This window comes from Arthrobacter sp. PsM3, from assembly GCF_030433895.1.
Classification (GTDB): Bacteria; Actinomycetota; Actinomycetes; order Actinomycetales; family Micrococcaceae; genus Arthrobacter.
Map to the genome: position 1 here is coordinate 1 of NZ_JARUXE010000035.1, position 45900 is coordinate 45900.

Consider the following 45900-nt stretch of genomic DNA (forward strand, 5'->3'; position numbering starts at 1 on the left):
CCCCCCCCCCCCCCCCCCCCCCCCACCCCGGCTAGGCCGGGACGATGTTGACCAGTTTAGGCGCCCGCACGATCACCGTGCGGATGCCGCGGCCGTCGAGGGCGCGCTGGACGTTCTCCGAGTCCAGCGCCAGTGCACGGAGTTCGTCCTCGCTGATCCCCGGCGAGACCTCCAGTCGGTCCCGCACCTTGCCCTGGACCTGGACGACGGCGGTCACCGTGTCCTGCACCAGGAGGGCTTCGTCGTGGGTCGGCCAGCCCGCGTTGGCAACCGAGGCCGGGTGCCCCAGCACGTTCCAGAGATCCTCGGCCGTGTACGGCGCGAAGAGGCTCAGGATGACCGCGACGGTCTCGACGGCTTCGCGGACGGCCGGGTCGGCGCCACCGGCTCCGGTGGCTGCGTCAATCGTCTTACGCGTGGCATTGACCAGTTCCATGAGCTTGGCCACGACCACGTTGAACTTGTTGTGGTCCAGCAGTGCTTCCGCGTCGGCGATGGTGCGGTGCGTGACGGTGCGCAGGGCCCGGTCGCCGGCGGCGTAGTCGACGCCGGGCGCGCTGGTGACGTCCTGTCCCAGCCGCCAGGCGCGGGCCAGGAACTTCGCGGAGCCCGACGGCGACACGTCCGCCCAGTCGACGTCGTCCTCCGGCGGGGAAGCGAAGATCATGGTGAGCCGGACGGCGTCGACGCCGTACTTGTCCAGCTGTTCGCTCAGATCAACGCCGTTGCCCAGGGACTTGCTCATGGCCTTGCCGCCGTTGAGCACCTGGCCCTGGTTCAGCAGCGCGCTGAACGGCTCGTCGGCCTCGATCATGCCCAGGTCGTGGATGACCTTGGTGAAGAACCGCGCGTAGAGCAGGTGCAGGATGGCGTGCTCGACGCCGCCCACGTACTGGCCGACCGGCATCCAGTCGTTGATCTTCTCCGGGTCGAACGGGCCGTCCGTGTACTGCGGCGAGACGAAGCGCAGGAAGTACCAGGAGGAGTCCACGAAGGTGTCCATGGTGTCTGTGTCCCGCTTGGCCGGGCCGTGGCAGCTGGGGCACTCGACGTTGACCCAGCTTTCAACGGCGGCCAGCGGCGAGGTGCCCTTAGGGGACAGGTCCTCGCCGCGCAGGTCGGCCGGCAGGGTAACGGGCAGCTGGTCATCCGGGACCGGGACTTCGCCGCAGGCGGGGCAGTGGATGATCGGGATCGGGGTGCCCCAGAATCGCTGCCGGCTGAGCAGCCAGTCACGCAGGCGGAAGTTCACGAATTTCTCGCCTGTGCCCTGCTGCTCCAGGATCCCGATGGCGGCCGGGATGGCGTCTGCCTTGGGCAGTCCGTCCAGGGCCCCGGAGTTGATCAGGGTTCCCTCGCCGGAGGTCGCGGTGCCGCTGACCGCGGGATCTTCCTCGCCCGTGTCGAGCACGGCGCGGACCGGCAGGTCGAAGGTGCGGGCGAAGTCGAGGTCGCGCTGGTCGTGGGCCGGGACGGCCATGATGGCGCCGGTGCCGTAGTCCGCCAGCACGTAGTCGGCCGCCCAGACCGGCAGCTTCTCGCCGTTCAGCGGGTTGATCGCGTAGCGGCCGGTGAAGACGCCGGTCTTCTCCCGCTCGGTGGACTGGCGTTCGATCTCGGAGAGCGCCTTGACCTGTTCGCGGTAGGCGTCCAGCGCCGCGGCGTATTCCCCGGTGACCAGCTCGACGGCGATCGGCGCGTCGGCGGCGACGACAAAGAACGTCGCGCCGTACAGGGTGTCCGGGCGGGTGGTGAAGACCGTCACGTCCTTGGCGGGCTTGCCGCCGTCGGCCTCGATCACGAAGGTGACATGCGCGCCCTCGGACCGGCCGATCCAGTTCTTCTGCATGGCCAGGACGCGTTCGGGCCAGTGGCCGCGCAGTTCGTCCATGTCGTCGAGGAGCCGGTCGGCGTAGTCGGTGATCTTGAAGTACCACTGGTTCAGGGACTTCTTGGTCACCGGGGTGCCGCAGCGCTCACAGGCCCCGTTCACCACCTGTTCGTTGGCGAGCACGGTCTGGTCGTTGGGGCACCAGTTGACCGGGGAATTCTTGCGGTAGGCCAGGCCGCGCTCGTGGAAGCGCTTGAAGAGCCACTGCGTCCAGCGGTAGTACTCCGGGTCCGAGGTGTGGATCCGGCGGGACCAGTCGGCGGAGATGGCGTAGCGCTTGAACGACGCCGCCTGGGTGTCGATGTTGGCGTAGGTCCACTCGCTGGGGTGGGCGTTGCGCTTGATGGCCGCGTTCTCGGCGGGCAGCCCGAAGGAATCCCAGCCGATCGGGTGCAGCACGTCGTAGCCTTTTTGGCGCAGGTACCGCGCGACGACGTCGCCCATCGCGAAGGCTTCGGCGTGGCCCATGTGCAGATCGCCGGAGGGGTACGGGAACATGTCCAGCACGTACCGCCGTTCCTTCGAACCGTCATCGGCGGGGGTGAAGACTTTGAGGTCTTCCCAGACCTGCGGCCACTTGGCCTCCATGGCGGCGAAGCTGTAGGCACCCTCTTCGGGGGTCTCCGCTGCGACTGCTGGTGTTCCGGTCTCTGTCTCCGGCTGAACGCTCACTGCTGGCCTCTTCTGTTCTGTCAAGCCTGATGGTCCGTCAAGTCTTGTACCGTCAAATCTCCCAGGCGGAGGCTGTCCTGCCCCGCCCGCTCCCCTGCCGTCCGCCCAAAAGGGTCCAGACACACAAAAGCCCCTCGACACGGAGGGGCTGCCGCTCGGCAATCCGAGTTCGCGTCGGGATGCCGGGCGGCTAGCTAAGCAGGAGGATCGCACGCATAGGACTACTTTAGCGCACCAAACTCCTCAACGGCCGAAAAGGGGCCGGCGACCCCCGCCAGGGTGTGGCGGGCGGGGGTCACGGGCCCCGTTCGGGACGCGGAAGGCTACTTGACGTCTTCGTCCACCCAGTCCATGGACTTGGTGACGGCCTTCTTCCAGAGGCGCATCTGGCGTTCGCGCTCGGCCTGCTCCATCTTCGGCTCCCAGCGCTTGTCCTCGGACCAGTTGGCGGAGCACTCGCCGAGGTCCTTCCAGAAGCCGACGGCGAGGCCGGCGGCGTAGGCGGCACCCAGCGAGGTGGTCTCCACGACCTTGGGCCGGATCACCGGAACGCCGAGGATGTCCGCCTGGAACTGCATGAGCGCGTCGTTGGCGACCATGCCGCCGTCGACCTTCAGTTCCGTCAGCGGCACACCCGAGTCCGCGTTGACGGCGTCGAGCACCTCGCGGGTCTGGAAAGCGGTGGCCTCCAGCGCCGCGCGGGCGATGTGGTTCTTGTTCACGAACCGGGTCAGCCCGACGATTGCGCCGCGGGCGTCGGAACGCCAGTACGGGGCGAACAGGCCGGAGAACGCCGGGACGATGTACACGCCGCCGTTGTCCTCAACCGAGGCCGCCAGCGTCTCCACTTCCGCGGCGCTGCTGATCATGCCGAGGTTGTCCCGCAGCCACTGCACCAGCGAACCGGTGACGGCGATGGATCCCTCCAGGGCGTAATGCGGCTTGGCGTCGCCGAGCTTGTAGCCGACCGTGGTCAGCAGCCCGTTCTTGGAGTGCACGATCTCCTCACCGGTGTTGAAGATGAGGAAGCAGCCCGTGCCGTAGGTGTTCTTGGCTTCGCCGGCATCGAAGGCGGCCTGGCCGAACGTCGCCGCCTGCTGGTCACCGAGGATGCCGGCTACCGGTACTTCGCGCAGCAGCTGGGAGGTGTGCACCGTGCCGTAGACCTCGGAGGAGGACTTGATGGCCGGCATCATGGAGGCCGGAACCCCGAACGCGTCCAGGATCTCCTGGTCCCAGGAGAGCGTCTCGAGGTCCATGAACATGGTCCGCGAGGCGTTGGTGACATCCGTGACGTGCACGCCGCCGTCGGTCCCGCCGGTCAGGTTCCAGAGCACCCAGCAGTCGGTGTTGCCGAAGACCAGGTCCCCGGCGTCGGCTTTGGCCCGGGCACCCTCGACGTTGTCCAGGATCCACTTGATCTTGGTGCCCGAGAAGTACGTGGCCAGCGGCAGGCCGACCTTCTGCTTGAAACGCTCCGGCCCCCCGTCCTTGGCGAGTTCGTCCACGATCGGCTGCGTGCGGGTGTCCTGCCAGACGATCGCGTTGTAGATCGCCTTGCCGGTTGTCTTGTCCCAGACGACGGCGGTTTCGCGTTGGTTCGTGATGCCGACGGCGGCGATGTCGTGGCGGGTCAGGTTCGCCTTGGACAGCGCGGAGGCGATGACCTCGCGGGTGTTGTTCCAGATCTCGGCCGGGTCATGCTCCACCCAGCCTGCCTGCGGGAAGATCTGTTCGTGCTCCATCTGGCCCGAGGAGACGATGTTGCCGCTGTGGTCGAACACGATCGCGCGGGTGCTGGTGGTGCCCTGGTCGATGGCGATTACGTACTGGTTCATGTTGACGTCCTTGTCTTGGGGCTGGCAGGTGAATGAGTGCGTAGTTGAGACGGTTTAGCCGGCGGCGGTGGCGATGATCGGCACGACTGCTGCCACGAGGCCGGCGAGGCCGCCGCCGACCAGCGGTCCGACGATCGGAATCCAGGAGTAGCTCCAGTCGGAGGATCCTTTGCCCTTCATGGGAAGCAGGGCGTGGGCGATGCGGGGGCCAAGGTCACGGGCCGGGTTGATGGCGTAGCCGGTGGGGCCGCCGAGGGAGGCGCCGATACCGACAACGAGGAGTGCCACGGCGAGCGGGCCAAGGCCCGAAGGCGTCCCGCCGAAGGTCAGGATGACGAAGACGAGGACGAAGGTGCCGACGATCTCCGTGATCAGGTTCCACGGGGCGGAGCGGATGGCCGGGCCGGTGGAGAAGACTGCCAGCTGGCTGGCGGGCTCGGGCTCTGCGTCGAAGTGCTGCTTGTAGGCCAGCCACATCACCACCGCGCCGAGGAAGGCACCGAGGAGTTCACCGCCGAAGTATGTGAAAGTGGAGGCCAGATCGACGGGGACACCGGGGGCGTACTCCTTCTTGCCGTTGAGCAGCAGGCCGAAGGTCACGGCGGGGTTCAGGTGCGCGCCGGACTGGGCGGCGACGTAGACGCCGCAGAAGACCGCGATGCCCCACCCCCAGGTGACCATCAGGAACCCCCCGTTGTTGCCCTTGGTGCCTTTGAGCGCAACGTTTGCCACGACGCCGCAACCCAGCAGGGTCAGCATCGCGGTGCCGAATACTTCGGACAGGAAAACTATTCCGAGAGACATCTTTGACTCCTCTATTTTCTGTTGTCAGCCCGTCGCGAGTTTGAAGGGCTGTTGGGCCGGCACCGTGTTGGCGCTGCCGGCCGGCCACTGCGCCGGTCCCCCGTAGGGACCACGCAGTCCTTGCGGCCGGACGTCCCCCGTCCGGCCGCAAGGTCCATCAGGAGACCAGGCTGTGGACCTGGACGCCGTGGAATCGCTTGAGCACCTCCTGAGCGTGGCTGATTTCGGAGGACCGCGTTGCCGTGTCCCAGCCCAGCGGACCGGCGAGGATGTCGGCAACCTCGTTCAGCAGTTCGCCGGTCACCAGTCCCCGGAAAGCGAGCGAGGTGCGGCGGATCAGCACGTCGACCAGATGCCCGATCTGCTCGTTCCGCGCCATGAACTCCAGTTCACGGACGCTCAGCTCGCGGGTCGAGTGCAGTAGCCGGTCCGGGGCGCCGTCGAGGAAGCTGATGACTTCCCCCGCGCGCGTGCCGTAGCGGGTCAGCAGACCGGCGGTTCGGTCCGCGTTGCGTCCGGCAGCCATATGCGCCTTGATCCAGCGCTGCACGCCGTCCTCGCTGTCCGGGAACCCGGCGCCGCCGCCGATGGCGAGTTTCGCCGTCGAGACCTTCCGGTCCATGCCGAGTTCGGTGAGGACGTCGTTGCTCAGGTGTTCGGCGAGGGCCCGGAAGGTGGTCCACTTGCCGCCGACGAGGCTGAGCACGACGGCGCCGTGGCCCGTCCCGCCGGGGCCGTCGCTGGCGGCGGGGCCGGCACCGGCGCGGCGTTCGATCCGGTAGTCGCGGCTGACGAAGCCGGGCTGGGTGGCGTCGTGTCTGGGCAGCGGGCGGACGCCGGCGAAGGTGTAGACGATCTGCTCCCGGTCCACGGTGATGTCCGGGAAGACGTGGCCGATGAGGCCGAAGAAGTAGTCGATCTCCGCCTCGGTGCACACGGCGTCCTCGGCCATGTCGGCGTCGACGTCGGTGGTGCCGACCAGGACCCGGTCGCCCATCGGATAAATCAGCACGATCCGGCCGTCGGTGTGTTCGAAGAAGATCTCGCGGCCGTTGCATGCGGCCAGCAGTTCCGGGTGGTCCAGCACGATGTGCGAGCCCTTGGTGCCACCCATGAAGGCCGACGGCGCGCCCATCGTCTGGTTGGTCAGGTCAACCCAGGCACCGGTGGTGTTGACAATGATGTCCGCGGAAAAGTCGAACAGTTCGCCCGTGAGTTCGTCACGGAGTTCCACGGTGCTGCCGGTTTGCCCGGGCCGTGCCCCGTCCCGGATGGCGGCGAGCGAGAGGTAGTTGCTGGCGCGGGCGTCACTGTTGCCCGCGGCCCCGGCCTTTTCACCGTCCTGCAGCACGTCCAGAGTGAGGCGCTCCGGGTTGTGGACGGAGGCGTCGAAGTACGTGGCGGCGTATTTGATGCCCGGGTGCAGCCGCGGCAGTTCCGCCAGGGCGCGCTTGCGGCCGCGGAACTGGTGCCGGGGCACGGCGCCGCCGTCGCGGGAAAAGAAGTCGTACATGCTCAGCCCGAGTTTGATCAGGAAGGCTCCCCGTTCGGTGGGCGTGCCCTGCTGCTTGTGGGTGAGGAACCGCAGCGGGGCGGCGAGGACGCCGGAGAACGTGCTGAAGATCGGGATGGTGGTCTGCAGCGGCTTCACGTAATGCGGCGCGATGCGCAGCAGCCGGTTGCGTTCCACCACGGATTCCTGGACGAGCCGGAACTCGCCGTTCTCGAGGTAGCGGATGCCGCCGTGGATCATGTGCGAGGAGGCGCCGCTGGCACCCTGGCAGTAGTCGCCGCGCTCCACCAGGGCGACGTCCACACCCTGCAGGGCCAGGTCCCGGAACGTTCCCACCCCGTTGATGCCGCCGCCGATAATCAGCACCTGGGCGTGGGGCCGCGTCCGCAGCTTGTGCACCGATGCTCGCTCGCCGGCTGATGCCTGGTTGCGGGCTGAATCCTTCTGTCCCAAGAACAGCTCCTTTGGGTTAAGTCCTGTGCGGCACGCCACGTGGCGTGCCGCCGTTCAACACTATTCTTTGGACTAATGGAAAATGGAGTCAAGCACTATGCACAAACGTGCAGAACGGAAATGGGATGACGCCCTCACGAAGCTCGGACGCACTCCGCGCGGCCCAGTTGTATTACCTGCAGGACCTGACCATGGATGCGATCGCCCGCGAGCTGCGCACCTCCCGGTCCACCGTGTCGCGGCTGCTGTCCTCGGCCCGGGAATCCGGGCTGGTGCAGATCCAGATCCGCAGTCCGCTGGACACCGGCCCCGAACTGGCGAGCATGATCCGCGCCGAATACAAGGTCGATGTGCACGTCGTTCCGGTCGTGGACACCCTGAATGAGGCGGAAACATTGGACCGCGTCGCGATGCAGGCCGCACGCACCATCGGCCCCCTGGTCGACTCCAATGCGATCATCGGCGTCGCCTGGGGTTCGACCCTGAGCGCCGTCAGCCGGCACCTGACCCGCAAGATCACCCACGACAGCGTGATCGTCCAGCTCAACGGCGCAGGCAACATGCAAACCACAGGCATCACCTACGCCTCCGACATCATGCGCCGCTTTGGCAGCGCGTACGGGGCCCGGGTGGAACAGTTCCCGGTTCCGGCGTTCTTCGACCACGCCGCGACCAAAAAGGCCATGTGGAATGAGCGCAGTGTGCAGCGGATCCTCCAACTCCAGGCCCGGATGAGCATCGCGATTTTCGGCGTGGGATCGGTCGACGCCGATTACCCCAGCCATGTCTACGCGGGCGGTTACCTCGATGAGGACGACCTGAATGTGCTGGCCACCTCCGACGTGGTGGGCGATGTGGCCACCGTGTTTTTCCGCGCCGACGGCTCCGCGGACGGCATCACCCTCAACGAACGCTCCACCGGCCCGGACCTTGCCCAGCTGCGCCAGGTGCGCCGGAGGATCTGCGTGGTGTCCGGCGCTTCCAAGATCAACGGCCTGCGCGGCGCCCTCGCCGCGGGCCTGGCCACCGACCTCATCCTCGACGAGGCCAGCGCCCGGCGGCTGGTCAGCTTCGACGGCGCGTCCTGAGTGGGCGCGTCCTGAGCCGGCCTGCCCCGGTACGGACCGGCCTGTGCGCAACCGGCGGCCGCCGGCCTGCCGTGCGGAGCCCCGGCGGCGGAGTCGGTAAAGTCGTTGTTATGAAACCCTCGCCCCGGCTCAGCCTCAACAACGGTGTCCTGATCGACCAGCTGGGGTTTGGACTCTACAAGGTGCCTCCCTCCGACGCCGCCGGACTCGTGACCATGGCCCTCGAGGCCGGCTACCGGCACTTCGACACCGCAGCCATGTACGGCAACGAGACGGGGGTGGGACGGGGCATCGGCTCACTGTCCAGTTTCGTGAGCCCCGACGGCGCCCGGGGCGGTTCCGGCGAGGCCTCCCCCTCGCTTTCGCGCGAGGACCTGTTTGTCACCACCAAGCTCTGGAACGATGACCAGGGCTACGACGCCACGCTGCGCGCGTTCGACACGTCGATGGCCAACCTCGGACTGGAATACGTGGACCTGTACCTGATTCACTGGCCGTGTCCGCAGCGCGGGCTGTACGCCGAGAGCTACCGGGCCATGGAGACGCTGTACCGGGAAGGCAGGGCACGGGCCATCGGGGTCTCGAACTTCCAGCCGGCGCACCTGGACCGCCTCCTGCAGACCGCGGAAGTCGTCCCGGCCGTCAACCAGATCGAACTGCACCCCTGGCTCCAGCAGGAGGAACTGCGCGCCCTGCACGGCGAACTCGGCATCACCACCGAGGCGTGGAGCCCGCTGGGCCGCGGCCAGGTCCTGCAGGATCCCGTGGTGCTGGGCCTCGCGGCCGCACACGGCAGGAGCCCGGCGCAGATCATCCTCCGCTGGCACGTCCAGCTCGGCAACGTCGCCGTCCCCAAGGCGAGCTCCTATGCCCGGATCAGGGAGAATCTGAACGTCTTCGGCTTCACCCTCGACGGCGCCGCCATGGACGCCCTGGCCGGCCTGGAACGCGGCTTCCGTACCGGCTCCCACCCGGACACCGTGAATTAGGACTCATCGAATGGAACATGTGGCCACCGAGCCTTCCCCCACCACTCCCCTGTTCAGCAACGGGCTTGAGCCCCGCACCCGCGCCGCGGAGGTAGCCCTCGACGGCGCCAGGGTCGCGTACTGGACGTACGAGCCGGTCCGAGTGACCCCGGAAACCCGCACCATCCTGGTCATCCACGGCTTCCGCGGTGACCACCACGGCCTGCTCCGGGTAGCGGACCAGCTCCCGGAGATGCGCCTCATCATGCCGGACCTCCCCGGTTTCGGCAGCTCTGCCGCTTTCGCAGGTGCCGAACACAGCGTTGAACGCTACGGCCGGTTCATCGCCGACTTCATGGCGGCCCTGGGCCTGGGCCCCGGAACGGTCCTGCTGGGGCACTCCTTTGGCTCCATCATCGCAAGCCACTATGTGGCCGGCCACCCCGGAACGGTCTCGGAACTGATCCTGGTCAATCCGATCGCCGCCCCCGCCCTCGAGGGTCCCAAGGGGCTCATGACCAAACTTGCCGTCCTGTACTACGAAGCGGCCGCCCGGCTTCCCCGCCGGCTGGGACAGGGCCTGCTGCGCAGCCAGCTGATCGTCAGGGTCATGAGCGAGACGATGGCAAAGACCCGGGACAAGGAGCTCCGCCGCTTCGTACATGCCCAGCACAGCGCCTATTTCTCCGCCTTCGCGGACCGGGAGAGCCTGCTGGAGGCGTTCAAGGCCTCGGTCGGCAGCAACGTCGCGGAAGTGGCCCGCCGGCTCACCCTTCCAGTGCTGCTGATCGCCGGGGAAAAGGACGAGATCGCCACGCTGCCGGACCAGCACACACTGCTGGCCCTGCTGCCCGACGCGCACCTGGACGTGATCCCGGGTGTCGGCCACCTGATCCACTACGAAACCCCGGAACCAGCCGCGGGCTTCATCCGCCGCTTCCTGAAGGACCACGCCGCGTGAAAATCCTCATCGACGCCCGCTTCACCCGGCTGGACCACCATGACGGCATCAGCCGCTACGGTTCCAGCCTGATCGAGGCCACGGCCAAAATCGCCGACGTCTCCATGCTCATCAGCGACGTCCGCCAGCTGGCCCTGCTCCCGGACGTGCCCTACACCTTGATCAACAGCCCGCTGTCCCCGGCGGAGCTGTTCGTCGCCGGCAAGATCAACAAACTCGGCGCCGACGTGGTGGTCTGTCCGATGCAGACCATGGGCAGCTGGGGCCGGAAGTACGCCCTGGTGCTGACCCTGCACGACCTGATCTACTACGAACACCCGGCCCCTCCCGGTTTCCTGCCCGCCCCGGTCCGGGTTCTCTGGCGGCTGTACCACAAAGCGTTCTGGCCGCAGCGGCTCCTGCTGAACCGGGCCGACGTCGTCGCCACCATCAGTTCCACCACGGCGGCGCTGATCTCGAAGTACCGGCTCACCCGGCGTCCCGTCCGGATCGTGGGCAACGCCCCGCAGCACGGCCACACGCCGCGGGACCCCGGGGCGGGGTCCGACAAGACGCTGCTGTACATGGGTTCCTTCATGCCGTACAAAAACGTGGAGACCATGATCAGGGGCATGGCGGAGCTCCCGGACCTGATGCTGCACCTGCTCAGCCGGATCACGCCGGAACGCCGGGCGGAACTCGAGGCCCTGGCACCGGCCGGCGCGGACATTGTTTTCCACAACGGCGTGACCGACGCCGAGTATGAGGCCATGCTGGGGCGCACCACGGCCCTGATCAGCCTGTCAAGGGCGGAGGGCTACGGCCTGCCCCTCGTGGAGGCCATGTCGCACGGCACACCGGTGATTGCCAGCGACATCCCGATCTTCCGGGAAGTGGGCGGCGACGCCGTCAGCTATGTCCATCCGGATTCGCCGGCGGAGTTCGCCGCGGCGGTCCGGGCACTCGAGGAGCCCGGGCTTTGGAAGGCCCGTTCCCGCCGCTCGGTGGAGCGTGCCGCCGACTTCAGCTGGGACGACTCCGCCCGCAAGCTGCTGGCCGCCGCCGAAGAGGCCGTGGCGCTGCGTGCCCGCCGTGCCGGGCACCACAAGGAAACGGACCGGAAGTAGCCGGCACGAAGACCCATCCGCGCCGGAGTCGCCGGTACGCTGCGGGTAGAGGACATGGATCGGCCATCGGAACGTCGCGGTTGCCTGCACACGGTACCGCTCCGGGATCTCGCTTGGGCCGGCCGCATCCGGGGCCAGGTATCTAGAGCACGTCCACGCCGTCGAGCCGCAGCTGGACCGGGTCGTCCGTGCGTTTGGCCGCGGCGGCGACCTTGACCGCCCGCAGCACCCGGGTGACCTGGGTGGCCTGGGCGTAGGGGATGAACAGCAGCGTCCGGACGTCCTCGACGGCGGCCCCCGCCGCTCCGCCCTGGCCCGGCGCGCCGGCGATCACAAGGGGTGCCGGGCCGGCGGTCCGCAGCACGATGCCCTGCGGGCCAAGCTGCTGTTGGACCGCGTCGCTGAAGTGTCCGACGGCGGTACGTCCGCCGGTGATGGAGGCGACCCGGACAGCGGGCGGGAGGTGGAGTTCCTGGCGCAGGGACAGTTCCCGCTGGGCGTAGCCGGCCGGATCCCAGCGCAGCAGGGCCCCAACACCGGCCGCGTCGTCCGCGGTGATGACGACGAGTCCGCCGTCGCCCGCAGGGCGGACCAGTGCGGCGGCGTTGAACCAGCGCCGGACGGCGTCCTCCCCCGCCCGCAGGTTTTCGCGCCGCAGCAGCGAATCGCCGTCGAGCAGCAGGGCCGCCGCGTAGCCGCCTTCCGCGACCGGTTCCGCGCCGACCGTGGCCACGACCAGGGCCTTCGAGTCCGGAACCGTGGCCAGCACCCGGTCCCCGGACGAGGTGACCACGGGCTTACCCGGGAAGGCGCGGCCCAGTTCCTCGGCCGTACGGAGCGCACCGGTCGCTCCCCGGCGGAGCCGGGCCCCGTTGCAGGTGACGCAGCGCCAGTCCGGCGCCGGGGTCGAGCACCACCGGCACTGTGGCATGGCGGAGCTCCCGCTGGCCCCGGCGATGGCCAGCGGCCCGCTGCAGGCGGTACAGCGCGCCGGCTCGCGGCAGTTTTCGCAGGCAAGCGACGGCGCGTAGCCGGCCCTGGCCACCTGGACCAGCACCGGCCCGCGTTCGAGCCCCTCCTTGGCGGCGCGCCAGGCGGCACCCGGCAGCCGGGCGATCCTGGCCAGTGGGTCGTGCTCGAGTTCGTAGCTGTCCGCGGTGTTGAGCACCCGCGGGACGGTCCGGCGGACGATGGTCCGGTCCGCGTCCACCGGCCACGCCCACCCGGCCTCGACGAGGCGCTGCGTTTCGGTGCTCCGGGTGTGCCCGGCGAGCAGGCAGGCGGTGCCTTCCTGCTCCGCGCGCAGCAGCAGGACTTCGCGGGTGTGGGCGTAGGGTGAGCGCTGCTCGATGTGCAGGTCGTCGCCGTCGTCCCAGCACACCACGAGCCCGGGATTGCGGACGGGGGCATAGGCGGCGGACCGGGTGCCGACGGCCACACCGGCGGCACCGCTGAGGATCCGCAGAAAGCTGCGGTAGCGCGGGGTGGGCCCGTCGTCGGCGGTGAGCCGGGCGACGTCCCCGGCCGGCAGGAGCTGCAGGAGCGCGGCCTCGACCCGGTCCAGGTCCCGGTAGTCGGGCACAACGACGATGGCGCCGCGGCCGGACAGGCGGACCGCTGCGACGGCCTCGGCGATCATCCGGGGCCACCCCGAGGGGCCGTAGCCCTGCAGCGCACCCAGCACGGCCCGGGGCGACTCCCCCGCGCCGAGATGCTGGAGGAAGGCCGCACCATTCCGGTACGAGGACCAGGTCGAGGCCTCGAGACCGGCAGGAATGGCCGCCCCGGCCCCGTCCTCGGCGTCCAAGTCAGCGAAGCGGGCCGGATCCAGGACCCCGTCAGGGGCGAGGTCCTTCTCGAGTTTCGCCATCCGCGGAGGCACCGCCACGCGCAGCACGTCGCTGACGCTTCCGGCGTAACGCGCCGCGACGCGGAAGGCCAGGTCCGCGACCGGGCCCGTCAGTACCGGCACCGGGGAAACCACCTTGTGCAGCGGGACGAGGGGGTGGCCGGCGTCGGATTCCGCCACCCGCTCCATCAGGTAACCGGCAAGCTCCTGGCCGTTGAACTTCACCTTCACCCGGACTCCGGCCTGCGCCGTGGCGTCCAGCGCAGCGGGCACGCTGTAGTCGAACGGCCGGTCCAGGTGCGGCAGGGAGGACTCCAGCCGCACCCGTGCCACCGGGAGCCGGGCCGCGAGGGCCGGACCGGGCGCTGCGGCAGCGGAGGCGGGAAAGCCCTGGAACAGCGACAGCTGGAGGGGCTCGTCCTGCGCGGCGGCGCCGTGGCTCGGGCTCATCGCTCGTGTCCTCCCTTCAGCAGAGTTCGGTGCCGGACGGGTTGAATCCCCGCCCGTTTCAGTGCCGGCCATTTTCAGTGCCGGCCAACGGGGTCCGGCTTAATGTGGAAGAGCCAGGCCTCCGGTCTCGGCGGCCTGGCTACAGCACATCACGGGGCAGTGACATTAAGGGTGACATGAGGGGCACTGACATCGAGGCACTGACATCGAATGCCACACGTCCAAGCCCGCTGGCGGAGCTTCATACGGGCGGGCTCAGGCGTTGAAGAACGCCTTCAACTGATCGACCCGGTCCAGCCGCTCCCACGTGAAGTCGGGATCCTCGCGGCCGAAGTGGCCGTGGGCCGCGGTCTTTGCGTAGATCGGGCGCTTGAGGTCGAGGGCATCGATAATGGCTCGGGGGCGCAGGTCGAAGATCTCGGCGATCGCGGCGCTGATCCGCGCCGGGTCCACGGTCTCGGTGCCGAAGGTTTCCACATAGGTTCCCACCGGGCGGGCCTGGCCGATCGCGTAGGCGATCTGGATTTCGGCGCGCTTCGCGAGACCGGCGGCAACCACGTTCTTGGCCACCCAGCGCATGGCGTAGGCTGCCGAGCGGTCCACCTTGGACGGATCCTTGCCGGAGAAGGCGCCGCCGCCGTGGCGGGCCATGCCGCCGTAGGTGTCAACGATGATCTTGCGGCCGGTGAGGCCGGCGTCGCCGACAGGGCCGCCAATGACGAAGGCACCTGCCGGGTTCAGGATGTTTCTGGCCCGGGAGATGTCCAGGTTGGACAGCGCCATGACGGGGTCAACCACATGCGCGGCGAGGTCGGCGCGGAGCTGGTCGAGGCTGGCGCCTTCGGCGTGCTGGCTGGAAATGACGACGGTCTCGACCGAGACGGGCCGGTTGCCCTCGTAGCCGACGGTGACCTGGGTCTTGCCGTCGGGGCGCAGGTAGGCGAGTTCGCCGTTCTTGCGGACCTCGGTGAGCCGCTCGGAGAGGCGGTGCGCGAGCCAGATCGGAACCGGCATGTAGGACGGTGTCTCGTCGCTGGCGTAGCCGAACATGAGGCCCTGGTCCCCGGCGCCCTGGAGGTCGTAGTCGTCCTCCTGGCGTCCTTCACGGGCTTCGAGCGAATTGAAGACGCCGCCGGCGATGTCGTTGGACTGCTGGCCGATGGAGACCGACACGCCGCAGCGGGCGCCGTCGAATCCGTTGGCTGAGGAATCGTAGCCGATGCCCAGGATGGTTTCCCGGACGATCTGCGGGATTTCGACGTAGGCGTCGGTGGTGACCTCGCCGGCGACGTGGACCAGCCCGGTGGTGGCCAGCGTCTCCACGGCGACCCGTGACTCAGGGTCCTTCGCCAGCAGGGCGTCGAGGATGGCATCGCTGATCTGGTCACAGATCTTGTCGGGGTGTCCTTCGGTCACCGACTCGGACGTGAAGAGCCGGAGCGAGGCGGGCGTGGACCCGTGGAAATCAGGGATGTGCAGCGGTAAAGTCACTCAACTACCTTACTGGTTGGAAAACGGACGTCCGGCGGCGTGTGTCCCCGTGCTAAGGAGACGTTGCTTACGCCAGGTTCAGGCTGGCGGAACGACCCGGCTCAGCTCGGCGCTGACACGGTCGATCACGGCAGCCGCAACATCGGATTTGGAACCCGACGCCTCTTGGGCTTCGGAGCCGGAGCGGGAAAGGATGACTACGGAGTTGGTGTCCTCGCCGAAGACCTTGTCCTGGCCCACATGGTTGACCACCAGCAGGTCACACGCCTTGCGGCGCAGCTTGGCCGCGGCATAGTCCAGGACGTCGCCGTCGGCGTCGCCGGTCTCGGCAGCGAAACCCACGATCAGCTGCTTGCGGGACGCTGCGTCGCGGACCTCAACGAGTTCCCGCAGGATGTCCGGGTTCCGGACCAGCGAGATGACCGGGTCGGCGAGGTCGTCGCGCTTCTTGATTTTCGTCCCGGACACATCGGCCGGACGGAAGTCCGCGACGGCTGCGGCCATGATGATGACGTCGGAATCGGCGGCGGCGTGCAGGGCCGCCTTGCGGAGCTCCAGGGCGGTCTCGACCTTGACGACGTCGACGCCTGCCGGCGGCGGGACGTCCATGTGGGCGGCCAGCAGCCGGACCTTCGCACCGGCATCGCGGGCGGCGGCGGCCAGCGCCACTCCCTGCTTGCCGGAGGAGCGGTTTCCGAGGAACCGGACGGGGTCCAGCGGCTCGCGCGTGCCTCCGGCGCTGATCGTGACGGTGAGCCCGGCCAGCGGCCGCGGCGGCGCCGACAGTTCGGCTTCCGACGCCGGCATTGCGGCGGTTTCGGGCAGCGCCAGCGCGCCGGCGAGGGCCAATGCCGCGTCGAAGATGGCTTCGGGTTCGGGCAGCCGGCCCGGCCCGGAGTCGGATCCGGTCAGCCTGCCGGAGGCAGGCTCCAGCACGGTGACGCCCCGGCTGCGGAGCGTCTCGACGTTGGCCCGGGTCGCGGGGTGCTGCCACATCTCGGTGTGCATGGCGGGGGCCATCAGCACCGGGCAGCTGCCGGCCATGAGCAGGGTGTTGCTCAGGAGGTCGTTGGCCTGGCCGGCGGCGGCGCGTGCCAGCAGGTCGGCGGTAGCGGGGGCCACGACGATCAGTTCGGCCTCGTGGCCGAGGCGGACGTGGTTGACGGTGTGCACCTCGTCGAAGACGCTGTTGCTGACCGGATGACCGGACAGCGCTTCCCAGGTGGCGACGCCGACAAAGCGGGTCGCGGCCTCCGTGGGGATGACTGTAACGTCATGGCCGGCTTCAGTAAAAAGCCGGAGGAGCGACGCCACCTTGTAGGCGGCTATCCCTCCCCCGACTCCGAGGACTATGCGCACGTGAGACTCCGTCTGCGTCTGCGGAACTACTCTGCAGGCTGGATCGGGGTGGAAACGAGCTTGCCTTCATTGATCTCGCGCAGGGCGATGGAGAGCGACTTCTCGTTCAGCTTGGTGTCGACCAGCGGGCCGACGTACTCGAACAGGCCCTCGTGCAGCTGGGCGTAGTAGGCGTTGATCTGACGGGCGCGCTTGGCGCCGAAAATCACCAGTCCGTACTTCGAATCGGCAGCCTTCAGCAGCTCGTCGATCGGCGGGTTGATAATGCCTTCAAGGTTCGTGGACACGAATTCTCCAAATTCTAACGGGCCGATACGTCCCGGCGCCTAGCGTGGGTTCGGGGTCAGCCCCATGAGTGAAACAAGCTCGTCCGCTGCCCGTCGAACGTCATCATTGATGACGGTGTGGTCAAACTCCGGTTCAGCGGCAAGTTCTAGTTTAGCGGTTTCCAGCCTCTGCTGCTGTTCTTCCGCTGTTTCCGTGCCGCGGCCCACGAGACGGCGGACCATTTCGTCCCAGCTCGGGGGGGCGAGGAAGACGAACTGGGCCTCCGGCACAGCCTCCTTGACCTGGCGGGCGCCCTGCAGGTCGATCTCCAGCAGCACCGACCGGCCGTCGGCAATCGCGGCGTCCACGGTGCTGCGCAGGGTTCCGTAGCGGTTGCGCCCGTGGACGACGGCCCACTCCAGGAGGTCCCCGTTCTCGACCAGGGAGTCGAATTCCTCGGCTGATTTGAAGAAATAGTGGACGCCGTCGATCTCGCCGGGCCGCGGGGGGCGGGTGGTCGCCGAGACGGAAAGCCAGACGCCGGGATAGTTGTCCCGGATGTAGGTGGACACGGTGCCTTTGCCAACAGCCGTCGGGCCGGCGAGGACTGTCAGTCCCGGTTTCTTGCTCACATATTCCTTCGGGCGGGGTTTGGATTCAGCGCGGCGGACCGGGCTGTTTGTCGTCTATAAAATCTACCAGCGCCCGGCGCTGGTGAATTCCCAGGCCGCGGACCCGCCGTGATGCCGCAATGCCGAGCTGTTCCATGATCGCCGCGGCCCGCACCCGCCCGATGCCCGGCAGCGCCTCGAGCAGTTCAACGATCCGCATCCGGGCGATCGCATCGTCGGACTCCCCGGCGCGGAGTAAGTCCGCGATCGTAAGCTTGCCTGACTTGAGCCGGTCCTTGGCTTCCGCCCTGGTGGTCCTGGCCGCCGCCGCCTTGGCCAGGGCGGCGGCACGCTCCTGCGGAGTGAGGGGTCGCAAACTCACTGAATGCCTCCCTGCATTGTCGGGCGGACCGCGCAAACGGCCCGGCCGGACGGGCCGAACAGCACCCCGGCCGGTTCCGCGGCCTTGTCCTGAACCTACCGTCTCGGCGAGGCAGAAATCAATGGACACGTTCAGCGCCGCAGCCCTCCGGAACGGCCGACGGCGGTGCGGCGGCAGTCGGGCGGCGGTCACTCGGCGGCTCAAGGGACGGCGCGGCGGCGGCCATCTGACACGAATGGCCGCCATGGCGCGCCCCGCAGCGGCCCTTTGCGTCAACCGGATGGCGTCCGCGGTGCCCGGGCCGCCTGGCCCCGCGGGTAATGCGCCTAGGCCGAGCGCAGCTCCTCAAGGGTGCGCCGGGCAGCGTCCTGCAGGTCCTGGATCCGCGGTCCGGCGCCGAGAATGTCCCGGCTGGACGTTCCGAGCACCTGGCCGTAGGCGCTGCCAAAGGTCCGGCGCAGGTCAGCAGCCGTCGCGCCCTGCGCACCGAGGCCCGGGGCGAGGATCGGGCCGCGCACCGCCGCGAGGTCCAGGTCAAGGTCCGTGAGCGCGGACCCGACGGTCGCGCCGACCACGAGGCCGGTTGACCCCAGCTCCCCCGCGTAGCGGCGGTTCTCCGCCGCTGCCGCCTGCACGATCCGGCGGGCTACGGAGTCCGCGCCGCCGACGTGCTGGACGGAGGCGCCCTCGGGGTTGGAGGTCAGTGCCAGGACAAAGACGCCGCGGCCGGTTTCCGCCGCGAGATCCAGGGCCGGACGGAGCGATTCAAAGCCCAGGTACGGGCTCAGCGTGACCGAGTCGGCGGCCAGGGCGGAACCGTCCCGCAACCAGGCGTCGGCGTAGGCGGCCATGGTGGAACCAATGTCGCCGCGCTTGGCGTCGGCAATGGTCAGGACCGAGGCCTCCGCCGCCGCGGCGAGGGTGCGCTCCAGGACGGCCATGCCAGCCGAGCCGTGCCGCTCATACAGTGCCACCTGGGGCTTGACCGCGGCAGCGAGGGACCCCACTGCCTCCAGGACGGTCAGCGAGAAGCGCTCCAGCCCGGCGACGTCGTCGTTCAGTCCCCAGCCCTGCAGCAGCGCCGGGTGCGGATCGATCCCGACACACAAAGGACCGCGGTCCGCCATGGCCCGGCCCAGCCGGGAGCCGAAGGACTCCCGGCCGGCAGCGGCAACAGCCTCAGGCATGCGAGTTCGCTTCCTGCGCGACGCGCTCCTGCGAGGCTGCTTTTTGCGATGCCGCCAGGGCCGCGGCGTGCTCCTGCAGGCTCGTTACCGACCACTCGTAGGTGCGCAGCGCCTCGATCGCCTGGACGGCGGCGTTGAACTCCGCCACCGTCGTGATGCAGGGGATGCCGATCGACGTCGCGGCGGCGCGCAGTTCGTAGCCGTCGCTGCGGGCCTCGCCGCCGGAGGGGGTGTTGAAGACCATGTCGATCTCGCCGGCGATGATGAGGTCGGCGATGGTGCCCTCGCCCTCGGCGCTGGAACCCTCGGCGACCTTCCGGACCGGAGTGGCCTGGATGCCGTTGCGGCGCAGCACGTCGGCGGTGCCGCCGGTGGAGACGATCTCGAAGCCGAGGTCGGAGAGCCGCTTCACACCCATGATGACCGAGCGCTTGTCCCGGTTGGCCACGGAGACGAAGATCTTGCCCTCGGTGGGCAGCGCGTTGTTGGCGGCGGCCTGGCTCTTGGCGAAGGCGGTGTCGAAGTGCTTGTCGATGCCCATGACCTCGCCGGTGGAGCGCATTTCCGGCCCGAGCAGCGAATCCACCACCTTGCCTTCCGGGGTGCGGAAGCGGCTGAAGGGCAGCACGGCTTCCTTGACCGAGACCGGGGCGTCCAGCGGCAGCGTGGAGCCGTCGCCGGTTTCCGGGAGCATCTTGTAGGCCGTGCGGAGCTGGTTGACGGTGACGCCGGTGCCGATCAGGGCCGCCGCCTTCGCCATCTGCACACCGGTCGCCTTGGAGACGAACGGCACGGTGCGGGAGGCCCGCGGGTTGGCTTCCAGGACGTAGAGCACGTCGGAGGCCAGGGCGAACTGGATGTTGATCAGGCCGCGGACCCCCACGCCCTCGGCGATGGCGAGGGTGGCGGTGCGGACCCGCTCCAGCACGTTGTTGCCCAGGGTGATGGGCGGCAGTACGCAGGCCGAGTCGCCGGAGTGGATGCCGGCCTCCTCGATGTGCTCCATGATGCCGCCGAGGTACATCTCGGTGCCGTCGTAGAGCGCGTCGACGTCGATTTCGACGGCGTCCTCGAGGAACCGGTCGATCAGCACCGGGTGGTCCGGTGTGATCTCGGTGGCGTTGGCGATGTAGCGCGAGAGGTTGGGCTCGTCGTACACGATCTCCATGCCGCGGCCGCCGAGGACGTAGGAGGGGCGGACCAGGACCGGGTAGCCGATTTCGTCGGCGATCTTCTTGGCGTCGTCGAAGGACACGGCGGTGCCGTTTTTCGGCGAGATCAGGCCGGCCTTGTCGAGCACCCGGGAGAAGGCTCCGCGGTGCTCGGCGAGGTCGATCGCCTCCGGGGAGGTGCCGAGGATCGGCACCCCGGCGTCGGCGAGCTGCTGGGCGAGCTTGAGCGGGGTCTGGCCGCCCAGCTGGACGAAGACGCCCATCACGCCGCCGGTGCGCTCCTCGGCCGCGATGACCTCGAGCACGTCCTCGAGCGTGAGCGGCTCGAAGTACAGCCGGGTGGAGACGTCGTAGTCGGTGGAGACGGTCTCGGGGTTGCAGTTGACCATCACGGTCTCGTAGCCGGCCTTGCGCAGCGCCATCGAGGCGTGGACGCAGGAGTAGTCGAACTCGATGCCCTGGCCGATTCGGTTGGGGCCGGATCCGAGGATGATGATGGAGGGTTTGGCGTGCAGCGCGACCTCGTCCTCCTCGTCGTATGAGGAGTAGTGGTACGGCGTGTACGCGGCGAATTCGGCGGCGCAGGTGTCCACCGTCTTGTAGACCGGACGGATGCCCAGTGCCTGCCGGACGCCGCGGACCACGTCCTCGGAGTTGTGCGTCAGCGCGCCGATCTGTTCGTCGGAGAAGCCGTGGCGCTTCGCGCGTTTCAGCATCTCCGGGGTCAGGGCGGCGGCCTGGCGGATTTCGACCGAGATCTCGTTCAGGAGCTGGAGCTGGTCCAGGTACCAGGGGTCGATTTTCGTCGCCTCGAAGAGCTGTTCGACGGTGGCGCCGCCGAGCAGGGCACGCTGGACCTGGTGCAGGCGGTCCGTGGTGGGCCGCTTGGACTTCTCGATCAGCTCCGGGACTTCCCATTCCGGGACGTGGCTGAAGTCCAGCTGGGAGCCCTTCTGCTCCAGGGACCGCAGCGCCTTCTGCAGTGCCTCGGTGAAGTTCCGGCCCATGGCCATGGCCTCGCCCACCGACTTCATGGTGGTGGTCAGCGTGGGGTCCGCCGCCGGGAACTTCTCGAAGGCGAAGCGCGGGACCTTCACGACGACGTAGTCCAGTGTCGGCTCGAAGGAGGCCGGCGTCTTCTGCGTGATGTCGTTCGGGATCTCGTCCAGGGTGTAGCCGAGGGAGAGTTTGGTGGCGATCTTGGCGATCGCGAAGCCCGTGGCCTTGGAGGCCAGGGCGGAGGAGCGGGAGACGCGCGGGTTCATCTCGATCACGACGACGCGGCCGGTGTCGGGCTCGACGGCGAACTGGATGTTGCAGCCGCCGGTGTCGACGCCGACTTCGCGGATGACGGCGATGGAGATGTCGCGCAGGCGCTGGTATTCGCGGTCGGTCAGGGTCAGGGCCGGGGCGACGGTGATCGAGTCGCCGGTGTGCACGCCGACCGGGTCGAAGTTCTCGATGGAGCAGACAACCACGACGTTGTCGTTCTTGTCGCGCATCATCTCGAGCTCGTATTCCTTCCAGCCCAGGATGCTCTCTTCGAGCAGCACCTCGGACGTGGGGCTGTACTGCAGCCCCTGGCCGACGATGCGGCGGAGGTCGTTCTCGTCGTAGGCGAGTCCGGAGCCGAGCCCGCCCATGGTGAAGGAGGGCCGGACCACCATCGGGTAGCCCAGGTCCTCGGCGGCGGTGAGGGCCTCGTCGATGGTGTGGATGATGTGGCTGCGGGCCGATTCGGCGCCGCAGCGTTCCACCACGCCCTTGAACTTTTCGCGGTCCTCGCCGAGCTCGATCGCGGCGATGTTGGCGCCGATCAGCTCCACGTTGTACTTCTCCAGCACACCGTTCTTGTCCAGCGCGATGGCGGTGTTCAGGGCGGTCTGCCCGCCCAGGGTGGGCAGGAGTGCGTCCGGGCGTTCCTTGGCGATGATCTTCTCGACCACTTCGGGGGTGATCGGCTCGATGTAGGTCGCGTCGGCGAACTCCGGGTCGGTCATGATGGTGGCCGGGTTGGAGTTGACGAGGATGACGCGGAGGCCTTCCTCTTTGAGGACGCGCAGTGCCTGGGTGCCGGAGTAGTCGAATTCGGCCGCCTGGCCGATCACGATCGGGCCGGAACCGATGACCAGGACGCTCTTAAGGTCAGTTCTCTTAGGCATTACTTCTTGTCCTCAGTGTTGGATTCGGTGGAGGTTTTGGTGTCCGCCATGAGCTGGATGAAGCGGTCGAAGAGATAGGCGGCGTCGTGCGGGCCGGCAGCGGCCTCGGGGTGGTACTGCACGGAGAAGGCCGGGATGTCCAGGCACGAGAGGCCCTCGACGACGTCGTCGTTGAGGCTGACATGGCTGACCTCGACGCGGCCGAAGCGCTCCTCGGGGGCCCGGGTGGCTCCGTCGAGCGGGGCGTCGACGGCGAAGCCGTGGTTCTGCGAGGTGATTTCGACCTTGCCGGTGCGGCGGTCCATCACGGGCTGGTTGATGCCGCGGTGGCCGTAGCGCAGCTTGTAGGTGCCGAAGCCCAGGGCGCGGCCCAGGATCTGGTTGCCGAAGCAGATGCCGAAGTAGGGGATCTTCTCGTCCAGGACCGAGCGGAGCAGCTTGACCTGGTTGTCGGCGGTGGCGGGGTCGCCCGGGCCGTTGGACACAAAGAAGCCGTCCGGGTTGACCGCCTGGACATCGGCCAGGGTCGCGGTGGCGGGCAGCACGTGCACGCGGACGCCCCGCTCGGCGAAGCGGATGGGGGTCATCCGCTTGATTCCCAGGTCGATTGCGGCGATGCTGAAGCGCGGTTCGCCCTCCCAGCCCCAGTCTTTGGGTTCCACCGTGTAGGCCGTCTCGACGCTGACTTCTTCGGCAAGGCGTGAGCCTTCCATCGGGGCGCTGGCCAGGACGGTGTCCACGAGTTCCTTGTCTGTGGCGCGGGCGGAGTCACCGGAGAAGATGCCGGCGCGCATGGTCTTGTGCTCGCGCAGGTGCCGGGTGATGGCGCGGGTGTCCACGCCCTGGATGCCGACGATGCCCTGTTCGACCAGTTCGTCGTCGAGGCTGCGTTCGGAGCGCCAGTTGGAGGGCCGGCGTGCGGCGTCGCGGACGATGTAGCCGGCCACCCAGATCCGCCGGGACTCGGCGTCGTCCTTGTTCACGCCGGTGTTGCCGATGTGCGGGGCGGTCTGGACCACGAGCTGGCGGGCGTAGGAGGGGTCGGTGATGGTTTCCTGGTAGCCGGTCATGCCGGTGGCGAAGACGGCCTCGCCGAGCGCGGTTCCGGTGGCGCCGTAGCTGGTGCCGCGGAAGATCCGGCCGTCCTCGAGCACGAGGGCCGCGGGGGTGGATGCTGCTGCTGTTGAAACTGCTGTTGCTGAAACTGCTGTTGCTGAAACTTCGTTGGAGTCCGTCACGTCGTTACTTTCCACTATCGGCATTGGCCTGAGGGGCCGCGGGGATCAAATCTTGCAGGGCGTTGAGGAGGAGGGTTTTGTCGCCGGCGTGCCGGGTGCGGAAGCCGGAGTCCAGTTCGCGGGTGCCGAGCATCCAGCTGACCACCAGGAGCCCGTCCTTTTCGACGAACTTTCCGGCCATGCCGCTTTCCTGCCGGACCCCTGTGAGCCGGGCCGCGGGGATGAAGACCGGGCCGGCGCCGGCGCGGTCGAAGAGCACGCCTTCCGGGTGGACGCTGAGTTCGGCGTTGGTGCGGATCCCCAGGTTGTGGACCGCGATCCGGTCCAGCCAGTCACCGGCCGTGGTGGAGGCGACGTACTGGCCGTCGGCGACGGCCAGCGCCGCGCCCAGTTCCGCGGGGATCTCCGGCAGCGGCTCGACGTCGGCCTGGCGGCGCAGGCGGTTCCGCCAGCCGACCGCCAGCAGGGCGAAAACCCCGGCGGCGAGGGCCAGCATGATCAGGAGGAAGGGCAGCTTGTCCATCAGTGGCCTGCCGTTGCGGTGCCGGGCAGTTCGGCCTGCTCCGGGAGCCAGCGGTACGGGGTGTTCAGCTTGCCGTCCAGGACGGTGGGGTGGCCCTTGAAGAACGTCGCCACCACCTTGCCGGGGAGTTCCCGGCCGGCAAACGGAGAGTTACGGCCCATGGTTGCCATCTTAGAAGGGTCCACGGTCCACCGCGCAGCCGGGTCCACCAGTGTGACGTTGGCGGGTTCGCCGGCGTCGAGCGGGCGTCCCTGGTCCGTCAGCCGGCCGATGGCGGCGGGTGCGGTGGAGGTGACCCGGGCGAAGTCGGCCCAGCCCATCAGCCCGGTTTCGATCATGGTGTGCTGCACCACGGACAGCGCGGTTTCCAGCCCGGTCATGCCCATGGCGGCCTGGGCCCATTCGCATTCCTTGTGTTCGCTGGGGTGCGGGGCGTGGTCGGTGCCCACGACGTCGATGGTGCCGTCGGCCAGCGCGGCGCGCAGGGCCTGGACGTCGGCGTCGGTGCGCAGCGGCGGGTTGACCTTGTAGACGGGGTCGTAGCTGCGGGCGAGTTCGTCCGTGAGCCAGAGGTGGTGCGGGGTGACTTCGGCAGTGACGTTGACGCCGCGGGATTTGGCCCAGCGGATGATCTCGACCGATCCGGCCGTGGAGACGTGGCAGACGTGCAGGCGGGAGCCGACGTGCTGGGCGAGCAGGACGTCCCGGGCGATGATGCTCTCTTCGGCGACGGCGGGCCAGCCGGTGAGTCCGAGGACGGCGGAGACTTCGCCCTCGTTCATCTGCGCTCCGGCGGTGAGCCGGGGTTCCTGCGCGTGCTGGGCCACAACGCCGTCGAACGCTTTGACGTATTCCAGTGCGCGGCGCATCAGCACGGGGTCGTGGACGCAGATGCCGTCGTCGGAGAAGACCCGGACCCGGGCGCGGGAGTCGGCCATGGCGCCGAGTTCGGCGAGCTGCTCCCCGGCCAGGCCGACGGTGACGGCGCCGACCGGGCGGACGTCCACCCAGCCGGCGGTGCGGCCCAGGGTGAGGACCTGTTCGACGACGCCGGCGGTGTCCGCCACCGGGGTGCTGTTCGCCATCGCGTGCACGGCCGTGTACCCGCCCAGGGCCGCGGCGCGGGTGCCGGTCTCGACCGTTTCGGCGTCTTCGCGGCCGGGTTCGCGCAGGTGGGTGTGGATGTCCACCATGCCGGGCAGGGCCACGAGCCCGGCGGCCTCGATGACGGTGGCGCCGTCGGCGGAGAGATTCAGGCCGCGTTCGGCGATGATGCCGCCGCGGATCAGGAGGTCTTCGGGGGCTCCGCCGAGAATGGCGGCGCCGCGGATCAGGTAGGCGCCGGTGCCTGCGTCCTGTTGCTGTGATGCCATTAGTGGCTCTCCTTGGGGGCGTGGGCGGAGGTGGTCTCTGCGGAGGCGGAAGTGGTGGTGTTCGGGCGGCCGGCCGGTTCGCGGGTGTCCCCGGAGAGCAGCAGGTAGAGGGCCGCCATCCGGATGGACACGCCGTTGCGGACCTGCGCCAGGACCGTGGAGCGGGGCGAGTCGGCGGCCGCGGACGAGATCTCCAGGCCGCGGTTCATCGGCCCGGGATGCATGATGATGGTGTCCTTGAAGCCCAGGGTGTCCAGGGCGCGGAGCCTGTTGTCGTCGAAGCCCCAGCGGCGCGAGTATTCGCGGGTGGTCGGGAAGAAGGAGGCGTTCATCCGTTCGCCCTGCACGCGCAGCATCATCATGGCGTCCACGCCGCGGGCGAGGGTCTCGTCGAGGTCGTAGCTGACGCTGCACGGCCACTTTTCGACGCCGATCGGCAGCAGGGTCGGCGGGGCGACCAGGGTGACTTCGGCGCCGAGGGTGCGCAGCAGCCAGACGTTGGAGCGGGCCACCCGGGAGTGCAGCACGTCCCCGGCGATCGCGACCCGCATGCCGGTGAGGGCTGCCCCCGCGGACGGGGTGCCGGCCAGCTTCGACCAGTGCCGGCGCATGGTGAACGCGTCCAGCAGCGCCTGGGTGGGGTGCTCGTGGGTGCCGTCGCCGGCATTGATGACGGCGGCGTCGATCCAGTCCGTGGCGGCGAGCCGGTGCGGGGCGCCGGAGGCCCAGTGCCGGATGACGACGGCGTCGGCCCCCATCGCGGAGAGCGTCTGGGCCGTGTCCTTAAGGGATTCGCCCTTCGAGACGGAGGAGCCCTTCGCGGAGAAGTTGATGACGTCGGCGGAGAGCCGTTTGGCGGCCGCCTCGAAGGAAATGCGGGTGCGGGTGGAGTCCTCGAAGAACAGGTTCACCACGGTCCGGCCGCGCAGGGTGGGGAGCTTCTTGACCTCGCGCTCCCCCACGGCCGCCATTTCCTCGGCGGTGTCGAGGATGCGGACGGCGTCGGAAAGGCTCAGGTCTTCGGTGGAGAGCAGGTGCTTCACGCGGTGGCCTCGATGACCACTTCGTTGACGGGCGCGCCGTCGACGGAGTCGGTTTCCTCGAGCCGGACCCGGACTTTCTCAGCGGAGGAGGTGGGGAGGTTCTTGCCGACGTGGTCCGCGCGGATCGGCAGTTCCCGGTGGCCGCGGTCGATCAGCACCGCGAGGCGCACGATGCGGGGACGGCCGAGGTCGATGATCGCGTCGAGGGCGGCGCGGATGGTCCGGCCGGAGTACAGGACGTCGTCGATCAGCACTACCACCTTGTTGTCGATGCCGGTGCGCGGAAGCTGCGTGGGGTACGGCGGGCGCATGGCCTGGTGGGACAGGTCGTCGCGGAACATTGTCACATCGAGCTGGCCCACGATCGCGGCGGGGTCCACGGTGGGATCGGCGGCGGCAATCTTGGCGGCAAGCCGGACGGCGAGGGGGTAGCCCCGCCGCGGGATGCCCAGCAGGACCAGGTCCTGGGAGCCCTTGTTGGACTCGAGAATCTCATGGGCGATACGAGTGAGTGCACGGTCGATGTCCGCCTGGTTGAGTACCACTCGGGTAAGAACAACCTTGGCCGGAACCGGTGCTTCTGGAACAGAAGTCAACGCTCGTCTCCCCTTTCCCCGCCTCACGGGACGGAATTAAAAAAGGATGGTTTGCCCTCCCAAATTACCACAGCGGCACTGACGCCCCGGCCCCGCCGGCATGCGTTTAACCTCACACGGACATAGGCTCTGGACCATGATGACGAACGAGCCGCAGCCGGGCCATGACCACCCTGGGTATTCCCCCGGCGGCCGGCCCCCGCTTCCCCAGCAGGCCAACCCGACGTGGCTGGGGCAGGTCCAGCCGGAGGATTACCGGCCGGCTCCTGCCAGCCAGGGCGGCCCGGGCCGGCCGGCGCCCCTGCCCGCCCTTCCGCCGGCGCCGCGGGGCCGCCGCTCCGCCGGCGTTCTCGGGCTTGCCCTGGCCGGTGGTTTCCTCGCGTTCCTCAGCGTCTTCCTGGTGCTGCCGTTCCTGCTGGGCAGCACCGGAATTGCCGGATTCGGCATCGGCTTCCTCGCCTCGCTGATTCCGCTGGGTACCGTCCTGCTGACGGTGCGCTTCATCGACCGCTGGGAGCCCGAACCCAGGGCGCTGCTGCTTTTCGCGTTTGTCTGGGGAGCCGTCGTCTCGGTTGCGGTGACGATGCTGCTCCAGCCCTACTTCTCGTTCGTGGCCGGGCCGGCGTCCGGCCTGGACTACAAGACCTTCGCCGTGACGGTCCAGGCACCGGTGGTGGAGGAATTCGCGAAGTCCCTGGGACTGCTGTTGCTCCTGCTCTTCGCCCGGAAAAGCTTCGACGGACCGGTGGACGGTGTGGTATTCGCCTTCACGATCGCGGCCGGCTTCGCGTTCACCGAGAACATCCTCTACTTCGGCCGTGCGATCGCCGAGTCCAGCGACCCCGGCACGGACCTCGCGGTGGTGTTTTTCCTCCGCGGGGTGATGTCTCCGTTCGCACACGCCATTTTCACGGGCACGACCGGGCTGGTCATGGGCTTCGCCGCGCGCCGCTGGAACAACGGGCTCTCCGTGCTCGCGTTCGCCGTCGGCCTCGTTCCCGCGATGCTGCTGCACAGCGGCTGGAACAGCATGGGGCAGAACTTCCTGGCCCAGTACCTGCTGGTGCAGGTTCCGATCTTCCTGCTGGCGGTCCTGGTCATCGCGCTGCTGCGGGTCGCCGAGCGCCGGCTCACCCGCCAGCGGCTCAGGGAATACGCGGCGGCGGGCTGGTTCACCGCGGCCGAGGTTGAGATGCTGGGCACCGGCGGCGGACGGCGTTCCGCCCTGCGCTGGGCCAACTCCATCGGCCGCGGCCCGCAAATGAAGGCCCTGCTGCGTGCCGCCACCCAGCTCGCCTTCACCCGGCAGCGGATCCTCAGCGGCCGGGACGTGCCGGTGCACCAGCTCGATGAGCGGCGCCAGCTGGCCGAGATTGCCGCCCTCCGTGCCGCCGTCGTAGGCTGATCCGGAGAAATGCAAGAACCCCGCCGGGATGTTCCGGGCGGGGTTCTTTGGCGCGTCTGGCCTTAGGCGAGCAGCGAAGGCTTCAGCTGCTGCAGGCGGCCCAGCAGGCCGTTGATGAACGACGGCGACTCGTCCGTGGAGAGCGTCTTGGCAAGCGCCACGGCCTCACTGACGGCAACGCCGTCGGGAACGTCGTCGTTGTAGAGCAGCTCCCAGGTGCCGATCCGCAGGATGATGCGGTCCACCGACGGCATCCGCTCCAGGGTCCAGCCCTGCGAATAGGTTTCCAGGAACTCGTCGATCGCGCTCTGGTGCGAGACGACTCCCTCAACGATTTCGAGGGTGTACGGGTTGACGATCTGGTCCGTCTGCTCCCGGCGGGACTTCAGCACATCGAACGCCGATACGGAACGCTGCTCCGCCTCGAAGAGAACATCCAGGGCCCGGTTACGGGCCTTACCGCGTGCACTCACTAGTCGTTGACCCGCCCGAGGTAGCTGCCGTCGCGGGTGTCGACCTTGACCTTGGTGTTGTTCTCGACGAACAGCGGCACCTGGATCTCGTATCCGGTTTCGAGCGTGGCAGGCTTGGTGCCGGCCGAGGAGCGGTCGCCCTGCAGGCCCGGTTCCGTGTAGGTGATCTCGAGCACGACGCTGGGGGGCAGCTCGATGTAGAGCGGATTGCCCTCGTGGATGGCGATGTTGACCATCTGGTTCTCGAGCATGAAGTTGGTGGCGTCACCCACGGTTGCACCCGGGACGGTGAGCTGGTCGAAGTCGGTGGTGTCCATGAACACGAAGTCCGCGCCGTCCTGGTACAGGTACTGGTAGTCGCGGCGGTCAACCGTGGCGGTTTCGATCTTGAGTCCGGCATTGAAGGTCTTGTCGACCACCTTGCCGGACATCACGTTGCGCATCTTGGTGCGCACAAACGCGCCGCCCTTGCCGGGCTTGACATGCTGGAACTCGATGATGTTCCAGAGCTGGCCCTCAAGCTTAAGGACGGTTCCGTTCTTGATGTCGTTAGTGGTTGCCACTGTTTCCTCTGGTTTCGTTATTGGCTGCTGCCAGCTGCAGGCCGATTATGCCAGGCAAGCATGCCGAACGGCCCGCCAGCGCGTGTTTATCAAAAATCCAAGATCCATTCTACCGGTTTTGCGGGTCCGCTGCCCGACGGGCCCGGGGGGCGCCCCCGCGGGGGCCCTGGCTGCACGGTGTCAGGAGGAGAGATCGAGGACGTACCGGGCGCGTTGCAGCGCCACCGTCGAGGCGTAGATCAGGGCGGCATCCGCGGACCCGGCGACGAACAGGTCCAGTGCCTTGGCGAAGCATTCGACGGCGGCGGCAGTGTTGCCGCTGGCGAAGTAGGAGCGTCCGAGGTGCTGGCGGATGACGGGCTCGTCCGGGGTGCCGCGGGTCTCGGCCAGCAGCTGCCGGAACAGTTCGACCGCCCGGTCCAGCCGGTTGGAGACCCGCAGGACGTCCGCTTCGAAAATGCGCAGGCGCAGCGAGGAGGGGTCGTTGTAGCGGGCCTCGGCGAGCAGCTCGGCCGCTTCGGCGGCGTGGCCTTGAACGAGGCGCACGAAGATCAGGTCACCGGGGTCGGCCGAGGCTGCCAGCGCTGCCGCGACGGCCTCCTCGTTGACGATCTGCGGCACCAGGGTGTCCGGGTTGATCCGGATCCCGGTAAACCCTCCGTCCGGCCAATCGCTGGTGCCGCCTGTGGAAATTGGCATCAGGAGGCGATCTCCTGGTACGCGGCGAACAGCAGCGAGGTGTCCGGGACGTCGAGGATTCCGGGGCGGGCCACGCCGTCGAGCACCACGAAGCGCAGCAGGTCACCGCGGGACTTCTTGTCCCGCCGCATGCCGTCGAGCAGGGCCTGCCAGCGGTCGCGCCGGTAGGTGATGGGCAGCCCGAGGCTTACCAGGATGCTGCGGTGCCGGTCGGCGTCGGCGTCGCTGAGGCGGCCGACGCTGCGCGAGAGTTCCGCCGCGAACATCATCCCGACGGAGACGGCGGCGCCGTGCCGCCAGGAATAGCGCTCGACCAGTTCGATCGCGTGGCCCAGGGTGTGCCCGTAGTTGAGGATTTCGCGCTGGCCGGTTTCCTTAAGGTCCTCGGATACCACCCTGGCCTTCACCGTGATGGCGCGTTCGATGAGTTCGCGCACGGCGTCCGAGCGGGGATCGGAGACGGCGGCGGGATCGTTTTCGATCAGCTCGAGGATGGCGGGGTCGGCGATGAAGCCGCACTTGATGACCTCGGCCATGCCGGAGATGATCTCATTCTTCGGCAGCGTGTCCAGGGTGTCGAGGTCCGCCAGGACACCGGCGGGCGGGTGGAACGCCCCGACGAGGTTCTTGCCTTCGGCCGTGTTGATGCCGGTCTTGCCGCCGACGGCGGCGTCCACCATGCCCAGCAGGCTCGTGGGCATGTGGATGACCTTGACGCCGCGCAGCCAGGTCGCGGCCACGAAGCCGGCCAGGTCCGTCACGGCCCCGCCGCCGACGGCGACGATGGCGTCCGAACGGGTGAAGTCGTTCTGGCCCAGCACCTGCCAGCAGAAGGAGGCCACCTCGATGTGCTTGCCCTCCTCGGCGTCGGGGATCTCGGCGGTGAGTGCCGTGAACCCTGCCGTGGAAAGTTCCTCCCGGACGGTGTCGCCGGTGAGGCGCAGCGCACGCGGGTGGATGACGAGGACGCGTTTGACCCGCTCCCCCAGCAGTGCCGGCAGGCCGGCCAGCAGGCCGCGGCCCACAACGACGTCGTAGTTCTCACCGGGCGTCTGCCCGGTGACCTTGATGACTGTTGATTCAGTGGTCACTTTTCAACTTCCTTTGTCGCCGCTGGCGTGGGTACGGCCGCGGTTCCCGCGGCGGCGTAACCGCGCAGGGCATCTTCAATCCGGTGCGCAAGGTCCGGAACGGACCCGTTCCGCACGTCGATTACCAGGTCGGCCAGCCGTTCGTAGACCGGCCGGCGGGTGGCGAACAGTGTCTTCCATCGTTCCATGGCGTCTCCGGCCAGCAGGGGCCGGCCCGAATTGCGGGCGATGCGTTCCGCCACCGTGTCCGCGTCGCACTGCAGGTAGACCACGGTGCAGCGTTCGAGCAGTTGCTGGGTGCCGGAGTCCAGCACGGCCCCGCCGCCAAGGGAGATGACCGTGCTGCTGCCCTGCGCGTCTTCGATGGCGCGGGCGACGGCCCGGGCTTCCAGCTCCCGGAAGGCGTGCTCGCCACGGCTGGCGAAGATCTCCGCGATGGATCCGTGGTTTGCCACCACCACGACGTCGGTGTCCACGAAGGTGGCTCCCAGATGCTGCGAAAGCTGGTGTCCGATGGCTGACTTGCCCACCGCCATTGGCCCGATCAGTGCGATGGGCCTGGCGGTCCTCCCGGCCGGCGCTGCCGGCATTTCAGCGGGCACTACCGGCCGATCGAGTCCAGGGACGCCGGAATGTTGTCCAGATAACCCTTGATGTTGCGGGCGGTTTCCTGCACGGAATCGCCGCCGAACTTTTCGGTGACCGCTTCGGCCAGGACAAGGGCCACCATGGCCTCGGCGACGACACCGGCCGCGGGAACGGCACAGACGTCCGAGCGCTGGTGGTGGGCCTTGGCGGACTCGCCGGTGCTGACGTCGACGGTCTTGAGCGCGCGGGGCACGGTGGCGATCGGCTTCATCGCGGCGCGGACGCGGAGCACGTCGCCGATGCTCATGCCGCCTTCGATGCCGCCGGCGCGGTTGGAGGTGCGGATGATCTTGCCGTCCGCGTCTTTCACGATCTCGTCGTGCGCTGCCGAGCCGCGGCGGGAGGCGGTGAGGAAGCCGTCGCCGACCTCGACGCCCTTGATGGCCTGGATCCCCATCAGGGCGGCCGCAAGCCGTGAATCGAGGCGGCGGTCCCAGTGGACGTAGCTGCCCAGTCCCGGCGGAAGCCCGTAGGCGAGGACCTCGACGACGCCGCCGAGGGTTTCACCTTCCTTGTGCGCAATGTCGACCTCGGCGACCATGGCGTCGGAGGTTTCGCGGTCGAAGCAGCGCAGCGGGTCGGCGTCGAGGGCCAGGACGTCCCGCGGGAGCGGCAGCGGCCGGCCTTCCGGGACTGCCGTGCTGGCGATCGAGACGGTGTGGGAGACCAGTTCGATGCCGAGCTGCCGCAGGAACGCGGAGGCGACCGTGCCGAGGGCCACCCGGGTTGCCGTTTCGCGGGCACTGGCGCGTTCCAGCACGGGACGTGCCTCGTCGAAGCCGTATTTCTGCATGCCGGTGAAGTCGGCATGCCCGGGGCGGGGGCGGGTCAGCGGAGCATTGCGGGCCTGGTCAGCGAGGATTTCCGGGGCGACGGGGTCCGCGGACATGATCTGTTCCCACTTGGGCCACTCGGTGTTGCCGACCTGGATGGCGACGGGGCCGCCCTGGGTGATGCCGTGGCGGACGCCGCCGAGGATCGTGACGGTGTCCTGCTCAAACTTCATCCGCGCGCCGCGGCCGTAGCCGAGCCGGCGGCGGGCCAGCGAATCGGCGATCCGGGCACTGGTGAGTTCAACACCGGCGGGCACGCCTTCAATAATTCCGACCAGGGCCGGGCCATGGGATTCTCCGGCAGTCAACCAACGCAACATAAAATCCATCCTGCCATGTAAGGCGGTTAGAACACCCGTCGGGGTGCCCCGACTGCGTCACACATCACATCTATGACTTCCGCCGGCACGGCCGCGCCCAGGCCGGTGAAGTGGCGGACTTGTTCCACGGCCTGGTAGATGAGCATCTCCAGTCCTGGGACCACGGCGCCGCCGGCTGACTGCCAGGCGGAGGCGATCCGGCTGGGCCAGGGATCGTAGGCGGCGTCCAGCAGGACTCCGGACAGTCCCGGCCGGTTTTCCCGGGACGGCTGACCTGCGGGCCGGGCGAAAAGTCCGGCCAGTTCCCCGGCCAGCGGGTCGGCGGCCCGGGGCGGCAGCGTGCTGATGACGACGTCGGCCGCGGCCATGGCGGCCGCTGCTTCGTTCATCGGGCGGATCCTGACCGGCATGCCAAGGGCGGCAGCGGCCGCCCGTGCCTCAGCGGCGCGGCTGACATCCCGGACAAAAACGTCCGCGTCCGGCGCGCCCAGTTCCTTCAGCGCCGCGATGGCGGCGGCTGAGGTTCCGCCTCCGCCCAGGACAACACCGGTGGGTGCGGACACGGCGCCCGCGTGCCGCAGCGCGTTGACGATGCCGGCGACGTCCGTGTTGTAGCCGACCAGCCGGGTGGAACCGGTGCTGTCCCCCGGCGCCGCGGGCTCAAACGCGACCGTGTTCACGACCCCGAGTTCGCGGGCGACCCCGCGGACCTCATCGACCTCCCGGACCATGCCGGCCTTCAGCGGCATGGTGACCGACAGGCCGCGCCAGCTCTGCCCCTGCCGCACGTCTTCCCGGACCCGGGCCATGAAGGCCGGCAGCTCCTCCTCGGTCACATCGATCGCTGTGTAATCCAGCTGCACGCCGAGATGGGCGTAGGCGGCCCGGTGCAGCGCCGGCGACTTCGAGTGGGTGATCGGGTGCCCCAGCACGGCGGCCCGGAGCGTCATACGCAGCGTCCGGGGTTGGCCTCGCACCAGGAGTTGTAACGGGCCACATAGGTGTTGTGCTCCGCCAGCGTCTTGGAGAACATGGTTTCCTTGGTGTCCAGGTTGATGGTTACCCAGTAGAGGTACTCGTTCGTCTTGGGCTTGGCGGCCGCATCGATCGCCGTCTTGCCCGGGGAGCCGATCGGTCCCACCGGAAGACCCTGGTTGGCGTAGGTGTTGTAGGGGTTGGTTTTGTCGGCCTTCTGGACCTCGTCAATGTGGAAGCTCTTGATGCCGAGCCCGTAGGTGACCGTCGCGTCGGACTGGATCAGCCCGTTGGTCTCGGTGTTGTCCGGCTTGAGCCGGTTGTAGATTGCGCCCGCAACATCGCCGTATTCGGCCTGGCCGCCCTCGGCCTGGACGATGCTGGCGACCGTGACGACGTCGTACTGCTTTGCGGGGTCCGTGACGCCCTGGGCCGCGAGTTCATCCAGGGTGCCGGACACGAGCTTCTTCAGCACGTCCTTGGCCGGGGTTCCCAGCGGGAAGCGGTGTTCGCCGGGGGCGAGGAAGCCCTCGAGGTTCCTGGCCTTCGCCGATACGCCGAACTGGCCGGGCGAATCGCTGAGCTCCTTGAGCTGGGCGACCGGAACGCCGGTGCCCTCGGAGATGGCCTGGAGCGATTCGTTGATCCTCAGCCCGGCGCTGAGGGCGAAGTACATGACCTTGCCCTTGTCCTTGTTCAGCAGCACGTTGACGGCGTCGGAGTTCTTCATTTCGGTGCGCATGGTGAATTCACCGGGGGCCAGCGCACCGCCGGAGGCCGCGAATTCCCGCAGGAAGGTGTCGGCGTTCGCGACTACCTTCTTTTCCTGGAGCTGCGTTGCCACCGACTTCGGACCGGCGCCCGCCGGGACGGTGATGGTGACCTGGCCGGTTCCGGGGCCCGGATAGTCGGCCACGGTGTCCCCGCCGAGGAGCGGCTTCAGGAACTGGGCGCCGACGGCGATCGCCACGATGAAAACGGTCAGGCTCAGCAGCAGCGCCAGGAAGCGGCGCCGGCGGCGGACCTTCTTGGATGGGCGCTTGGACGTGCGGATGGCGGCACCTTCGGCCAACACAATGTGGCCGTCTTCCTCGTGGTGGTATTCGGCCGGGCGGTCAGCCGCGGCGTCATAGACGTAGTGGGGTTCGTCGTCCGGGTGGACGGCGGGGCCGTCGTCAACCCCGGCGTCATGGCGGTGTCCGTGGCCCGGCGCAGCGTCAGCTTCACCGTGGGCGGCGTCCTGCTGCCCCGGCTCTTCGTGGACCAGCTCGTGCAGCGCAACATCCTGGTGGACGGGCTCTTCCCGGACGGGCTCGTCGTGCACCGGCGCGGCGTGCGCGGCGTCTTCGGGCATGGGCTCATCGTGGACTTGTTCGTGATGCACGGTGGGGGCAACTGCGGGGAGGTCAGGCGCGTCGGCAGCGTGGATCGGCTCAGACAGGACCGGCTGGGGGGTGTGCTCGCCGGTTTCGAAAGCCTGCGGCGGGATAGCGTCGTGACCCTGGGTCCCCTGGAACTTCTCCCGGGCCCTGATCTCTTTGCGGGTCAGCGGTCGGCCGGCGCCGCCGAGAGCCTCACCGGAGGGGTCGTCACTGTTGACCGGGCTCACTGTCGCCTTCCATTTTGGGCAGAATGCCTCGTGCAGAATGTGTGTCTAGTGCCGGACCGGCCTGAGTGCCATCCCCGGTTGGCCCCGGTGCGGACTCCGCGTAAACGCGGCTTCCGACCTCCGTCCCCTTGGCCTTTTGCATGTCAATCGCATGTTGCAGGATACCTGCCGCCGCAACCTGATCAACTACCTTACGGTGATTTCGGCTGCTCATGCCAGCTTCGTGCAGGTTCCGGTGGGCAGTGACGGTGCTCAGCCGCTCATCGACCAGCCGCACCGGCGCCCCGGAACCACACTCCCCCAGTTTACCCGCCAGTAGCTTCGCGTAGTCAGTGGCCATCCGGGCCGAGGCGTGTTCCTCGCCCTTCATCGTGCGCGGCAGGCCAACAAAGATCTCGACCACGCCGAGTTCCACGGCCAGGGCCGCGAGGATCCGCACGTCGGTGTTCTTCTTCACGTTGCGGTCCAGGGTGCGCAGGGGCGTGGCCAGGATGCCATCGGGGTCGCAGACCGCCACCCCTACCCTGACGGTGCCGACGTCCACCCCAAATTTCACGCCCCTGGGGTAGTCGCCGGGCACGGCAGCTTCGTTCATGGAGGGTCCGTTATCGCCGGGTGATGGCGTCCACGACGGCGGCGAGGGCCGCGCCGACCTTGCCGGCATCCGTGCCGCCACCCTGGGCGACGTCATCCTTGCCGCCACCGCCGCCGCCGAGGATTCCGGCGGCGAGGCGCACAAGGGCGCCCGCCTTGACGCCGGCCGCGCGGGCGGCTTCGTTGGTGGCGATCAGGACGACCGGGCGGTCGTTGCTGACGCCGGCGACCGCAACTGCTGCCGGCTCGGAGCCAAGGCGGGTCCGCAGGTCCAAAGCGAGGCCCCTGAGGTCGTCCGCGCCGCTGACCTGTCCGGCGTCGTGCGCGATGACCTTGACGCCGGCGGCATCCTGGGCGGTGCCGACGAGCTGCGCGGCTGCTGCCGTCAGCTGCTCCCGGCGCAGGCGCTCGAGTTCCTTCTCGGCAGTCTTGAGCTTGGTCAGGGTGGTGGCCATCCGGTCCGCGAGGAGTCCGGAGGGAACCTTGAGCATTTCGGTGAGTTCGGTGACGAGGGCGCGCTCGGCCGCGAGGTGCCGGAAGGCGTCCATGCCGACGAAGGCCTCGACCCGGCGGTTTCCTGATCCGACGGACTGTTCCCCGAGCAGGGACAGGCTGCCGATCAGGGAGGTGTTCTCAACGTGGGTTCCGCCGCAGAGTTCGCGGGACCAGGCGCCGTCGATTTCCACGACACGGACTTCATTGCCGTAGTTCTCCCCGAAGAGTGCCATGGCACCGAGCGCCTTGGCCTCGGCGAGGCCCATGATCCTGGTCTCCACCCGGTAGTTGTTGCGGATGGCGATGTTGGAGACTTCCTCGATTTCAGAGCGGGTGGCCGGGCTCAGGCCCTCGCCCCAGGCGAAGTCGAACCGCAGGTAGCCGGCCTTGTTGAAGGAGCCGCGCTGCAGCGCTTCCGGGCCGAGGATCTGGTGCAGGGCCGCGTGCACGATGTGCGTGCCGGTGTGGGCCTGCTCTGCGGCGTGCCGGCGTTCCCGGTCCACGGCGGCCTGGACGAGGGAGTCGGCGCCGATTTCGCCCTCGCGGACGATTGCCTTGTGCACGCTCAGGCCCTTGATGGGGCGCTGGACGTCGAGTACCTCCACGACGAAGCCGTCGCCGGTGATCAGCCCGGTGTCGGCGGCCTGGCCGCCGGCTTCGGCATAGAACGGGGTCTCGGCAAGGACGAGTTCGATTTCCTCACCCGTGGAGGCCTGGGAGACCTTGCGGCCGCCGGCGAGGATGCCGCGGACCTTGGACTCGCCGCTGAGTTCGGTGTAGCCGGTGAAAACGGTTTCGCCGGCGGAAAGCAGTTCCTGAAAGGCGCTGAGGTCCGCGTGCGAGCCCTTCTTGCCCTTGGCGTCGGCCTGGGCGCGCTGCCGCTGTTCGAGCATGAGCTTGCGGAACTCGGGCTCGTCGACCTTCAGTCCGGCCTCTTCGGCCATTTCGAGCGTGAGGTCGATCGGGAAGCCGTAGGTGTCATGCAGGGCGAAGGCGTCGGCGCCGGAGAGCGGCCGGCCGGCGGCCTGGGACTCCTTGACGGCGTCCTCGAGGCGGGCCGTGCCTGAAGCGATGGTGCGCAGGAACGCCTTCTCCTCGGCGTAGGCGATCCGGCTGATCCGGTCGAAGTCCGTCTCCACGATCGGGTAGACGCCCTTCATCGCGTCGCGAGAGGCCGGCAGCAGTTCCGGCAGGCAGGCCTTCTCGACGCCGAGCAGGCGCATCGAGCGCACGGCCCGGCGGATGAGGCGGCGCAGCACGTAGCCGCGGCCCTCGTTGGAGGGGGTGACACCGTCGGCGATCAGCATGAGCGAGGAGCGGATGTGGTCGGCGACGACGCGCATCCGGACGTCGTCGGTGTGGTGCGGGTCCGCGGCGGATTCGGCGGAGGTGTATTCCCGGCCGGACAGGGCCGCGGCCCGGTCGATGACGGGACGGACCTGGTCCGTTTCGTACATGTTTTCCACGCCCTGCAGGATCATCGCGAGGCGTTCCATGCCGAGGCCGGTGTCGATGTTCTTCTGGGGCAGTTCCCCGGTGATGTCGAAGTCGACCTTGGAGCGGACATTGTCGATCTGGTACTGCATGAACACGAGGTTCCAGATTTCGACGTAGCGGTTCTCGTCGGCGATCGGACCGCCCTCGACGCCGTAAGCGGGGCCGCGGTCGTAGTAGATCTCGGAGCAGGGGCCGGCGGGGCCGGGCTGGCCGGTGGACCAGTAGTTGTCGGCCTTGCCCATCCGCTGGATGCGCGCGGCGGGCATGCCCGTGTTCTTGAGCCAGAGCTGCTCAGCCTCGTCGTCCTCTTCGTAGACGGTGACCCAGAGGTGCTCGGGCGGAAGCCCGTAGCCGCCGTCGTCCACGCCCGTGGTGAGCAGCTCCCAGGCGAACTTGATGGCGTCTTCCTTGAAGTAGTCGCCGAAGGAGAAGTTGCCGCACATCTGGAAGAAGGTGCCGTGGCGGGCCGTCTTGCCGACTTCCTCGATGTCGCCGGTCCGGATGCATTTCTGCACGCTGGTGGCGCGCTTGTACGGTGCTTCCTCACGGGCCGTCAGGTAGGGGATGAACGGGACCATGCCGGCGACGGTGAACAGCAGGGACGGATCGCTGGAGACCAGCGAGGCGGAGGGAACCGCCGTGTGGCCCTTACTGACAAAAAAGTCGATCCAGCGCTTGGTGATCTCCTGCGACTTCATGAGCTGATTACATACCCTTCAATATTCACTGCGTCTGTTGTTGCGTCTGCGGTTGCGCGCGTGGTCCGCGGAACGGTGTGGTCCGGCCGTCGGCCGTTCCGGCGGCCCCTTGCGCGGGTGCCGCCTTCTTTCTCATTCTCTCCCGGCTAGCGCCGGACTGCATCACGGCCGGCGGAGCCGTGGCCGATGGCCTTCTCCAGGCCGGCGTCGATGCCAAGGGCAGAGCGGAGTTCAGTCTCCCGCTCGTTCATGCCCTCGCGGACCGCGTCGGCGAAGTCGTAGAAACCGTCGGCGAGCCGGCCCACCGCACGGTTGAGGCCCTCGGGGCCAAGGTTGGACTGCGCTTCAGTGATCTTGCGGAACGCGATGACGCCGATGGCGACGCCGATTCCCATCCAGATGATTCTGTTCATGTCAGGTTCTCCAGCTGGGGTTAGCGGCTGCGGCGGCCGGTGGCGGGCTTCTTGCGGGCGGTGAAGGCCGAGCGCACGCCGTAGCTGAAGGAGGCGACCTTGATCAGCGGCGAACCCACGGTGGCGGCCACGAGCGAGGACAGCGCCGAGATGTTGGCGGAAGCGTCGGAGACGTTGTTCGCGATGCCGTCGACCTTCTTCAGCTGCTCATTGGTGGTGGAGACGGTGGCGGTGACTTCGTCCATAAGCGGTGTGGCGCCGTCGCTGATCGAACGGATCGAGGTCCGCACTTCGTCGAACACTCCCCCGAGTTTCAGAATCGGCACGGCCAGCAGCAGGACGAGCAGTGCAAACACTCCGGCCGCGATCAGGCCGGCAATATCGCCACCAGTCATAGTCGTTCATCTCCTTGTTGCGTTGTGTCCCTGCGGGCGCCTCCGGCTGACACAGCCGGCAACCGCAGAAGTCCCCCAAGTACCTTACATACAAAGAAGCCCGCGGCGCTTGCCACGGGCTTCTCTGTAAGGTGTCGCGTTGGATCTAGCGTGCGTAGAATTCCACGACGAGCTGCTCTTCGCAGGTCACGGGGACCTCGGAGCGCTTCGGGCGGCGGACCAGGCGTGCCTGCAGTGCGTCAAGCTTGACGTCCAGGTATGCCGGAACGATCGGCAGGACGTCGCGGTGAGCGCCGGCTGCTGCAACCTGGAAGGGAGGCATGGTCTCGCTGCGGCTGTGAACGTGGACCAGCTGGCCCTCAGAGACGCGGAAAGACGGGCGGTCAACGCGGATGCCGTCGACCAGGATGTGGCGGTGGACAACCAGCTGGCGGGCCTGGGCGATGGTGCGGGCGAAGCCTGCACGCAGCACGAGGGCGTCGAGACGCATTTCGAGCAGTTCGATCAGGTTTTCACCGGTCAGGCCCTTGGTGCGGCGTGCTTCTTCGAAGGCACGGGTCATCTGGGCTTCGCGGATGCCGTACTGGGCGCGCAGACGCTGCTTTTCGCGCAGACGTACGGCGTAGTCGGAGTCCTGCTTCTTGCGGGCACGGCCATGCTCACCGGGGCCGTACGGACGGCGCTCCATGTACTTGGCGGCCTTGGGGGTCAGAGCGATACCGAGTGCACGCGAAAGGCGTGCGGTCCGGCGAGCACGAGTGTTGTTAGCCACTTGTGTCCTTCCAATATCTGCGGTGTGTCAGTGTTACTGGCCTCCATAATGGAGAGCATCGGCCAACCGCTGCCTTTTGCTACTGGGCACAGGGCAAACCCCATCTCAACAGCATGGAATGCTGACATCAGGTGGATTGTGCGTCTGTGCCTTGCCAGACAACGAATAACCTTACCATGTTGGGGCCGGCAGCCCAGTCAGGTCCTGGCGTGCATGCCCCTGCTGCTGCGCCGGCCGAAGGATGCCGCACCGAGGAATTCCACGGCCACGAACGCGTCGGGCCCGACGACCCGTTCATCATGGCCGGGCGGGATCGCGTAGGTATCGTTGGCGCGGATCGTGGAGCACATCCCCCCGGAGGATTCCACTTCCATCTCCCCCGAGATGCAGAACCCGAGATGGTGGTGCTGGCAGAGCTCGGTCTGCTCGAAGGGTCTGATGGACTCGGACCACCGCCAGCCCGGGCCAAGGATCAGCCGGGCCACCGAGTAGTCGTTCACGGTGACAAGGTCGAATTCGGCGTTGTCCGGGCAGCGTTTCCTGTCCGGTACGTCGAAAGACTTGACTGCCAGGGATGTGACGAAATTTACGGACATGGGAGACGACCTTGGAATGTGGGCGAAGCAGCGCGGTGCGGAACCAGGCTACTGGGGTGCCGGCCGCCGACCTGAGGTCCGGGAAGCGAAGATCCGGCAATGTGTGCCGCTGTCCCCGGTCGGGGCGGACACGTTCAGCAGGTCCTTGCTGACATAAGTCCACGTTAGACCTCACCGACGCGAAGTCAACGTCCACTTTCCCGGCCCGCCGCTTACTTGCCCCGGATGATCCTGCGCAGCCGCTCCAGCCGGGTGGAGATGTCCCGCTCGGCGCCGTTGGCGGTCGGCTCGTAGTAATTGCGTCCCACCAGGTCGTCTGGGGGGTACTGCTGGGTGGCCACGGAGTGCGGCGCGTCGTGGGCGTATTTGTAGCCCTGCCCGTGGCCCAGCTGCTTGGATCCCGGGTAGTGGGCGTCACGCAGGTGGGCGGGGATGCCGTTGCCGAGGCCGGCGCGGACGTCGGCGATCGCCTGGTTGATCCCCATGTAGGCGGCGTTGGATTTGGGCGCGGTGGCGAGGTGGACCACGGCCTCGGCCAGGATAATGCGGCCTTCCGGCATGCCGATCAGCTGCACCGCCTGGGCGGCGGCGACGGCGGTCTGCAGCGCCGTTGGGTCCGCCATGCCGACGTCCTCGGCCGCGGAGATGACGATGCGCCGGGCCACGAACTTCGGGTCCTCCCCTGCCTCGAGCATCCTGGCGAGGTAGTGCAGGGCGGCGTCGACGTCGGAACCCCGGATGGATTTGATGAAGGCGCTGGCGACGTCGTAGTGCTGGTCGCCGGCGCGGTCGTAGCGCACGGAGGCGACGTCGAGGGCCCGTTCCGTGTGCCGGAGTTCGATCCTAACCGGGGCTTCCCCGGCCGGCCCGGCGGCCGCGCCGGCCACGACTGCGTCAGTGTCGTCGGCGTCCCCGAAGGCGACGCCGGCTGCCGCCTCGAGCGCGGTCAGTGCCCGGCGGGCGTCGCCGCCGGAGAGCCGGACCAGGTGTGCCAGAGCCTCGTCGCTGAGTTCCACCTTGCCGCCGAGCCCGCGGGGGTCCGCCGAGGCCCGCAGCAGCAGGGCCTCGACGTCGGCGTCGGTGAGTGGTTTGAGGGTCAGCAGCAGGGACCGGGAGAGCAACGGGGAGACCACCGAGAAGGAGGGGTTTTCGGTGGTCGCGGCGACCAGGACGACCCAGCGGTTCTCGACGCCGGGCAGCAGGGCGTCCTGCTGGGCCTTGTTGAAGCGGTGGATTTCGTCCAGGAACAGCACGGTGGTGGTCTTGAACAGGTCCCGGGCCGTGAGCGCTTCGTCCATGACGCGGCGGACGTCCTTGACGCCGGCGGTGATGGCGGAGAGTTCGACGAATTTCCGGCCCGGGCCCTTGGCGATGACGTGCGCGAGCGTGGTCTTGCCGGTGCCGGGAGGCCCCCAGAGGATCAGCGAGCTGGGACCTGCGGGTCCGGTGGCGTCCGTGCCGGCGGCGAGCTGGCGCAAAGGCGAGCCCTGGCCGAGGAGGTGCTGCTGGCCCACCACGTCATCGAGCGTCCGGGGCCGCATCCGGACCGCAAGCGGGCTGCGCGGCGAGGCGGCACGCCGGGCGGAACCCGCATCGGCCGTGCCGTCGGCGTCGCCGTCGTCCTCGACAGCGGCGCTGTCCCGTCCTGCGCCAAAGAGATCATCCACATAGATAGGCTACTTCTAGTTCCCGCCCGCCCCGACACCCCCGCAACGGAGACCCGCGCCATGGCAAGCACCGAAACCCGAGTGGCGTTCGTCTCCGGCGCCAGGCTGCCGGGCTGGGTGGAGCGCTTCGCGGCGAGCCACGGCGGGCTGACCGAAGAGGAACTCGACGGCGGGCTGCAGCTGCGTGCCGCGGACGGTGCCGTGGCCCTGCTGCAGGCGCCGTGGCCGGCGGACGGGCGACCAGGGCGCGGCAGTGACGCGGTGTCCCGGCTGGCCTCGCTCGCCGGGCAGCCCCGGTGCATCGGGGCCGTGCTGGTCCGCCGGGGTGGCTACTCCGTGGCCGTGGTCAGCGGCGGGGCCGTGCTTGAGTCCAAGACCGGCACCCGGCATGTCCAGTCCCGGACGGCAGCGGGCGGCTGGTCCCAGCAGCGCTTTGCCCGGCGGCGCGCGAACCAGGCCGATGCACTGGTGGAGGCCGTGGCGGACCACGCCGCCCGGATCTTCGCGGATCACCGGATCGAGTACCTGGCGCCCGGCGGCGACCGGACCCTGGCCGAGCAGGTCCTCGCCGAACCGGTGCTGAAGCAGTACACCGCACGGCCGAGGCTGGCATTCCTGGATGTCCCGGATCCGCGCGCCGCGGTCCTGAAGAAGGCGGCCGCGGATCTGTGTGCGGTGCGGATCCTGGTGACGGATCCGCCGTCCTAGCAGCGGCCGCCGTTCCATCCGTGAAGTCAGCTGATGGGCGACGGCGACTGTCCGGCCTGGGGTTGCCGTCCTGGCCTCACCGGTACTGTTCGTCCAGCTCGTTGGGAATTACGACGTCGGCGGGGTTTTTGCTCGATCCGCGCACAAATACGCGGGGCGCCCAGGACAGGAGCCTGTAGCCACATCGGCACCCGCGCGATCCAGCCGATGATCGAGAACCCTGCGCCGGCCAGGACCGTCAATGCGATATCGCCCCCGAACGCCCAGGGGGCCCACACAGGACCAAGCAACTCCAGGCCCTGGTCAGTGCCTCCCGCGACGAACGCGAAGAGGCCCGCGATGAGGGAGAAGCCGATGAAACCTCCGCCGGCCATGATCGCTTCGCCGCCGAGAATGCCTGACAGCAGCAGCGGGAGCACCGTTTCGATGCCGAGGAGCCAGACAGCCAGAATAACGAGAGTCTCCTCTGCGTCACCCCCGGTATTGACGCCGATCGGTCCGATGATGAGCCCGGCGCCAATGGATACGGACATGAAAACAACGAGTGCGGTGCTGGTCCTGGTGATGAAGCGATCGCTATAGCGGAATGCACCGTTCGGGCGGGGGTCTGCGCGCGGCATGTCGCGTCCGGGCCCAGGGCGTCTGCTGCGCCGCTGAGTTCTTTTTGCGGGTTTTTCGCCTATCAGCTTTCGTGTTGCCCACCATCAGCACTCCCAATTACTGATCAAATGGATAAATCGAGTCTACGGCGCCAAAGGCCTCGACCAGGAGGCCCAGTCTGGTTCGACGGATGGACCCCGCTTCAAGTCCTGGGAGACCGATATCACCGGTGTTGTTCGTCTAGCTCGTTGGGAATCACGACGTCGGCGGGGTTTTCGCTCGATCCGCGCACGATTACGCGTGGCGAACCCTGAAAGGGAGCCTGTAACCACATCGGCACCCTCGCGATCCAGCCCACGATCCAGAAACTCCCGCCGGCGAGGACCATAAGCGCGATACCGCCCCCGTAAGCCCAAGGGGTCCAGACCGGCCCCAGTAACTCCTGGCCCAGCTCGGTACTTCCGGCGACCGTGGCGAACATGCCCACGATGAGGAAGAATCCGATGAAACCTGCACCGCCCCGGATCGCTTCGCCGCCGAGAACGGCTGCCAGGAGAAGAGGGATCACCAGTCCGCCGATGATGAGGGCGCCGGCCGCAATACCGAGCGCATCGCCTGCATCACCGGCGACATTGTCGCTGAGCGGTCCGATGATGAACCCCGCTGCGATCGACACCAGCATTACGGTGATGAGGACGGTGGTGGTCGTTTTGATGAAGCGGTCGCTGAACCGGAACGTTCCGGCCGGTCGACTCACGGGCGCGGGTGCCGCCTGACGCGTCGGTGCCCACGTACTGGGTTGCGACGTTGAGTGCTTGTTCATTATTGCTTCCCCATGCGTTTGGTTCGGGACGTTTCCGGGCGGGCCGCACAGCCTTATGGGCCGCCACCAGTGCTGCCCAACCTCCGCAAAAGCAAAAGCCCTATTTGTCAAGCAACTGGATAAACCGAGTATACGGTGTCAAAGCCCGGCCGGCCGCCAGCCTGCGGCCTCCCGTTCAGGGCGGGCAGGGCGGCAGGCTGGGGTGCCGCTGGTTCCCAATCGCTGGTCCAATCCTCGAGTGTCCGGCCCTGCTGAGGAGGTCGCAGCCCTGCGGCGGGAAGGGATCGACCATCTAAAGGGCGGACTAGCTATTGGCCGGGGGTTGAACGAAGGCGCGACGCCCAGATGACGCCCCCGACTACCTCCAAAATACTCATAGCCCGCGTTAATTCGGGATGTTCGGCCCACGTGCGCATGCATTTACGCCACGGCTCTGGCCCGAACTCCCACCGGGTCGAGTGCTGGACCGGAAACAACGCTCCGAGGACGCCGTCCCCGATGGCCAACATTGCTATCGATTCCGCAACAACAACTTTCATGGGAAGCCTCCGTGATTGTGGCGGTCGACGGTTGGCCCGGCAACCTGGCCGAAAAGGGCGTGCCCCTATTCACACCGATTGTTCTCCGGCAGCGATCAGGGCTCCCAGTGCTGAAAGCCCCTGTCCCCCCGCTAGCGCGCCCGGGTGGACCGCTGTGAATCATTTCTTGTTGCTCTCTGTACCCGCGCCGCCCGGCTGGCCTGATCTTTGTGGCTCTCGCTGCTGAGAGCCTAACCGGCAGGGCATCCTCCGCCGATGAGGACACCGCGCTGAGGCATGCAGCTTGGCGGGCAGGCGCCTTGGGACAGGAAGTACCCCGGGTAGGGGTCGTCGAGGGGTTCCGGGCAGCCGTATTCGTCGGTGTCTGGTTCGGGCCAGGGGTGTGCGGCCGTGATGAGGTGCCAGTCCGGGAAGGGGTCCGCGGGGAGTTCCTGATCGGGGTCCGGGCCGGGGTCCAGGCCGAAGGGCCCGGCGGGCGGCGGCTCCGGGT

The 45900-nt window shown here is 68.1% G+C and carries 41 protein-coding genes; 6 read left to right on the forward strand and 35 right to left on the reverse strand.

From position 1 onward, the window contains the following. Positions 1–31: 31 nt before the first annotated feature. The 4 genes from leuS to QCD75_RS17010 form a co-directional block, all read right to left on the reverse strand. Positions 32–2563: a leucine--tRNA ligase gene (leuS, locus tag QCD75_RS16995; protein ID WP_301230537.1), complete on the reverse strand. Its 2532-nt coding sequence runs from the start codon at positions 2561–2563 to the stop codon at positions 32–34. Between the two features lie 323 nt (positions 2564–2886). After that, positions 2887–4401 (reverse strand): glycerol kinase GlpK, encoded by a 1515-nt coding sequence (gene glpK / locus QCD75_RS17000; protein ID WP_301230538.1) that lies wholly within the window; start codon positions 4399–4401, stop codon positions 2887–2889. A gap of 54 nt (positions 4402–4455) precedes the next feature. Next, entirely contained in the window at positions 4456–5205 is a 750-nt protein-coding gene (locus QCD75_RS17005) for an MIP/aquaporin family protein (RefSeq protein ID WP_301230539.1), read from the reverse strand. Between the two features lie 157 nt (positions 5206–5362). Then, entirely contained in the window at positions 5363–7171 is a 1809-nt protein-coding gene (locus QCD75_RS17010; protein ID WP_301230540.1) for a glycerol-3-phosphate dehydrogenase/oxidase, read from the reverse strand. Positions 7172–7296: 125 nt separating this feature from the next. Here QCD75_RS17010 and QCD75_RS17015 point away from each other — a divergent pair, with 125 nt between their 5' ends. The 4 genes from QCD75_RS17015 (at position 7297) to QCD75_RS17030 (ending at position 11294) form a co-directional block, all read left to right on the forward strand. Then, a complete protein-coding gene (locus tag QCD75_RS17015) occupies positions 7297–8259 on the forward strand; it encodes a sugar-binding transcriptional regulator (protein WP_301230541.1) in 963 nt (320 codons plus the stop codon). Between the two features lie 110 nt (positions 8260–8369). After that, the gene (locus tag QCD75_RS17020) at positions 8370–9248 is read left to right on the forward strand and encodes an aldo/keto reductase (RefSeq protein ID WP_301230543.1); all 879 of its coding nucleotides are present in this window, start codon (positions 8370–8372) and stop codon (positions 9246–9248) included. Between the two features lie 10 nt (positions 9249–9258). Beyond that, on the forward strand, positions 9259–10188 hold the full coding sequence (locus QCD75_RS17025) for an alpha/beta fold hydrolase (protein WP_301230545.1): 930 nt from the start codon (positions 9259–9261) through the stop codon (positions 10186–10188). Then, complete coding sequence (locus tag QCD75_RS17030; RefSeq protein WP_301230547.1) at positions 10185–11294, forward strand: glycosyltransferase family 4 protein; 1110 nt, start codon at positions 10185–10187, stop codon at positions 11292–11294. Before QCD75_RS17025 ends, QCD75_RS17030 begins: the two co-directional genes overlap by 4 nt. Positions 11295–11436: 142 nt before the next feature. On the opposite strand, the gene QCD75_RS17035 is transcribed toward QCD75_RS17030, so the two are convergent. The 13 genes from QCD75_RS17035 to pyrR all read right to left on the reverse strand — a co-directional run bounded on the left by QCD75_RS17035 (position 11437) and on the right by pyrR (position 26997). Beyond that, positions 11437–13593 (reverse strand): primosomal protein N', encoded by a 2157-nt coding sequence (locus QCD75_RS17035; protein WP_301230549.1) that lies wholly within the window; start codon positions 13591–13593, stop codon positions 11437–11439. A gap of 255 nt (positions 13594–13848) precedes the next feature. Continuing rightward, positions 13849–15084: a methionine adenosyltransferase gene (gene metK / locus QCD75_RS17040; RefSeq protein ID WP_301230551.1), complete on the reverse strand. Its 1236-nt coding sequence runs from the start codon at positions 15082–15084 to the stop codon at positions 13849–13851. Between the two features lie 78 nt (positions 15085–15162). After that, positions 15163–16443, reverse strand: coding sequence for a bifunctional phosphopantothenoylcysteine decarboxylase/phosphopantothenate--cysteine ligase CoaBC (gene coaBC, locus QCD75_RS17045; RefSeq protein ID WP_301230552.1), 1281 nt, complete (start codon positions 16441–16443; stop codon positions 15163–15165). A gap of 26 nt (positions 16444–16469) precedes the next feature. Continuing rightward, entirely contained in the window at positions 16470–16730 is a 261-nt protein-coding gene (gene rpoZ / locus QCD75_RS17050) for a DNA-directed RNA polymerase subunit omega (RefSeq protein ID WP_091251816.1), read from the reverse strand. Positions 16731–16769: 39 nt separating this feature from the next. Beyond that, positions 16770–17342, reverse strand: a complete 573-nt coding sequence (gmk, locus tag QCD75_RS17055) for a guanylate kinase (protein WP_301230556.1) — start codon at positions 17340–17342, stop codon at positions 16770–16772. A 25-nt stretch (positions 17343–17367) separates the two neighbouring features. Continuing rightward, the gene (mihF, locus tag QCD75_RS17060; protein WP_301230558.1) at positions 17368–17703 is read right to left on the reverse strand and encodes an integration host factor, actinobacterial type; all 336 of its coding nucleotides are present in this window, start codon (positions 17701–17703) and stop codon (positions 17368–17370) included. Between the two features lie 326 nt (positions 17704–18029). Further along, entirely contained in the window at positions 18030–18890 is an 861-nt protein-coding gene (pyrF, locus tag QCD75_RS17065; RefSeq protein ID WP_301230561.1) for an orotidine-5'-phosphate decarboxylase, read from the reverse strand. Further along, positions 18883–22224, reverse strand: a complete 3342-nt coding sequence (gene carB, locus QCD75_RS17070; protein ID WP_301230563.1) for a carbamoyl-phosphate synthase large subunit — start codon at positions 22222–22224, stop codon at positions 18883–18885. The genes pyrF and carB overlap by 8 nt, the downstream gene beginning before the upstream one ends. Next, a complete protein-coding gene (gene carA / locus QCD75_RS17075) occupies positions 22224–23486 on the reverse strand; it encodes a glutamine-hydrolyzing carbamoyl-phosphate synthase small subunit (protein ID WP_301230566.1) in 1263 nt (420 codons plus the stop codon). Before carA ends, carB begins: the two co-directional genes overlap by 1 nt. Then, complete coding sequence (locus QCD75_RS17080; RefSeq protein ID WP_301230567.1) at positions 23467–23985, reverse strand: PH-like domain-containing protein; 519 nt, start codon at positions 23983–23985, stop codon at positions 23467–23469. The genes carA and QCD75_RS17080 overlap by 20 nt, the downstream gene beginning before the upstream one ends. Further along, entirely contained in the window at positions 23985–25358 is a 1374-nt protein-coding gene (locus QCD75_RS17085; protein WP_301230568.1) for a dihydroorotase, read from the reverse strand. The genes QCD75_RS17080 and QCD75_RS17085 overlap by 1 nt, the downstream gene beginning before the upstream one ends. Then, positions 25358–26401 carry an aspartate carbamoyltransferase catalytic subunit gene (locus QCD75_RS17090; protein WP_301230570.1) on the reverse strand — a complete coding sequence of 348 codons (1044 nt, stop codon included), beginning with the start codon at positions 26399–26401 and terminating at the stop codon, positions 25358–25360. Before QCD75_RS17090 ends, QCD75_RS17085 begins: the two co-directional genes overlap by 1 nt. Beyond that, entirely contained in the window at positions 26398–26997 is a 600-nt protein-coding gene (gene pyrR, locus QCD75_RS17095) for a bifunctional pyr operon transcriptional regulator/uracil phosphoribosyltransferase PyrR (RefSeq protein ID WP_301230571.1), read from the reverse strand. The genes QCD75_RS17090 and pyrR overlap by 4 nt, the downstream gene beginning before the upstream one ends. A gap of 136 nt (positions 26998–27133) precedes the next feature. On the opposite strand from pyrR, the gene QCD75_RS17100 reads away from it, so the two are divergent. Continuing rightward, positions 27134–28402: a PrsW family intramembrane metalloprotease gene (locus tag QCD75_RS17100; RefSeq protein ID WP_301230572.1), complete on the forward strand. Its 1269-nt coding sequence runs from the start codon at positions 27134–27136 to the stop codon at positions 28400–28402. Positions 28403–28464: 62 nt separating this feature from the next. Here QCD75_RS17100 and nusB read toward each other — a convergent pair whose 3' ends face one another. From nusB to QCD75_RS17175, 15 genes are all read right to left on the reverse strand, one after another. After that, positions 28465–28875 carry a transcription antitermination factor NusB gene (nusB, locus tag QCD75_RS17105; protein ID WP_069951903.1) on the reverse strand — a complete coding sequence of 137 codons (411 nt, stop codon included), beginning with the start codon at positions 28873–28875 and terminating at the stop codon, positions 28465–28467. Further along, positions 28875–29438, reverse strand: coding sequence for an elongation factor P (efp, locus tag QCD75_RS17110; protein WP_056429593.1), 564 nt, complete (start codon positions 29436–29438; stop codon positions 28875–28877). The genes nusB and efp overlap by 1 nt, the downstream gene beginning before the upstream one ends. A gap of 180 nt (positions 29439–29618) precedes the next feature. Next, the gene (locus QCD75_RS17115) at positions 29619–30137 is read right to left on the reverse strand and encodes a tetratricopeptide repeat protein (RefSeq protein ID WP_301230574.1); all 519 of its coding nucleotides are present in this window, start codon (positions 30135–30137) and stop codon (positions 29619–29621) included. Next, complete coding sequence (gene aroB, locus QCD75_RS17120) at positions 30137–31228, reverse strand: 3-dehydroquinate synthase (RefSeq protein ID WP_301230576.1); 1092 nt, start codon at positions 31226–31228, stop codon at positions 30137–30139. Before aroB ends, QCD75_RS17115 begins: the two co-directional genes overlap by 1 nt. Then, positions 31225–31818, reverse strand: coding sequence for a shikimate kinase (locus tag QCD75_RS17125; protein WP_301230578.1), 594 nt, complete (start codon positions 31816–31818; stop codon positions 31225–31227). Before QCD75_RS17125 ends, aroB begins: the two co-directional genes overlap by 4 nt. Before the next feature lie 11 nt (positions 31819–31829). Then, positions 31830–33029 (reverse strand): chorismate synthase, encoded by a 1200-nt coding sequence (gene aroC / locus QCD75_RS17130; protein ID WP_301230579.1) that lies wholly within the window; start codon positions 33027–33029, stop codon positions 31830–31832. 26 nt (positions 33030–33055) lie between these two features. Then, positions 33056–33979 (reverse strand): shikimate dehydrogenase, encoded by a 924-nt coding sequence (locus tag QCD75_RS17135; protein ID WP_301230580.1) that lies wholly within the window; start codon positions 33977–33979, stop codon positions 33056–33058. Continuing rightward, complete coding sequence (gene mltG, locus QCD75_RS17140) at positions 33976–35613, reverse strand: endolytic transglycosylase MltG (RefSeq protein ID WP_301230582.1); 1638 nt, start codon at positions 35611–35613, stop codon at positions 33976–33978. Before mltG ends, QCD75_RS17135 begins: the two co-directional genes overlap by 4 nt. Continuing rightward, positions 35594–36208: a Holliday junction resolvase RuvX gene (gene ruvX, locus QCD75_RS17145; RefSeq protein ID WP_301230583.1), complete on the reverse strand. Its 615-nt coding sequence runs from the start codon at positions 36206–36208 to the stop codon at positions 35594–35596. Before ruvX ends, mltG begins: the two co-directional genes overlap by 20 nt. A 10-nt stretch (positions 36209–36218) precedes the next feature. Then, entirely contained in the window at positions 36219–38897 is a 2679-nt protein-coding gene (gene alaS, locus QCD75_RS17150) for an alanine--tRNA ligase (RefSeq protein WP_301230584.1), read from the reverse strand. Between the two features lie 146 nt (positions 38898–39043). Beyond that, entirely contained in the window at positions 39044–39310 is a 267-nt protein-coding gene (locus QCD75_RS17155; RefSeq protein ID WP_301230586.1) for a DUF6167 family protein, read from the reverse strand. Positions 39311–39330: 20 nt separating this feature from the next. Continuing rightward, positions 39331–39705 carry a DUF948 domain-containing protein gene (locus tag QCD75_RS17160; RefSeq protein ID WP_024364980.1) on the reverse strand — a complete coding sequence of 125 codons (375 nt, stop codon included), beginning with the start codon at positions 39703–39705 and terminating at the stop codon, positions 39331–39333. A 145-nt stretch (positions 39706–39850) separates the two neighbouring features. Continuing rightward, positions 39851–40477: a 30S ribosomal protein S4 gene (rpsD, locus tag QCD75_RS17165; protein WP_282383458.1), complete on the reverse strand. Its 627-nt coding sequence runs from the start codon at positions 40475–40477 to the stop codon at positions 39851–39853. Positions 40478–40674: 197 nt separating this feature from the next. Further along, positions 40675–41073 carry a cupin gene (locus QCD75_RS17170; protein ID WP_301230589.1) on the reverse strand — a complete coding sequence of 133 codons (399 nt, stop codon included), beginning with the start codon at positions 41071–41073 and terminating at the stop codon, positions 40675–40677. Between the two features lie 212 nt (positions 41074–41285). Further along, positions 41286–42740 carry a replication-associated recombination protein A gene (locus tag QCD75_RS17175; RefSeq protein ID WP_301230591.1) on the reverse strand — a complete coding sequence of 485 codons (1455 nt, stop codon included), beginning with the start codon at positions 42738–42740 and terminating at the stop codon, positions 41286–41288. Positions 42741–42800: 60 nt separating this feature from the next. Here QCD75_RS17175 and QCD75_RS17180 point away from each other — a divergent pair, with 60 nt between their 5' ends. Next, a complete protein-coding gene (locus QCD75_RS17180; protein ID WP_301230593.1) occupies positions 42801–43448 on the forward strand; it encodes an acVLRF1 family peptidyl-tRNA hydrolase in 648 nt (215 codons plus the stop codon). A gap of 26 nt (positions 43449–43474) precedes the next feature. Here QCD75_RS17180 and QCD75_RS17185 read toward each other — a convergent pair whose 3' ends face one another. The 3 genes from QCD75_RS17185 to QCD75_RS17195 all read right to left on the reverse strand — a co-directional run. Continuing rightward, positions 43475–43981 carry a hypothetical protein gene (locus tag QCD75_RS17185; RefSeq protein ID WP_301230595.1) on the reverse strand — a complete coding sequence of 169 codons (507 nt, stop codon included), beginning with the start codon at positions 43979–43981 and terminating at the stop codon, positions 43475–43477. Positions 43982–44271: 290 nt separating this feature from the next. Further along, on the reverse strand, positions 44272–44871 hold the full coding sequence (locus QCD75_RS17190) for a hypothetical protein (protein ID WP_301230596.1): 600 nt from the start codon (positions 44869–44871) through the stop codon (positions 44272–44274). Between the two features lie 769 nt (positions 44872–45640). Then, positions 45641–45900 (reverse strand): hypothetical protein (locus QCD75_RS17195; RefSeq protein WP_301230598.1); only part of this gene is annotated, 260 nt, incomplete at its 5' end.

Coding starts and splice junctions, on each gene's coding strand:
- QCD75_RS17155 (WP_301230586.1), bottom strand. CDS start 39,310: ATGAACAGAATCATCTGGATGGGAATCGGCGTCGCCATCGGCGTCATC.
- carA (WP_301230566.1), bottom strand. CDS start 23,486: ATGCCGATAGTGGAAAGTAACGACGTGACGGACTCCAACGAAGTTTCA.
- QCD75_RS17035 (WP_301230549.1), bottom strand. CDS start 13,593: ATGAGCCCGAGCCACGGCGCCGCCGCGCAGGACGAGCCCCTCCAGCTG.
- QCD75_RS17020 (WP_301230543.1), top strand. CDS start 8,370: ATGAAACCCTCGCCCCGGCTCAGCCTCAACAACGGTGTCCTGATCGAC.
- QCD75_RS17115 (WP_301230574.1), bottom strand. CDS start 30,137: ATGCCAATTTCCACAGGCGGCACCAGCGATTGGCCGGACGGAGGGTTT.
- glpK (WP_301230538.1), bottom strand. CDS start 4,401: ATGAACCAGTACGTAATCGCCATCGACCAGGGCACCACCAGCACCCGC.
- pyrF (WP_301230561.1), bottom strand. CDS start 18,890: ATGCCTGAGGCTGTTGCCGCTGCCGGCCGGGAGTCCTTCGGCTCCCGG.
- ruvX (WP_301230583.1), bottom strand. CDS start 36,208: ATGAACGAAGCTGCCGTGCCCGGCGACTACCCCAGGGGCGTGAAATTT.
- carB (WP_301230563.1), bottom strand. CDS start 22,224: ATGCCTAAGAGAACTGACCTTAAGAGCGTCCTGGTCATCGGTTCCGGC.
- QCD75_RS17005 (WP_301230539.1), bottom strand. CDS start 5,205: ATGTCTCTCGGAATAGTTTTCCTGTCCGAAGTATTCGGCACCGCGATG.
- QCD75_RS17170 (WP_301230589.1), bottom strand. CDS start 41,073: ATGTCCGTAAATTTCGTCACATCCCTGGCAGTCAAGTCTTTCGACGTA.
- QCD75_RS17180 (WP_301230593.1), top strand. CDS start 42,801: ATGGCAAGCACCGAAACCCGAGTGGCGTTCGTCTCCGGCGCCAGGCTG.
- QCD75_RS17185 (WP_301230595.1), bottom strand. CDS start 43,981: ATGTCCGTATCCATTGGCGCCGGGCTCATCATCGGACCGATCGGCGTC.
- QCD75_RS17135 (WP_301230580.1), bottom strand. CDS start 33,979: ATGACGCTCCGGGCCGCCGTGCTGGGGCACCCGATCACCCACTCGAAG.
- QCD75_RS17015 (WP_301230541.1), top strand. CDS start 7,297: ATGACGCCCTCACGAAGCTCGGACGCACTCCGCGCGGCCCAGTTGTAT.
- QCD75_RS17125 (WP_301230578.1), bottom strand. CDS start 31,818: ATGCCGGCAGCGCCGGCCGGGAGGACCGCCAGGCCCATCGCACTGATC.
- QCD75_RS17080 (WP_301230567.1), bottom strand. CDS start 23,985: ATGGACAAGCTGCCCTTCCTCCTGATCATGCTGGCCCTCGCCGCCGGG.
- QCD75_RS17085 (WP_301230568.1), bottom strand. CDS start 25,358: ATGGCATCACAGCAACAGGACGCAGGCACCGGCGCCTACCTGATCCGC.
- aroC (WP_301230579.1), bottom strand. CDS start 33,029: ATGTTGCGTTGGTTGACTGCCGGAGAATCCCATGGCCCGGCCCTGGTC.
- QCD75_RS17190 (WP_301230596.1), bottom strand. CDS start 44,871: ATGAACAAGCACTCAACGTCGCAACCCAGTACGTGGGCACCGACGCGT.
- QCD75_RS17100 (WP_301230572.1), top strand. CDS start 27,134: ATGATGACGAACGAGCCGCAGCCGGGCCATGACCACCCTGGGTATTCC.
- alaS (WP_301230584.1), bottom strand. CDS start 38,897: ATGAAGTCGCAGGAGATCACCAAGCGCTGGATCGACTTTTTTGTCAGT.
- QCD75_RS17025 (WP_301230545.1), top strand. CDS start 9,259: ATGGAACATGTGGCCACCGAGCCTTCCCCCACCACTCCCCTGTTCAGC.
- QCD75_RS17160 (WP_024364980.1), bottom strand. CDS start 39,705: ATGACTGGTGGCGATATTGCCGGCCTGATCGCGGCCGGAGTGTTTGCA.